This window comes from Aeromonas sp. FDAARGOS 1403 (genome assembly GCF_019047325.1).
GTDB lineage: Bacteria > Pseudomonadota > Gammaproteobacteria > Enterobacterales > Aeromonadaceae > Aeromonas > Aeromonas dhakensis.
Map to the genome: position 1 here is coordinate 1,802,501 of NZ_CP077249.1, position 56,641 is coordinate 1,859,141.

Consider the following 56,641-nt stretch of genomic DNA (forward strand, 5'->3'; position numbering starts at 1 on the left):
TGAACCTACATGTGTAGGATAGGTGGGAGGCTTTGAAGGCGTGACGCCAGTTGCGCTGGAGCCGTCCTTGAAATACCACCCTTGTATGTTTGATGTTCTAACGCAGGGCCCTGAATCGGGCTCGCGGACAGTGCCTGGTGGGTAGTTTGACTGGGGCGGTCTCCTCCCAAAGAGTAACGGAGGAGCACGAAGGTTGGCTAATCCTGGTCGGACATCAGGAGGTTAGTGCAATGGCATAAGCCAGCTTAACTGCGAGACGGACAGGTCGAGCAGGTACGAAAGTAGGTCATAGTGATCCGGTGGTTCTGAATGGAAGGGCCATCGCTCAACGGATAAAAGGTACTCCGGGGATAACAGGCTGATACCGCCCAAGAGTTCATATCGACGGCGGTGTTTGGCACCTCGATGTCGGCTCATCACATCCTGGGGCTGAAGTCGGTCCCAAGGGTATGGCTGTTCGCCATTTAAAGTGGTACGCGAGCTGGGTTCAGAACGTCGTGAGACAGTTCGGTCCCTATCTGCCGTGGGCGTTGGATGATTGAAGGGAGTTGCTCCTAGTACGAGAGGACCGGAGTGAACGAACCTCTGGTGTTCGGGTTGTCACGCCAGTGGCACTGCCCGGTAGCTAAGTTCGGAATCGATAACCGCTGAAAGCATCTAAGCGGGAAGCGAGCCCTGAGATGAGTCATCCCTGACCCCTTGAGGGTCCTAAAGGGCCGTTGGAGACCACAACGTTGATAGGTGGGGTGTGTAAGCGCGGCGACGTGTTGAGCTAACCCATACTAATTACCCGTGAGGCTTAACCATACAACACCCAAGAAGTGTTCGAAGGCTTGTAGCAGATACCGAGAACGAAGAATTAAATCAGCTTTTTCAGATTGAAGATTTTTGCCTGGCGGCAATAGCGCAGTGGAACCACCTGACCCCATGCCGAACTCAGAAGTGAAACGCTGTAGCGCCGATGGTAGTGTGGCATTCGCCATGCGAGAGTAGGACACTGCCAGGCACCCAATTAAAGAAGCCCGCTCATCTGAGCGGGCTTTTTTATTGCCTGAAATTCAGCGATTTCTCCCCTAAGTGCGGTTCAGTTGTTCGATCTGCAACCTCTTTACTCACATTGCTTCTTGTGCGGTTTGCCCATTACGGGGCTGATATTTGTCCATCAATTCAATTGTTGAGCAGAAAAAGCACGGAATGTGATGCCTCTACCTTTCTTGCGATGCCCGCTCTGCTTTAATTCGTCAGCCCACGTTCGATGGGCCAAGGAATCACAATAATCTGAGGAATGGACACATGTTCAAAAGAACAGTAACGATGATGCTGGCGGCGGGAACCCTGGTATTAGGCGGTTGCGCATCCAATGGCGGTGCAGAGCAGGCGGCGGACAACAGCGATTTCGGTGGCAAGTCCATCTACCTGCGCGGGGAGATGAACGACTGGATGGCAACCGACGCGAGCAAGGTGGTCAAGGTGGCCGACAAGCTCTATATGGCCAAGGGAACGCTCAAGAAAGAGTGGGCTCCTTACAAGTTCAAGTTTGCCGACTCCGGCTGGAGCTGTGGCACCAACTTCGGCTACAAGAGCCCAAGCGATGGCGTTGCCGTGCTGGGTGGCGAAGCCGTACCGGTCAATCCCTGCTCCAAGTATGAGGACATGAAGTTCTCACCGGATGCGGATGGTGTCTATGAGTTCTATCTGAATATGGCTGGTGACACCCCGACCGTATACGTCAAGAAGCCCTGATCAGCGACGGGAAGCAAGCTTCCCGGGCAATTAAATGACGCGATGTAATGCCCCGGACCAGTACCCTGCTGGCCGGGGCATTTGCTTGTGGCAGGCATGACCAGAAAGCGCAAATAATTACTATATATTGTGATTTTATCTTTCACGTTGGCTATATGTAGTAATGGCTGTTGCTGTCATGAGGTCGCGGCATATCCAGGAGGTTGATTGAACATGGCTAAATCACATCCGGTGCGAGAGAGCGAAAGCGGCTCTCGTCATATTCCTCTGCAGGAGACTTCCCTCGAGATCTGGGACAGCAAGTACCGGCTCAAGAGCAAGGACGGCACTCCCATCGATGGTGCCATCGATGACACCTACCGGCGGGTTGCCCGTGCTCTCGCCGCGCAGGAGCATGACTCTGATGCTTGGTATGAGCCCTTCCTGTGGGCCCTGCGCCATGGTGCCATTCCTGCTGGTCGCATCACCTCCAATGCCGGCGCATTCGAGCACAAGCCCGCTACCTCCACCATCAACTGCACCGTGTCCGGCACCATCGAGGATTCGATGGACGATATCCTCAGCAAGGTGCACGAGGCAGGGCTGACCCTGAAGGCCGGTTGCGGCATCGGCTATGACTTCTCGACCCTGCGCCCGCGCGGGGCCTTCGTCTCCGGCGCCGGGGCCCATACTTCTGGCCCGCTCTCCTTCATGGATATCTACGACAAGATGTGTTTCACCATCTCGTCGGCGGGAGGGCGTCGTGGCGCCCAGATGGGCACCATGGATATCCGTCACCCCGATGTGGTCGAGTTTATCCAGGCCAAACGAGAGGATGGCCGCCTGCGCCAGTTCAATCTCTCCCTGCTCATCACCGAAGAGTTCGTCAAGGCGGTGAAAGAGGATGCCTCCTGGCAGCTTATCTTCCCCTACACCGCCAGGGAGGTGGGGCAGGATGGTATTGCGCTGGATGATCCCGCCCAGGTGGTCTGGGCCGACTGGCCGAACAGGGAAGGGGTGGTGTTCAACGCCTTGGGACAGGTCGCCTGCAAGGTCTACAAGACCCTGCCGGCCCGCAGGCTCTGGAACGTCATCATGACTTCCACCTACGACTATGCGGAGCCCGGTTTCATCCTGATCGACAAGGTCAACGAGATGAACAACAACTGGTTCTGCGAGGAGATCCGGGCCACCAACCCCTGTGGCGAGCAACCGCTGCCTCCCTATGGGGCCTGCCTGCTGGGATCCGTCAACCTGACCCGCTTCGTGCGCGATCCTTTCACCGAACAGGCGGCCTTCGACTGGCCCACATTTTGCAAAGTGGTGGCCATTTTCACCCGCATGCTCGACAACGTGGTGGCGATCAACCAACTGCCGCTGGCCAAGCAGCGCGAGGAGATCATCAGCAAACGCCGTCATGGCATGGGCTTTCTCGGCCTCGGCTCTGCCCTCACCATGCTGCGGATAAAATATGGCTCTGCTGCCGCAATCGCTTTTACCGAACAGGTATCCCAGGAGCTGGCCATGACCGGCTGGCGCGAGTCCCTGGCCTTGGCGAAGGAGAAGGGCCCGGCCCCCATCATGGAGCAGGAGTTCGAAGTGACCGGCAAGCTGCTGCGACTGCGCCCCGAGATGGCGGCAGACGGCATCAAGCCGGGCGACAAGGTAAAGGGCAAGGTGCTGCACGCGCGCTACAGCCGCTATATGCAGCAGGTAGCCGAGGTGGATCCCGCCCTGGTTGCCGAGCTGGCCGAAGTGGGGGGGCGTTTCACCCACCACAGCAGCATAGCGCCGACTGGCACTATCTCGCTCTCGCTCGCCAACAATGCCAGCAATGGTATCGAACCGAGCTTTGCCCACCACTACAGCCGCAACGTCATTAAGCCGGGCAAGAAGAGCAAGGAGAGCGTGGATGTCTACTCCTACGAGTTGCTTGCCTACCGCGAGCTGGTGAATCCGGCGGCCATGCCCTATGCCGAGGATGAGGCGACCCGGCTGCCGGACTACTTTATCACCGCCGACGACATCACGCCGGCGCAGCACGTGGACATTCAGGCGGCGGCCCAGCGCTGGATAGACTCCTCCATCTCCAAGACCGCCAATGTGCCGACCGACTTTCCGTTCGAACAGTTCAAGGACATCTACCTCTACGCCTCGGATTCGGGACTCAAGGGCTGCACCACCTTCCGATTCAATCCGGCAGCCTTCCAGGGCGTGCTGGTGAAGGAGAAGGATCTGGAGAAAACTCTGTACGAGTTCACCCTGGAGGATGGCTCAGTCGTCACGGCGAAAGGGAATGAGGAGATCGAATACGATGGCGAGCTGCATACCGCCGCCAACCTCTACGACGCCTTGAAGGAAGGCTATTACGGCAAATTTTGAGGACGAGTTCATGGTCAAGAAGATCGACGGGAAAATCGTCGCCTACCGGGTGAAAACCCGGGATGAGCCGCAAGCAGAGCCGGCCCAGCAGGATGCCGTGGTACAGATGCACGAGACAGTGCTGCGGCCGGAGCGGCTGATGGGCACCACCTACAAGCTGAAGACACCGGAGCATGTCTCCGAGCATTCTCTGTTCATCACCATCAACGACATAGTGCTCAATGAGGGGACGGTGCACGAGACCCGCCGGCCATTCGAGATCTTCATCAACTCCAAGAGCCTGGAACACTACCAGTGGATAGTGGCGCTGACCCGCATCATCTCGGCGGTGTTTCGCAAGGGGGGTGATGTCACCTTTCTGGTGGAGGAGTTGCGCTCCGTGTTCGATCCCAAGGGCGGCTACTGGAACAAGGGCAAGTACGTACCGTCCCTTATCGCCGAAATTGGCAACGTGATCGAGACCCACCTCACCGAGATCGGCATGCTCAAGGGGGCCGGGCTGGATGAGCACCAGCAGGCGTTTCTGGCCGGCAAGCAGGCGGAGATCCAAGCCGCGCAAGAAGCCGACGAGCAGCAGGCTGGGAGTGGTTTTCCCCCCGGTGCGGCGCTCTGCTACAAGTGCCACAGCAAGGCGCTGGTGCAGAAAGATGGCTGCATGACCTGCCTTAACTGCGGCGACTCCAAGTGCAGTTGAACCCTTGAGGGCCAGTAAAGGCCAGCTGCTGTTTTTCTGCGCAAACACGCGGGGTGCCCAAGTGATTTGTTGCGTGATGGTAAAATCGGGCGTAGCGTTGGAGGTAATAAAACTGTCACGGCTGTGTGGTTTCAATGACATCTGAGATTCACACACGTGGCACCTTCAGTGCCAAGGAGGATGCTTATGGACAATACGGACCGAAAGCTGTTTATCCTGGATACCAACGTTCTGCTTCACGAACCCCTCGCCATCTACTCCTTCAAAGAGCACGACGTGCTCATCCCCATGACGGTGCTGGAAGAGCTAGACAACATCAAGGATCGCCACAAGGATGTCAGCCGTGATGCGCGCATCGCCATCCGGGCGCTGGAGGACGTGTTCCGTGACGCGACACCCGAGCAGATAGTGCAGGGGGTGGCGCTGGCCGGCGAGGCGAGCGGCCACATCTCCATCTTCAGTGACCACCATCTGCCCCAGGATGCCGAGGTGTTCACCGACAAGGAGGCCGACAACCGCATCATCAACGCGGCCCTCTACCTGCAAAAGCACGAATTGAAGCGGCAGGTTGTGCTGGTCACCAAAGACATCAACATGCGCCTCAAGGCCAAGGGGGCCGGGCTTGCCCACGTCGAGGATTATCGCAGCGACCAGCTGATCGATGACATCCGGCTGCTCGCCAAGGGCTTCCAGACGGTGCCCGGCAGCTTCTGGGAGCGGGTCGGCGAGTGTGACAGCGAGACCCATGGCCGCGATACCGTCCACGTCATCGATGCCAAGCTGCTGGAGGGGGTTCACGTCAACCAGTACCTGATCGATGAAGAGAACTTCTTCGCCGCCCGGGTACTCAGCCACGACAACCAGAAGATCCGCATCAAGGATCTGGGGCGCGAGCGGCTGATGTCCCGCAAGGCGTGGGGGGTGCATCCGAAGAACGTCTATCAGGGGATGGCGCTCGATGCGCTGCTCGACCCGCACATCGATCTGGTGATCCTGACCGGCCCGGCGGGCTGCGGCAAGACACTGCTGGCCATGGCTGCCGCCCTGGAGCTGGTGATCGAGAAGGGGATCTACGAGAAGGTGATCGTAACCCGTAATACTCCGGAAATTGCCGAGAGCATCGGCTTCCTGCCCGGCACTGAAGAAGAGAAGATGATGCCTTGGCTGGCTGCGGTCACCGACACCCTGGAGGTGCTGCACAAGCAGGACGAGAACATGAGCGGGTCGCTGAGCTACATCATGGAGAAGGCCAACATCCAGTTCAAATCGGTCAACTTCATGCGCGGGCGCAGCATCCAGAACACCTTCGTGTTGCTGGACGAGTGCCAGAACCTGACCGCATCCCAGATCAAGACCATCATCACCCGCTGCGGCGAGGGCACCAAGATTGTCTGCTCTGGCAACCTGGCCCAGATCGACTCCAACTACCTGAGCCCGGTGACCTCGGGTCTGACCTACATAGTCGAACGTTTCAAAGACTTCGATGGCAGTGCCAACATCTTCCTGAACGGGGTGGTGCGCAGCAAGCTCGCCTCCTTCGCCGAGGAAAACCTCTGATCTGACTATCCATCCTCATATGAAAAGGGGAAGCCGACCGGCTTCCCCTTTTTTGATCCCGTCACCGGTCACAGCTCCTTTGTGCGGCCAAGGTAGCGCAGCAGCCCGGGGTGATCGCTGTTTTGCAGTATGTCAGGTTTGCCTTGCAGGGCGATGCGCCCCTCGTCGATGAACAATACCTGATCGGCGAAATCAGCAGGGCATCCTCCGGCCTGATAGTGGGAGACCATCAGCTTGTTAGCCATTCACTATGGCGCTAGAGCGCGGCCAAGGTAGCGCAGCAGCCCGGGGTGATCGCTGTTTTGCAGTATGTCGGGTTTGCCTTGCAGGGCGATGCGCCCCTCGTCCACGAACAATACCTGATCGGCGATGAGCTGGGCATCTTCCGGGTTGTGAGAGACCATCAGCACGGTAATGCCTTGCTCGCAGGCGAGCCTGGCCACCTCCGCCAGCATCTCCCGGCGCAGGGCCGGATCGAGCGCCGAGAAGGGCTCATCCAGCAGCAGTAGCGGCTTGCCGCGTACCAGGGCGCGGGCCAGCCCGACCCGTTGCAGCTGGCCACCGGAGAGCTGCTCCGGCAGGCGCGTGAGCATCTCGCCGAGGCCGACCCGGTTCGCGGCATCCTTCACCTGAGCCCGCTGAGCGGCGTTCAGGCGCAGGCCGGGGTGCAAGCCGATGGCGATATTGTCGAATACCGACAGGTGCAGGAACAGGTTGTGATCCTGAAACAGGGTAGTCACGGGCCGTGCGGCTGGGCCCAGCGGCAGCAGATCCTGATCGTCGAAGGTGAGGGTGCCGGATTCTACCGGTACGAAACCGGCGATCATGCCGAGCAGGGTCGACTTGCCTGCCCCGCTCGGACCGATCAGCGCGGAGATCTCCCCCTTGGGCAAGGTGGCGCTGAAGCTGACGCGCCAGTCCGGGTAGCTGGTCACCAGCGTATCAATGTTCAGCATGTTTTCCTCTCAAGGGGGGCGTTTGAGCGGCCAGCACAGCCGCCGAGACGGTAGCGCCGGGTCTTTTGTCTCTCAATGGTCGGCATGCTTTCCTCCAAGCCCCCGCTCTACCAACCAGAACAGGGAGAAGCAGAGGGTGAGCAGCAGCAGGGCGGTGGCGGCCGCCTCGGTCAGCCGGTAGCTGCCGAGCTGCTGATAGAGCAGCCAGGGCAGGGTGGTGAGCTCCTGACTGCCGAACATGGCGATGGCGCCGAGATCCCCGAGCGACAAGATCATGGCCAGCGCTGCTGCCTGGCCCAACGGACGGCGCAGCAGGGGCCACTCCACCAGTCGCAGGCGATGCAGGCCGTGTACCCCCAGGCTGTCGGCCAGCCGGTCGTACTGGCGCACCACCAGCTGCATGGGGGCGGAGAGGGTACGCAGCACATAGGGCAGCGCCATCAGGGCGTTGACCAGCACCACCAGCCAGGGGCCGAGGGCAAAGACATCGGCAAACGGCATGCACAGGATGAAGAGGCCGGTGGAGAGCACCACCGCCGGGATCATCAGGATCACCGAGCCACTGGTCTCCCACAGGGCGGCGGCCCGCCGCTTGTGCTCCCGAACCCGCAGATGGCGGCTGGTGAGCAGCAGGGCGCTGCCGAGCAGGGTGGCCAGGCTGCCCGCCGCCAGCGCAATCAGCAGCGACTGGCCGCTGGCCAGCCACAACTTGCCTGAGGTCAGGGCATCCGGCAGGCCGGGATTGAGGCCGGCCACCACTATGGCCAGCAAGGGGGGCAGGAATACCGCCAGCCCGATGGCAAGGGCGAGGGCGTCCACCAGGCCGCTGCCCGGCTGATGACGATCCGGTCGCAGACAGGGGCGATGAGAGGTGATCCGGCTGGCCGGGCTACTCTGCAGCTTGTGCTGCAGCATCAGCAGGGCGGCGGTCAGGATGAGCTGGACCAGCGCCAGTCCGCCGGCGGTGGCGAGATCGAAGTCAAAGCGCAGCGCCTGATAGACGGCCACCTCCAGGGTGGTGGACTTGGGGCCGCCCCCCAGCGCCAGCACGGTGGCGAAGCTGGTGAAGCAGAGCATGAAGATGAGGCTGGCCAGCCCTGGCAGCTGGGCCCGGATCAGCGGCCACTCCAGCAGCTGGAAGATATGGGAGGAGCGCATGCCGAGCTGGCTGGCGAGGCGCCAGGAGGATTCGGGGATGCTCTCCAGGCTCTGCAGCAAGAGACGCGCGGCCAGCGGCATGTTAAAGAAGACGTGGGCCAGCAGGATGCCGAACAGGCCGTAGAGGTAGTTGCCGGGAGCGAGCCCGAACCCGTGCAGCAGTTGCGGCAACCAGCCCTGCTTGCCATGCACCGCGACGATGCCGAAGACGGCGATGATGACCGGCAGTACCAGCGAGAGGCCGAACAGCTTGATGAGCAGGGTGCGCCCCGGAAAGCGGCGCCGCGCCAGGGCGCGGGCCACCGGAATGGCCAGTCCCAGGCTCAGCAGGGTGGAGAGCAGCGCCTGCCAGAGGCTGAAGCCCAGCACGTGGCGCATGTAGGGATCGGCCAGCAGGGTGCGAGGGGCTAGCCCCCCGGCCTGCCACAACAGGGCCGCCAGCGGCCCCAGCGACAACAGCAGGATCAGGACGGTGGCGGCACTGCCCGGCAGCCACCAGAGCAGACGCGTCTCTGGTTTCACGAAGAGACGACTCACTGGGTAACGGCTTGCAGCCACTCGCGGATCCAGCTCTTGCGATTGGCGGCCACCTCGTCAGAGCTGAAGGCGAGCGGCTTAGCTACGGTGATCATCTGCTCGAAGCCCTTGGGCAGTTGCGTGTCGATCACCGGATACATCCAGTTGCCGGTCGCCATCTCGTTCTGGAAGGCGGGGCTTATCATGAACTGCAGGAACTGATCCGCCAGCTTGCCCTGCTTGGCATTTTTGAGCTTGGCGGCCACTTCCACCTGACGGTAGTGCCCCTCTTCAAACGCCGCGGCCTGATACTGGGACTTGTGCTCGGCAATCAGGTGATAGGCGGGTGAGCTGGTATAGGAGAGCACCATGTCCGCCTCACCATCGAGGAACATGCCGTAGGCCTCTGACCACCCCTTGGTGACGGTGACCGTCTTTTTGGCCAGTTGCTCCCAGGCGGCGGGGGCCTGGTCACCGTAGACCGACTTCATCCACAGCATCAGCCCCTGGCCCGGGGTGGAGGTGCGGGGATCCTGATAGATGATCTTGAGGTCGGGCCGCGCTACCAGCTCTTTCAGGCTCTTGGGGGGCAGCTTGAGCTTCTCCTTGTCGTAGACGAAGGCGAAGTAGCCGTAGTCGTAGGGGACGAAGGTGTTATCCTGCCAGCCGCCGGGCACCTTGAGGCCATCCAGCTTGGTGGCGTGAGGGGCGAACAGGCCGCTCTGCTTGGCTTCACTGACGAGGGCATCGTCCAGCCCCAGCACCAGGTCGGCCTTGCTGTGTTTGCCCTCCAGTCGCAACCGGTTGAGGATGGCCACGCCATCTTCGAGCGGTACCAGATTGAGGGTGCAGCCGCACTCCTTCTCGAAGGCCTGTTTGATCTTGGGACCCGGGCCCCACTCGGCAGTGAAGGAGCTGTAGGTGTAGACGGTGAGGGTATCCGCCGCGAAGGCCTGAGCGGAGAGCAGGCCGGTGGCGACCAGCAGCAGGGTTTTCATGGGTGGCACTCCCTTTAGCAATGAGGTGCCAGCGGATGAGGGCGCAAAAACGAGCGCCATGCCTCAAATTCCTCCGCCAGCATTATCTGGATCAGGTTCACGGGTATAATCTCAGCGGTAGACCGCACCCCGTTTGAGAAACGCACCGCATTGTATTAACGTTCTTGGGGGGAGGCCAGCACAATTGTTTCTGCGGGCCAGCGAGACGGATCAGCTCAACAGAGGATGTTTGCGTGATCACCAGCACCAAGGAAAGACGCGCCTTCCAGCGCATGATAATCAATGCTCCCGTCACCATCTTCCAGCAGCAGCAGGTGCTGGAGGGGGTCTGCCGGGATCTCAGCGCCAACGGCATGGGCATCTCGGTGCCGGAGCACCAGCTCGATACGACCCAACCCATCCGGGTGAGCCTGGCCACCAACAACAACCTGTTGCCCCCCTTCGAGGCGCAGGCCCGTATCATCAGGGTGCTGGAAGAGGAGGACGGGCTCTTGCTGGCCATCGAGTTCCAGTCCCTCGCCTGAGCCATCCACCTCCTTGCCTCCATCGACCAGCCCTACGCTGGTCGCTTTCATTTTGGCCTGTCCCCCCTTGTTTTCATGACGTCCACCACCTATTTGTCGGTGCGAACCGGCTGCACGCTGAGCTGCTTGCTGTCGATGAAGGTCTTGCTGGTCGGCGCCAGTTGACCCATTGCCAGCTGGACCGGGCCGGTGGGTTCCATCAACAGGTAGGTTTCCCCTTCCCAGCTCAAGGTGGCCTCGCCCGGCTTGGCCGGCAGGGCCACTCCCAGCAAGGCGTGACCCGGTACGAACACCATGGCCTGTTTCAATTCGGGAAAGAGCTGGGCCAGCATGGCGGCCATCAGTGTCACCTTGCTGTCGCAGTCGCCCTGATTTTGCTCCAGTACTTGGCGCGGGCTGAGAAAGCCCTTGCCTTGGCGGCCCGACTGGCTGTCGAGCAGTTGATAGGGGATGGCCTGCACGAAGTCGAGCATGTGGGCCGTGGTCTTCTGGCGCGCCTCGGTTTCCGTGCTGCCCTGCTGCTTGAGCTGTTCGGCCAGCGGCGCCAGTTCGCTGCGGCTCTCCAATGCGATGCGCACGTGATCCTGCTTGATGGCGGCGGCACCGTCGGGGGCGGTGAACGGCTGAAAATAGTGCAGCTTGAGCCACTCTGCCTCCTGTTTGTCGCGCTGCTGGGTGAGCCAGCTCATGGCTTTGGCTACCTGTTCGGGCTGACGACCCTTGAGCCTGAGCTCCATCTCGGGGCGGGAGAGGGAGAACTGCACGGCGGGGAACTCGGCCACTCCCTGCTGCAGCAGGCTCTGCAGCACGTCCTCCTGCATGCGGGCCGACCGATAGGCGATGAGCGGCGGCAGCTTGCCTGCCTCCAGCCGATAGGTGAGTTGCTGCACCTTTCCGTCCTTGTCCTGCCAGCCGACGTTGAGCTGACCGCCACTGCTGTTGAAATAGGTCTGCCCGGCGCAGACCGGCAGCGCCAGCCAGAGGCCGCAGAGCAGGGGGAGGGCGAGTGTCATCTTCATCCAGGTGTCTCGTCGGGTATGCAGAAGTGGCGGGCCATGGCGTGCACCTAGGCCTGACAATAAAACAGGGAGCCAAGGCTCCCTGTTGATTCTACTCGTTTTTTGCAATTGGCTGCTTAAATCCAGCTCGGCTGTTTCGCCTCGAAGGCGTTGATGGCGGCCTCGTGCTGCAGGGTCAGGCCGATGGCATCCAGCCCGTTGAGCAGGCAGTAGCGACGGAACTCATCGATCTCGAAGCCGAACGTGAGGCTACCTGCCCGCACCTGATTGGCTTCCAGATCTACTTCGATCTCGATGCCCGGCTGGGCGGCGACCAGCTGGAACAGGGCGTCGACCTCCTCCTCCTTCAGGCGCACCGGCACCATGCCGTTGTTGATGGCGTTGCCGTAGAAAATGTCGGCAAAGCTCGGGGCAATGATGGTCTTGAAGCCGTAGTCCGCCAGAGCCCAGGGGGCGTGCTCGCGACTCGAACCGCAGCCGAAGTTTTCGCGGGCCAGCAGGATGCTGGCGCCGGCGAACTGCGGTTGGTTGAGCACGAACTCGGGGTTGGGCTGCAGACCGGCATCGTCCAGGAAGCGCCAGTCGTGGAACAGGTGCTTGCCAAAACCGATGCGATTGACCTTCTGCAGAAACTGCTTGGGAATGATGGCGTCGGTGTCGACGTTGGCGCTGTCGAGGGGAACGACGATCCCTTTATGCTGTTTGAATCCTGTCATCTATCTTCCCTCTTACAGTGCACGAATATCGGCGAAGCGGCCGGTGACGGCGAAGGGCCGTCCGTGTTGTTTGAATGCTTTCATCCTCAACCCCTCTTACAGCGCGCGAATGTCGGCGAAGTGGCCGGTGACGGCGGCGGCGGCGGCCATGGCCGGGCTGACCAGGTGGGTGCGGCCGGCGCGGCCCTGACGCCCCTCGAAGTTGCGGTTGCTGGTGGAGGCGCAGCGCTCCCCCGGTTGCAGCCGGTCGTTGTTCATGGCGAGACACATGGAGCAGCCGGGCAGACGCCACTCAAAGCCAGCCTCTATGAAGATCTTGTCGAGCCCCTCGGCCTCGGCCTGGGCCTTCACCTGCTCGGAGCCCGGCACCACCAGCGCCTGCACGCCAGCGGCGACCTTGCGACCGCGGGCGATGGCGGCGGCAGCGCGCAGATCCTCGATGCGGCTGTTGGTGCAGGAACCGATAAACACCTTGTCGATGGCGACGTCGGAGAGCTTCTGGCCCGGCTGCAGGTCCATGTAGGCGAGCGCCTTGCGGGCGGATTGCTGCTCCATCAGATCGCTGAAGGATTCCGGCGCCGGAATGGGTTCGTTCACGGCGATCACCTGACCCGGGTTGGTGCCCCAGGTCACCTGAGGGGCGATGTCGGCTGCGTCCAGCACCACTTCGGCATCGAATTTGGCATCGGCATCGCTCTTGAGGCTCTGCCAGTAGGTGATGGCCTGCTCCAGCACCTCGCCCTTGGGGGCGAACTCCTTGCCGCGGATGTAGTCGATGGTGGTCTGGTCGGGGGCGATCATGCCGGCCTTGGCACCAAGCTCGATGGCCATGTTGCACACCGTCATGCGCCCTTCCATGGTGAGCCCTTCGATGGCCTCGCCAGCGAACTCCACCACGTAGCCGGTACCGCCAGCGTGGCCGACCCGGCCTATGATGGCGAGCACCACGTCTTTCGCGCTGATACCTTCGGCCAGCTTGCCGTTGACCGAAATGCGCATGGTCTTGGCACGGCCCTGTTTCAGGGTCTGGGTGGCCATCACATGCTCCACCTCGGAGGTGCCGATGCCGAATGCGAGCGAGCCGAAGGCGCCGTGGGTGGCGGTGTGGGAATCACCGCAGACGATGGTGGTGCCGGGCAGGGTAATACCGAGCTCGGGACCCATCACGTGGACGATCCCCTGGTACTTGTGGTTCAGATCGTAGAGGCGAACCCCGAACTCCTTGCAGTTATGGGCCAGCGTCTCCATCTGGATGCGGGCCATCTCGCCGGAGGCGGCGATGTCCTTGGTGGTGGTGGAGACGTTGTGATCCATGGTGGCCCAGGTCAGATCCGGGCGACGCAGCTGGCGGTTCATGGCGCGCAGGCCGTCGAATGCCTGCGGGCTGGTCACTTCATGCACCAGGTGGCGGTCGATGTAGATGAGGGGGGTTTCCCCTTCCACTTCCCGCACCACGTGGGCGTCGAACACTTTCTGATAGAGGGTCTTGGACATTGCTCTCTTCCTTGTTATTTGGTGGCGTCAGATGCGCGCGGCGATCTGGCTGCCCATGTCGGCGGTGCTTTGTACCGGGTGCTTGGCGCTCGCCTGATGCAGATCGGCGGTGAAGTAGCCTTCGGCCAGGGTCTGGGCCACGGCCTGCTCGATGGCCTGGGCGGCGGCTTCCTGGCCGAGGCTGTAGCGCAGCATCAGTGCGGCGGAGAGGATCTGGGCGATGGGGTTCGCGATCCCCTTGCCGGCTATGTCCGGAGCCGAGCCGCCGGCCGGTTCGAACAGTCCGAAGCCCGATTCGTTCAGGCTGGCGGAGGGGAGCAGCCCCATGGAGCCGGTGATCATGGCGCACTCGTCGGAGAGGATGTCGCCGAACAGGTTGGAGCAGAGCAGCACGTCGAACTGGGACGGATCCTTGATGAGCTGCATGGTGGCGTTGTCTATGTACATGTGATTCAGTGCCACGTCCGGATAGGACTTGGCGACTTGTGTCACCACCTCGCGCCACAGAATGGAGGAGGCAAGCACGTTGGCCTTGTCGATGGAGGTGACCTTGGCCTTGCGCACCCGGGCCGATTCGAACGCTATCTTGGCGATGCGCTCGATCTCGAAGCGGTGGTACACCTCGGTGTCGAATGCCTTCTCGGTGGGGCCTTCCCCTTCACGCCCCTTGGGCTGACCGAAGTAGATGCCGCCGGTCAGCTCGCGCACGCAGGCGATGTCAAAACCGCGATCCGAGATGTCGGCCCGCAGCGGCGAGAACTGCTCGAGGCCGGTGTAGATGCGGGCCGGACGCAGGTTGCAGAACAGCTTGAAGTGGGCGCGCAGGGGCAGCAGGGCGCCGCGTTCCGGCTGATCGTTGGGGGGCAGGTGCTCCCACTTGGGGCCACCGACAGAGCCGAACAGCACGGCGTCGGCCGCTTCACAGCCGGCTATGGTGCTCTGGGGCAGCGGGGTGCCGTGGTTGTCGATGGCGATGCCGCCCACGTCATGGCGCTCGTAGTCGAGAGTGAAGCCGAACCTGGCCTGCACCTTTTCCAGCACCTTGACGGCCTCGGCCATCACTTCCGGGCCAATGCCGTCACCCGGCAATACTGCGATCCGATAACTGCTCATACTCACACGCTCTCCGTATTGATCTTGTCTGTTTTTGCGACGTTGCGTTCCATCTGTTCGGCCACCTGATCGGCGCGCCAGATGCTGTTGATCACGTGGATCAACGCCTGGGCGGAGGACTCTATGATGTCGGTGGCCAGGCCCATGCCATGGAATTTGCGGCCCTTGTACTGTGCGACTATGTCGACCTGGCCGAGGGCGTTCTTGCCTTCCCCCTTGCCCTTGAGTTCGTACTTGTCGATGCTGATTTCGTAGCCGGTGATGCGGTTGATGCACTGGTAGACCGCATCCACCGGGCCGTTGCCGGTGGCGGCTTCGCTGACGATCTCCTGGCCCACCTTCAATTTCACCGAGGCGGTGGCCATCACCGAGCTGCCGCTCTGCACACCCAGGTACTCCAGCTTGAAGTGCTCCGGCTCTTCGTGGATCTGGCTGAAGAAGGCGAGGGCCTCCAGATCGTAATCGAACACCTGCCCCTTCTTGTCGGCCAGGGTGAGAAACTTGGCGTAGAGATCGTCGAGGTCGTAACTGCTCTCGGCGTAGCCCATGGACTCCATCCGGTGCTTGATGACGTGGCGGCCGGAGCGGGAGGTCATGTTGAGGTTGTTCTGGGTGAGGCCGATGCTCTCCGGGGTGATGATTTCGTAGGTGTTTTTCGCCTTGAGTACGCCATCCTGGTGGATGCCGGAGCTGTGGGAGAAGGCGTTGGCCCCGACGATGGCCTTGTTCGGCTGCACCGGCATGTTGCAGAGCTGGCTGACCAGAGCGCTGGTGCGGTGGATCTCGTTGTGACGGATGTTGGTGTGCACCCCGAGCAGGTCGGCGCGGGTTTTCAGGATCATCGCCACCTCTTCCAGCGAGCAGTTGCCGGCCCGCTCGCCGATGCCGTTGATGGTGCACTCGATCTGGCGGGCCCCCATCTGCACGGCGCCGATGGAGTTGGCCACCGAGAGCCCCAGATCGTCGTGGCAGTGCACCGAGATGATGGCCTGATCGATGTTGGGGACCCGGTTGAACAGGGTCTGGATGATGCCGGAGAACTCGGTCGGTACCGTGTAGCCCACGGTATCGGGAATATTGATGGTGCGGGCGCCGGCCTTGATGGCGGCCTCCACCATGCGGCACAGGTTGTCTATCGGGGTGCGGCCTGCATCCTCACAGGAGAACTCCACGTCGTCGGTATAGCGGCGGGCGTGTTTGATGGCGCTGACCCCCATCTCCAGCACGTCCTCGAAGCTCTTCTTCAGCTTGCTCTCGACGTGGATGGAGGAGGTGGAGATAAAGGTGTGGATGCGAAACGCTTCGGCGACCCGCAGGGCCTCGCTGGCGGCGTCTATGTCCTTGGGCAGGGCGCGGGCGAGGGCACAGACCCGGCTCTGCTTGATGTGGCGGGCGATGGTCTGCACCGATTGAAAGTCGCCGGGGGAGGAGACCGGGAACCCCACCTCCATGACGTCGACACCGAGCCGCTCCAGTGCCTGGGCGATCTGCAGCTTCTCCTTGACCGTCAAGCTGGCCGCCAGGGCCTGCTCACCATCGCGCAGGGTGGTGTCGAATATGATGACCCGATCTGACATGTGACTTCCCTCTTCCTAAGTTCGGTGACGTGCATCCTGCGTTGGCATAAAAAAACCCGTGCAGGGTGCACGGGTTTTTGTAAATTCCGGCTATGCCTGAGCCCGGCTACAAGGATCCCGCGCGAGAGGTCGCGATTAGGGAGATTAGTAGTAGCGGAGCGGCAATACGCATGATGAATCAATCCTTGCAGTCGATAACGCTTTTACCAATATCGAGATTTTTATGCTGTGTCAACCGTACGCACCCGGTTCATTTCGCTGGTTTATTTAATCGGATTGTAAAGGAGTGCAAATTTACTTGTCCCATATTCGGCCCTTGCCCGATTATCTGGTCATTCCTGCTGTACTCGATCATCTGTACAATCAGATCGACTTGTCAGTTTCTGCTGAATTATCCGAGGTATTAAATGGAAAAACGTAGACCTGGTCGTCCGGTCGGACGTTCTGACATTCGTGACAAGTTGCTCTGTGCCGCTCGCGAGCGTTTTCTGAACACCCCCTACAGCAAGGTGACGACCCGCGAGATCGCCGAGCTGGCTGGCTCCAATCTGGCCATGATCCACTACTACTTCGGCAGCAAAGAGGGCCTCTACAAGGCGGTGCTGGGGGATGTGGCCGAGCCGCTCGACCAGGCCTGGCACGACGAGACCGGCAACCGCAGCCTCAACGATCTGCTCAACACCTACTACCAGGTGATGGCGCCCAACAGCGAGCTGACCTCCGCCATCTCCAGCGCATTATCGACCGAGAAGAGTCCGGGTCGGGATTTTGTGCTGAACCGCCTGCTGGAACGCCAGCTGCCCCAGTTCGATGCCTTGCTGGAGTCCATGAAGAACAACGGCGAGCTGGGTGACAACCTGGATCCCGAGATGCTGAAGATCTCCTTCCTCAGCATGATGTGGCAGCCCTTCGTGATGAAGGATCTCTACGAGCAGGTGTTCGGCCTGACCGTGGACGAGCACTTCATGGCTCGCCTGGCGGATCACAACTGCCGCCTGATGGAAAACGGCCTGCGCGGCACCCTGAACTGATCATTTGCCACGCTGGTAGCAAAAAGGGCCATTCGGCCCTTTTTTCATAAATCTGTTATTTGAACGTCAACCAAGTGTCACCCCGCCGCCCTAGTCTGCTCTGAGACGCTAGGGAAGGAGGGGTTATGAACAAGATCCAGCAATGGGACCTGCAGGTGTGCCGCATCTGCCTGCTCCACGCCTACAACCGGCCACAGGCCAGGATCAGCAGGCTCATCTCCCGTACCGGTGACGGCCCGCTCTACGCCGTGCTGGCGGCCCTGCTCTGGTGGCAGGGGGAAGCCGAACGCGAGCTGGTGAAGCTGGCACTGCTGGCCTTCGCTCTCGAGCTGCCGCTTTACCTGCTGCTCAAGAATGCCCTCAAACGCCAGCGCCCGGTGGGGCTGCCGGTCTTCATCACCCCCTCCGACCGCTACAGCCTGCCCTCGGGTCACACCGCCGCCGCCTTCCTGATGGCAACCGTACTGGCGGCCAGCTTCCCGCTCTGGGCGCCGCTGCTGTTCGTCTGGGCCGCGCTGGTGGGGGCATCCCGTCTGCTGCTGGGGGTCCACTATCTGAGTGACCTGGTAGCCGGCGCCCTGCTCGGCGGTGGCTGCGCCCTGCTGGCGCTCATGTGGGGGCAGGGATGAAGATACTGTTCGGTGTGCAGGGGACCGGCAACGGCCACATCAGTCGCAGCCGTACCCTGGCGCGGGCCTTGCGGGCCCGAGGTCTCGCGGTGGACTATCTGTTCAGCGGCCGTCCTGCGGACGGCTACTTCGAGATGGCCGAATTCGGCGACTACCGCACCTTTCCCGGCATTACCTTCGTCAGCCATGAGGGGGCCATCTCGAACTGGCGCACCCTCAAGGGGCTCTCGCCCCTGCGCTTCTGGCGCGACATGCGAGCGCTCGATTGTCGTGACTACGACCTCGTCATCAGCGATTTCGAGCCTATCAGCGCCCATGCCGCTCGCCGCTGGGACAAGCCGAGCCTCACCATCAGCCATCAGGCGAGTTTCGACTGGCCCATTCCACGCTGGGGGGAGAGCGGCTTCAACCGCCAGCTGATGCGCCACTTCGCGCCGGTGCGCCAGTCCCTCGGGCTGCACTGGTTTCACTTTGGCCAACCCCTGTTGCCGCCCATCATAGATCCCATCAGCCAGGGGCCCGACAACCAGCAGATCCTGGTCTATCTGCCGTTCGAGCAGACCGAGGCGATCGCGGCCCTGTTGTCGCGCTTCAACCAGCAACGCTTCGTCTGCTTTCATCCGGCCATTCGCAGTGCCAGCCAGTGGCGCAACATCCGCTTCGAGCCGCAAGCCCGTGAGGCGTTCAAGCAGGTGCTGGCCGGCTGTCGCGGGGTCATTACCAACGGTGGTTTCGAGCTCGCCTCGGAGGCGCTCTCCCTTGGCAAAAAGCTGCTGGTCAAGCCGCTGGGAGGCCAGTTCGAGCAGCTGACCAACAGCAAGACCCTGGAACTGATGGGGCTGGCGCGGCTGATGGATGCGCTCGATGCCAACGCGGTGCGGGCCTGGCTGGATGCGACGGCCCCGGGCCAGATCTGCTACCCCGATGTGGCGGGGGAGCTGGCCGGCTGGCTCGCCGCCGGCGCCCAGGAGAGCGTGGCGGATCTCTCCCGCCGGCTGTGGGCCCGAACCCTGTTTCCGGAGGAGGTGTGCGATCGGCTGAGCGAGCTGGAGGAGGGGAGTGCACTCAGTAGTTGCTGGTTATCGCAAGTCAGCGCCTTTGACTAGACTGAGAGGGATCCCACCAAGGAGAGGACGGACACCATGCGCTTTACCAACGAAAACGGCGACACCATGAACCTGGCGGACAATCTCACCCTGCACGAGCTGCTGGACATGGGGGTCAGCATCTCGGTCTGCGAAGAGACGGATCCGGATCAGCAGATCTGGCTGGCGGAGCCGGAACAGGATCACTGATCCGCAGCCTGCCACCAAGGCCCACCCTGGCGGTGGGCCATTTTTTTCCGCTTTTGGCGGCTGTTGCAGCATGATCCGCTGGCTTACCACCCATCTTCCCCGCATTGTTCCCACCCTTTCCAGCAAGTCACTGAATGTTAATAGTTGTTTGAAATTTATGACTGTTGTGGTCAGACAAAGCCGTGGACAAGCGTTCACAAGCGGGTTAAGTTGGTTTTTCACCCGCTTTGCGGGTGAATGATGGAAAAAACCTATTTTTCTACTATCGACAGCGCCGAACTCGCCGGGTCCGTATTCAGACAACAACAACGCACGGGCCGGCGGTGCCGGGAAGCAGCGGACTGCCGATAGCTTTCGCTTAACGGAGCAAAGCCTGGAGGGCTTTATCATGGAGATGTTATCAGGCGCCCAGATGGTGGTTAGAGCGCTGGAAGATCAGGGAGTTGAGCACGTTTTCGGCTACCCTGGTGGCTCAGTGCTCGACATCTATGACGCTCTCTTTGAAAACGGCAAGATGGAGCATGTCCTGGTGCGGCACGAGCAGGCCGCGGTGCACATGGCGGACGGCTACGCCCGCTCCACCGGCAAGGTGGGCACTGTGCTGGTGACCTCGGGTCCCGGCGCCACCAACTGCATCACAGGGATCGCGACCGCCTACATGGACTCCATCCCCCTGGTGATCCTGTCCGGCCAGGTGCCGACCAGCATGATCGGGGAGGATGCGTTCCAGGAGACCGACATGATCGGCATCTCCCGCCCGGTGGTGAAGCACAGCTTCCTGTGCAAGAAAGCCAGCGACATTCCGGCCGCCATCAAGAAGGCCTACTACATTGCCGCCAGCGGCCGCCCGGGGCCGGTGGTGGTGGATCTGCCCAAAGACGTGCAGAACCCGAAAGAGAAATTCCCCTACGAGTACCCGGAGACGGTCTCCCTGCGCTCCTACAACCCGACCAAGTCGGGTCACAAGGGCCAGATCAAGCGTGCCGCCAAGCTGTTGGTGGAGGCGAGCCGCCCGGTGATGTATGTCGGCGGCGGTGCCATCAATGCCAATGCGGATCACCTGGTGACCAAGCTGGCGGAGCTGCTGAACCTGCCGGTGACCACCACCCTGATGGGGCTGGGGGCCTTCTCCGGCACCCATCCGCAGTTCATCGGCATGCTCGGCATGCACGGTACCTTCGAAGCGAACAAGAGCATGCACAACGCGGATCTCATCTTCGCCGTGGGGGCCCGCTTCGATGACCGCGTCACCAACAATGTGGCCAAGTTCTGTCCCAACGCCACCATAGTCCACATCGACATAGATCCCACCTCCATCTCCAAGACGGTGCAGGCCCATGTGCCCATCGTCGGCTCAGTGGAAACCGTGCTGGAGCAGATGCTGGAAGTGATCCGCGAGTGCGGTTTTGACAACGACAAGCAGGCGCTGGCGGACTGGTGGAGCCAGATCGGCCAGTGGCGTTCGCGCAACTGCCTGGCCTACGAGACCCACCCCACCCTGATCAAGCCGCAGCAGGTGATCGAGACCCTCTACAAGGTGACCAAGGGGGAGGCATTCGTGGCCTCCGACGTGGGTCAGCACCAGATGTTTGCTGCTCTCTACTACCCGTTCGCCAAGCCGCGCCAGTGGATCAACTCCGGTGGCCTCGGCACCATGGGGTTCGGCATTCCGGCCGCCATGGGCGCCCAGTTTGCCAACCCGGATGCCGTGGTCTGCTGCGTCACCGGCGACGGCTCGGTGCAGATGAACATTCAGGAACTCTCTACCTGCATGCAGTACGGGGTGCCCATCAAGATCATCTCCATCAACAACCGCGCCCTTGGCATGGTCAAGCAGTGGCAGAAGATGTTCTACGGCGGTCGCCACAGCCACTCCTACATGGAATCCCTGCCCGACTTCGTCAAGCTGGCGGAAGCCTATGGCCACGTCGGCATCGCGGTGAGCGATCCGGCGGAGCTGGAGAGCGCCATGGAGAAGGCCTTCGCCATGAAGGATCGGTTGGTGTTCATGGACATCTCGGTCGACCCGGATGAGCACGTCTATCCAATGCAGATAAAGTTCGGTGCCATGGACGAGATGTGGCTGAGCAAGACGGAGAGAACCTGATGAGACATATAATTTCCGTTCTGCTGGAGAACGAATCCGGCGCCCTGAGCCGTGTGGTGGGCCTCTTCTCCCAGCGCGGCTACAACATCGAGACCCTGACGGTGGCCCCCACCGAGGATCCCACCCTGTCGCGCATGACCATCGTCACCATGGGTGACGAGCGAGTGCTGGAGCAGATCCAGAAACAGCTGCACAAGCTGGTGGACGTGCTCAAGGTGTGTGATCTCAGCGAAGGGGAGCACATCGAGCGGGAAATCGCCCTGGTCAAGGCGCGCGCCGCCGGTGGCGGTCGTGACGAGCTGAAACGGCTGGCGGATATCTTCCGTGGCCAGATCGTCGACGTCACCCCCGAGCTCTACACGGTGCAGCTGGTGGGGACCAGCGAGAAGCTGGATGCCTTCATCAAGACTGCCGCCCAGACCAACGAGATTGTCGAAGTGGTGCGCTCCGGGGTGTGTGGCATCTCCCGCGCCGACAAGGCGCTGCGTCCCTGAGCCATCGCTTGGCAGCAGGCAGATTAAAGGGGCTCCTCGGAGCCCCTTTCTTGTGGGCATCTGGCGGAGTGGAGGGCTGACACGAGTCTGTCATTTTCTTTCAAATGATCGGTAAACTATCCACAAAAGCTGTGGAAAACTCTGTAGATTAGCGGTGTGTCTGGCGTTAGTGTGCTGATCTTAAAAGGATATTTGGATCTGATCTGCTCTGGGGCGCAATTGTGCAATCGACTCTGGCGGGTGTGAGTGTTTGCTTATCCCGCCGCCCTTGCAGGACTGGCACCCGTCGCCGAGCAGGGGATCCTGACAGGATCCCGATTTGATCTTGCGGATCAACATTTCCCCAAGTCAGCCATAAAAAAACCCGCCTTGCGGCGGGTTTTTCAGCAGGCAGAGCCTCGGACGATTACTCGGCCTGGGCTGCCTGGATACCGGTCAGGGCGATGGTGTAGACGATGTCGTCAACCAGGGCGCCGCGGGACAGGTCGTTGACCGGCTTGCGCATGCCTTGCAGCATGGGGCCGATGGAGACCAGGTCAGCGGAGCGCTGTACCGCCTTGTAGGTGGTGTTGCCAGTATTCAGATCCGGGAACACGAACACGGTGGCCTTGCCTGCTACCGGAGAGTTCGGTGCCTTGGACTTAGCCACGTTCTCCATGATGGCCGCGTCGTATTGCAGCGGACCGTCGATGATGAGGTCGGGGCGCTTGGCCTTGGCCAGTTCGGTCGCTTCACGCACCTTCTCTACGTCTGCGCCGGCGCCGGAGGTGCCTGTGGAGTAGGAGATCATGGCCACACGTGGCTCGATGCCGAAGGCGGCAGCGGAGTCGGCGGACTGGATGGCGATCTCGGCCAGCTGCTCGGCAGTGGGATCCGGGTTGATCGCGCAGTCACCGTAGACCAGTACCTGATCCGGCAGCAGCATGAAGAAGATGGAGGAGATCAGGGAAGAGCCCGGGGCGGTCTTGATGATCTGCATCGGCGGACGGATGGTGTTGGCAGTGGTGTGCACTGCGCCGGATACCAGACCGTCGACCTCGTTGCGCTCCAGCATCATGGTACCCAGTACCACGTTGTCTTCCAGCTGTTCGCGGGCAACCACTTCGGTCATGCCCTTGTTCTTGCGCAGCTCGACCAGACGGGCCACATAGCGCTCGCGCACGGCAACCGGATCGATGATCTCGACGCGGTCGGTCAGTACCACGCCCTGCTGTTCGGCGACGCGACGGATCTCTTCCGGGTTGCCCAGCAGCACCGGACGGGCGATGCCACGCTCGGCACAGATGGCGGCAGCCTTGATGGTCCGCGGCTCTTCCCCTTCCGGCAGCACGACGCGCTTGTTGGCCTGACGGGCCAGCTCGGTCAGCTGGTAACGGAAGGCCGGCGGGCTCAGGCGACGGGAGCGGGTGGACTTGGCGGAGAGAGACTCGATCCAGTGCTTGTCGATGTGGCCGGCCACATAGTCCTGCACCAGCTCGATCCGCTCGCGGTCATCTTCCGGGATGTCGACGTTGAAGTTCTGCAGGCTGACGGCGGTTTGCCAGGTGTTGGTGCCGGTGATCATGATCGGCAGGCCGGTAGCCATGGCCTGTTGGCACAGCGCCATCACCTGGGGTTCCGGGTGATAGTTGCCGGTCAGCAGCAGGGCGCCCAGCTTGACGCCGTTCATGGCGGAGAGGCAGGCGGAGACGATGACGTCGGAACGGTCGCCGGAGGTCACCAGCAGGCTGCCCGGACGGAAGTGCTCGATCATGTTGTGGATGGAGCGGGCGCAGAAGGTCACGGTCTGCAGACGGCGGCTGTCCAGCTCACCCTTGTGCAGGATCTTGGCAGCCAGGTGCTTGGCGAGATCCTTGGCGCGCGGGGCGATCAGCTGGGTGTTCCAGGGGATGCAGCCGAGGATGCGCAGCGGGCTCTTGCCGAATACCTGCAGTACTTCCAGGTTGTGAGCGGTGTCGGCGCCGTGGTGATGGGCTTCAAACATCTCGGTCAGGTCGGGGCGGGTCACGCCGTGCTCGTCAACCGGGGCGCCTACCTTGTTGATGACGCAGCCCACGATGCGGGGGTTGCTGACGCCACCGAAGTTGGAGCAAGCCAGCTCGATGCGCTCTTTCAGCTTCTGGCTGGAGTCGTTGCCCGGGTGGGTCACGAACACCATGTCGGCGTCCAGCGCCTTGGCGACGTCGTAGTTCAGCTTGTTGGCAAACGGCTGCTTGTCGGTCGGCACCATGCCTTCAATGACCAGCACTTCGGCACCGCTGGCCTTCACGTGCTCTTCAAAGCGGGCCACGATCTCTTCCAGCAGGATGTCGGTGTTGCTGGAGGTGATCATGTTCTCGGCGTAGGAGAGGGCGAACGGCTCGGGCGGGTTGATGTTGGCAGCAGCGCGGATCACGGCGGTGGAACGCTCGGTACCGGTTTCACCCGGACGCGGCTGGGCGACCGGTTTGAAGAAGCTGACATTGACACCGTGACGCTCCATGGCGCGAACGACGCCAAGGCTCACGGAAGTTACGCCGACACCAGTGCCGACCGGGATAAGCATAATAGTGCGTGCCACTTTATACCCCTTGTTCATTTTTGGGATCAGGAAAAGGCCGCCCTTGGGCGGCCTTGCTCTACAGCGAAATTATGCGCCGACCAGTTCCAGCGCGTCGTGGGCGATGACCCACTCTTCGTTGGTCGGGATAACCAGGGCCTTGGTGGAACCAGCCTTGGTGATCTCGCCACCCTTGCCGAAGCGAGCCTTCAGGTTGGCGTCGTGATCGACGTCGAAGCCCAGCAGACCCAGTTTGTTCAGGGTGATTTCACGGATCGGGGCGGAGTTTTCACCGATACCACCGGTGAAGACCACGGCGTCCAGACGACCGTCCATGGCGGCGGCGTAGGCGCCGATGTACTTGGCCAGGCGATAGCAGTAAACGTCCATGGCACGCTTGGCTTCTTCTTTGCTGTCGTAGTTGTCTTCAACGAAACGGCAGTCGGAAGTTACTTCGGTCAGACCCTGCAGGCCGGACTCTTTGGTCAGCATGGTGTTGATCTGATCAACGCTCATGCCCAGCTTGTCGTGCAGGAAGAAGATGATGGCCGGATCGATGTCGCCGGAGCGGGTACCCATCACCAGGCCTTCCAGCGGGGTCAGACCCATGGAGGTGTCGACGGACTGGCCGTTCTTGATGGCGCAGACGGAGCCGCCGTTGCCCAGGTGGCAGTTGATGATGTTCAGCTCTTCCACCGGCTTGTTCAGCTGCTTGGCAGCTTCCAGGCTGATGTAGTAGTGGCTGGTGCCGTGGGCGCCGTAGCGACGGATGCCGTTCTCTTTGTAGAGTTTGTACGGCAGGGCGTACAGGAAGGCTTCTTCCGGCATGGTCTGGTGGAAAGCGGTGTCGAACACGGCCACGTTCTTCTCGGCCAGCGCCGGGAACACGCGACGGGCTTCACGAATACCGATCAGGTGAGCCGGGTTGTGCAGCGGGGCGTACGGTACGGCGGCTTCGATGCCGGCGATCACGTCGTCGCAGATGCGCACGGAGGAGGTGAAGCGCTCGCCGCCGTGTACGACACGGTGGCCGATGGCGATCAGGTTCTTGGACAGCTCCGGGTTGAGCGGCAGGATCTTGTTGACGATGTAGTCCAGCGCTTCCTGGTGAGCGGCACCGGCGCCCAGATCGGCACTGCCTTTCTCGCCGTTCAGTTTCCACTTGATGCGGGCGTCGTCGAGGTTGAAGCACTCGGCCAGGCCGGACAGCAGGTCATCACCGGTGGTTGCGTCAATGACAGCAAACTTCAGGGAAGAGCTGCCACAGTTAAGAACAAGAACCAGCTTACTCATGAATAAATCCTATCGCAGATTGGGTTGTGTAGGAGGATGCGTTGGACGCGCTATGTCCAAAAACTTTCAACTTATCCTTATGAGGGTTGGCAATCTGTTGCTTGCCCCTTGTATAGTGATACAAGACCCGAAATCCAGACGTCCCTGACGGCTCAACGGCAGGCCGTTGGCGCAAAAATTGGGCGTACAAAGGATAACCCGATTGTTGAAAAATAACAAAGTCATCCTCAACCTTTGTTATTGCGCATCAAATATTGTCGTGGTTTTGCCGTTAATACGTTCAAAAAGAGCTCGGAGGTAGCATGAGCATGAACATTTTTGGAACTAAGTTACAGCAAGGCCGTCATTATATGACCCTTTGGCCCCGCCGTCCCGAGCTTAATTCCATGTTCCCGGAGAATCGGGTGATCAAGGCCACCGAGTTTGCCCTCAAGGTGATTCCTGCGCTGGCGGTGCTCAGCGTCATGCTGCAGTTCCAGTTTGGCGAGCAGCACTACTGGCCTTCCGTCATGACCTCGGTGCTGTTTCTGCTCAGCCTGCCGCTGCAGGGCTACTACTGGCTTGGCCAGCGTGCCGATACCCGGTTGCCGCCCTCCCTTGCCAGCTGGTATCGCGAGATCAACGGCAAGATGAACGAACAGGGCGGTCAGCGCCAGCTGGTGGCCCAACCGAGATACGAAGAGCTGGCCGATACCCTCAACGCCGCCTTCAAGCAGCTGGACAAATCCTTCCTCTACGAGTGAGGCCCCACGGGCCTGCCAACCGGACAAAGGCGCCTCGCGGCGCCTTTTTCATGGCTGCCGGATCAGGCCGCCAATACCTTGCGGATCTCCTGGATGGAGAGCTTGTACTGGCGCGGGCACTGGCGCCAGACCGCCAGCATGCGCTGGTACTTGTCACGCATGGCGATGTCGCTGGAGAGCTCGTCGCACGGGCATTTGAGCTCGGGGAAGCGCTTGTCCACCTCCAGCAGGAAGCAGACGTAGTCGGCCAACTCCCGCTCCTGGCTACGGCTGTAGCCGTTGAACTCCAGTCGGCTGGCATTGATCTCGCCCTGATCGGCTGCGTCCAGGTTGCCCCAGGAGATGGCCAGCGCATGGTGCAACTCCAGGGTGTCGATCACCTCCTGGCAGGTGGCGAGATCCAGATGACCGAAGCTCTTCTCCAGTTCGAGGATCTGCAGGCAGTAGCCGCGCTCGATGATGGTGCTGGCCCGTTGGTAAAACGCCGCCTTCTCCGGATTGAGTTTGGCCAGGATCTCGTACTGGTTGCTCAGGATCAGACGTTCGGTGTGGCTCATGTTCATGGGCTTTTCTCACTGGAAAATGAAACTGGGGTCACGTTAACCCATATATAGGATGAATTTTTTGATCTGGCAGGGGAGGTTGGCGAGATTGCGGGGCGCTAAATCAGCGCAGGCGCGGGTTGGTTAATTAAATGTAACGGCCGGCACCTTGCTTTCTGGCTCGTAGGCGCAACAATAAGGGCGTCATTTGGCTTGCGCCGAAAGACCCGTCACCAAGGCATCCCGCTATGGATGCACACTGCCCCGCCATGGAAAACAACAAGGTTGCCGCCCCTCATTCGGGCAGGCGACCGAAAGGGCGGTATCGCGCGCCCCGCCTGCAATGCGGAAGGGCTGCGACATGCGAATAAAAAAGGGCCTGCGCTTGCAGGCCCTTTTCATATCAGCAGTACCGGTATCTGTGGTTCAGCCCTTGATCAGGTCGAGCACCACCTGATGGTGATCGCTGGTCTTGAACTTGTCGAAGCGGTGGGCAATCTTGCCCTCTTCGTCGATGAGGAAGCTGAGCCGGTGGATACCGTCATACTCCTTGCCCATGAACTTCTTCGGGCCCCAGACGCCAAACGCATCGGCCACCGCATGATCTTCATCGGCCAGCAGGCGGAAGTTCAGGTTGTCGCGCTCCTCGAATTTTTTCAGCCGCTTGGCGCTATCCGGGCTGATGCCGAGCACCACCACATTGAGGGCGGCCAGTTCGGCGTTGACGTCGCGCAGACCGCAGGCCTGGGTGGTGCAGCCCGGGGTCATCGCCTTGGGGTAGAAATAGACGAGCACTTTCTTGCCGCGCAGGTCGGCCAGGCGCACCTGGTTGCCGTCCTGGTCGGAGAGGGAAAAGTCGGGGGCCAGGCTGCCAGCGGATAAAGGTTGCATGGGATCTCCTTGATGAGCCGTCAGGCGTGTTTGTTGTTGACGATGAATTCGAACGATTCTGCGCCCAGTTCACGACAGAATCCGGCGAAGGCCGCCTGCGAGCCGGCCGCCTCTCCCTGCTTGGCCAGATTGAGCTGAAAGCTGGCCTTGAGCAGGTTGAACGGCTGCTGTTCCAGGGTGATGGTCTGCATGGCCTGGATGTCCCAGCCGTGATCGCTGAAGAACTGGGTGCACTGGCTTACGATGCCCGGCTGGTCCCGGATCAGGATCTCGGCGTTGGCGCTGATGTCGTATTGCAGCGACTGGTGGCGCTCGGTGCGTTTCATCATGGTGATGAGATCCCACTCCTGACTGCGCAGGGGCAGGCTTATCTCGAGCTGCATCAGGCTGTTCCAGTCACCGGACAGCAGCATGATGAAGGTGAATTCATTGCCGAAGATGCCAAGACGGCTGTCGACAATGTTGCAGCCACAACCACTGACGTGGCGGGTGACCTCATTGACGATGCCAGGCCTGTCCGTGCCGATGGCCGTTACGACCAGGTAATGAGTCATAAATCTTCTCTCGTCCATTAGCGGGTGGCGAATGCGGGCGGCGGGCACGTCGACCGAAGGGATCTGGCCCGCGCGGCCGCGTGGCGACCCTGCTGAGAATCTCGTTGTGGCAAGCGTCCTGCCGGGTAGTGGCGGCCCGGTTCCGGCGCCAGTTTCCGGCGCTTGCGCACGGCTGTTTGTGCCGGATGGTAACACGGCTTGGCCGTGGCCTCCCTTGTTTTTCCAAGGGGGCAGCTTTACCATAACGCCCCTGAAAATCGGGAGAAATATCCATGTTGCGCGGTAGTATTGTTGCCCTCGTTACCCCCATGCTGGCTTCAGGTGAAGTCGATTGGGCCAGTCTTGCCAATCTGGTCGAGTATCATGTCAGCGCCGGAACCAGCGCCATCGTCGCGGTGGGGACCACGGGGGAGTCGGTGACCCTGAGCGAGCAGGAGCACATTGCCGTCGTGGAGAAAACCGTGGCACTGGCCGCCGGACGCATCCCGGTCATCGCCGGCTGCGGCTCCAACAATACCGCCCATGCCGTCGCCCTGGCCAAGCGCTTCGCCGAAACCGGCGTGGTAGCGGGTCTCTCGGTCACACCTTATTACAACAAACCCACCCAGGAAGGTCTCTATCGTCACTATTGTGCGATCGCCGAGGCTAGTGGTCTGCCCCAAATTCTTTATAATGTGCCCGGTCGTACCGGTTGCGATCTCAAACCGGAAACGGTAGCCAGACTGGCCAGGGTGCCCGGCATCATAGGCCTGAAAGAGGCGACCGGGGATCTGAGCCGTACACCGCTGCTGCGTGAGCTGTGTGGTGCGCAATTCGCACTTTATAGTGGCGATGATGCCAGTGGATGTGATTTTATGCTGCAAGGCGGTGACGGTGTCATTTCGGTCACCACCAATATTGCAGCGGCCCAGATGGCCGACATGTGTCGTGCTGCGCTGGCCGGCGATGCCGGGCGGGCGCATGACATCAACAATCGATTGATGCCGTTGCATCAGACTCTGTTCTGCGAACCGAGCCCCATCCCGGTGAAATGGGCCTGCGCCCAGCTGGGATTGATTGCGACGGCCACCTTGCGTCTGCCGCTCACCGACCTCACTGCCGAGGGCGAGCGGGCGATGGCGCGAGCACTGACGACTGCGGAGTTGATGGCGAGTGTTTAAAGCAAATGGAAAGGGAAATGCAGTGCGCCTGGTGCTGAGCGTGGCGACCGTTGCCGTGCTGGCAGCCTGTAGCTCACCCCAGGAACGCAAGATGGCCAACCGTGGTTTCGAGTACGAGGATGCCCGCCTTGAAGGCCGTGCTTTCCTGGTGCCGGCCGGGTTGAGTACCCCCGCCTTTAACAGCAGTTTCGACATTCCGCCCCTGCCAGAGAGCAGCCGTGACGGCGCCCTGGGGGCCAAGGTGGATGTGCGTCCGCCCGCCCAGCTGCTGACCGTGGTACCGGGCAGCCAGGTGGTAACCAATGCCGGTGAACCTACCATGGCCTTCTACGCTCTCAGCACCTCCCAGAGCGTGGAGCGCGATACCTGGGCCTTCCTGATGAACTTCCTCGCCCAGTACAAGGTCACCACCGAGAAGCTGGACCAGCAGGCCGGCGTGTTGCAAACCGGCTGGTTTGACAACACCAAGGCGCTCGACGGCTGGAGCGAAGAGGACGACGACTTCGTCATTCGCCAGCGCTACCAGTTCACCCTGCGCAACGATCCCCAGCGCCACGCCGTCAACATGTCGGTCCGGGTACTGGATCATGAGGAGACCATCGATGGCGAGACCAGCAAGGAGCTGACCCCGGCCGATGCCCAGCGCTACGCGACCAGGGCCCTCAACCAGTTCTCGCTCTACTACGACAAGCAGCTCAAGTCCCGCGAGCAGCATAAGGCCAACGATGGCATGGGGCTGGAGCTGGGTCTGGACAACAACGAGCTGAGCGCCTGGATCGTTGATGGCTCGTTTGACCAGGTGTGGCGTCGTCTCAATCAGGTGCTGCCGGCTTACGGTTTCACCATCAAGGATACCCAGCAGTCGCTGGGCTGGATCGACGTGGAGTACGACGAGCCGGGCAGCGAATTCTGGAAGGCCAAGGGCAGCGAGCCGTTCAAACTGGACGAAGACAAGTATCGCTTCCAGCTTGGCGAGATGGCGGGGGGCAAGACCTCCATTACCCTGTTCGACAAGGACAAGAAACCCGTGTCGTCCGGCGTCATCTCCCAGATGTACATCAGCCTGTCCGAGGCATTCGCCAAGGGCCTGGCTGACCAAGCTGCAAAAACAGAATAGAAACAGGGGCCTTGTGCCCCTGTTTTGTTATGTTAACCCCCCACAAACAGGAAGTGTTATTAGCCATGAGTCTTGCAGACCAAGTATTGGCGGTGAACGACGATTTGCCGATCCGTACCGATAAACCTGTCCATTCCGGTAAAGTGCGCAGCGTCTACTGGCTGACCGCCGCAGACAGTGCCCGCCTTATCCGCGAGAAGGGTTACGACGTGCCGGCGGATGCGCCGCTCGCCATCATGGTGATCAGCGACCGGATCTCGGCCTTCGACTGCATCTGGCAGGGTGTGGACGGGCTCAACGGTGTGCCGGGCAAAGGGGCTGCGCTCAACGCCATCTCCAGCCACTGGTTCAAGTTGTTCAAGGAGAAGGGACTGGCTGACAGCCATATCCTGGACATCCCCCATCCCTTCGTCTGGATCGTGCAAAAAGCCCGCCCCGTGATGATCGAGGCGATCGCCCGTCAATACATCACCGGCTCCATGTGGCGTGCCTACAAGGATGGCGAGCGCGAGTTCTGTGGCATCACCCTGCCGGAAGGACTGAAAAAGGATCAGAAGCTGCCCGAGATCCTCATCACCCCCTCCACCAAGGGCGTGCTGAAAGGGCTGGACGGCGTGCCGGAAGCCGATGACGTCAACGTCTCCCGTGCCGACATCGAGCGCCACTACCAGGGCTTCAACTTCAGCAAGCCGGCTGACATCGATCGCTACGAAGTGCTGCTCAAGGAAGGCTTCAACGTCATCAGCGACGCGCTGGCCGAGCTGGATCAGGTCTTCGTCGACACCAAGTTCGAGTTTGGCTACGTCCAGGATGCCGCCGGCAACGAAAAACTCATCTACATGGATGAAGTGGGCACCCCTGACAGCTCCCGCATCTGGGACGGCGCCGCGCTGCGCGACGGCCAGATCGTCGAGAAGTCGAAAGAGGGCTTCCGCCAGTGGCTGCTCAATCACTTCCCGGACCCGGACATCCTGCTGAACAAGCACCGCATGCCGGAGCGCTTCGCCCTGGCCCGCGACAACAAGTTGCCGACCGAAGTGATGATGGACATCTCCAACACCTACGTGGGGATTGCTGAGAAGATCATCGGTCAGCCGCTGGTACGCAGCGCCAATCCGAAGCAGGAGATCATCGAGGTGCTGCGCGAGCAGTACGGGCTGATCGACTGAGGCGTACCGCCTTTTTTACTGCCGTAAAAACAAACGTTTGCCATCAGCCAACTACAAGTCGGCGTGCTGGCAGTAATGGCACGGGCCCCATCACGGGGCCCGTTTTTGTTGCCGTGTCGGCTGGGCGGCAGAAGGGCGGCGATCAGCCGTTGACCCTGAACACCTGGCCGGTCTGTACGCCCAGTACCGATCTCTGGTAGGCCTGCGCCACCCTGGCGGCGGGCACGGGGACGAAGCCCGGGAAGAAGTCAGCGTATTTTTCCATCGACTCCGTCAGCACGGTCGGGCTCACCACGTTGATGCGCAGGCCCCGCGGCAGCTCGCAGGCGGCCGCCTTGACGAAGTGCTCGACGGCGCCGTTGATGGTGGTGACGCTGGCGCCCCAGTTGATGGGCTCCTCGCTCAGGATGCCGCTGATCAGGGTGATGGAGCCCTTGTCGTTGAGGTGGGGGATGGCGGCGCGGGTCAGGTTGATCTGGCCCATCAGTTTGCTCTGGATCCCCAGCTGCCACTCTTCATCGGTCATCTCGGTCAGGGCGTTGAACGCGGCACTGCCGCTGGCCACCACCAGTGCATCGAACTGCCCCAGTTTGGCAAACAGCCCCCTGATGGAGGCGGGATCGCGCATGTCGACCCTGGCATCCCCCTGGCTGTGGCCGACCCGGATTATCTGGTGATCCTTGGCAAGCAAGTCGCTGACGGCAGAACCTATGGTGCCGGAGGCACCCACAATCACAATCTTCATCTCAGTCACTCCTGGTTGGGATGCGTTGATTTTAGCGCGCTAAAAAAGGTGAAAAAGCGCGTAAAATAAACCCATTGTTTCCAAATTGGAGCTAATGATGGATATCGCCCATCTGGCCAGTTTTTACGAAGTGGTACAAAGGGGCAGTTTCTCCGCCGCCGCCGATGCGCTGGGGGTGAGCAAGGGGATGCTGAGCCGTCATGTCAGTGCGCTGGAGTCCTCTCTCAATGCCCAGTTGCTGCAACGCACCACCCGCCGGCTCAGCCTGACCGAGGCGGGCTCGATCCTCTACCAGCAGGCGGGGGAGATCTTCGCGCTGGCCCGTCAGGCGGAGCAGGATATCCAGGCCCTGACCGAGGAGGATGGCGGCCGGCTGCGCTTCACCTGCCCGATCAGCGCCGGCGATCGCATGGTGAGCGAGCTGCTGGCTCGCTTTGCCGAGCTCTGCCCCGGGGTTGCGGTCGAGCTCAACTTCACCAATCAGATGGTCGACATGAGCCAGGGTGAGCATGACATTGCCCTGCGCGCCATGAGCGAGGTGCCCGACAACCTGGTGGCCATGCCGCTGGGCCGGCTCAGGGATGTGGTGGTGGCGAGCCCTGCACTGGTGGCACGGGAGGGCAAGCCTGCCACCCCTTATGAGCTCAGCGGGCGTGCCTGCCTGCTCATGGGGAGCAACCCGGCCTGGGAGCAGTGGCACTTCAGCCGGGAGGGGGAGGAGGCGCACATCCTGGTGCAGGGCAAGGTGCGGGCCAATCACTACAGCACTGCGCTGCAGCTGGCCCGGGCGGGGCTGGGCTATGCCAAGTGTCCGCTGGTTGCGGTGGATGCCCTGCTGGCGGCGGGGGAGCTGGTGACCGTGCTCGACGGCTGGCACAGCGGTCTGCACCCGCTTCATATCCTGCATGCCCAGCAGCGGCGGGTGCCGCGCAAGATCCGGCTGTTCAAGCAGGTGCTGGCCCAGTGGTTTGTCGAGCGGCCGCACTACCTGCTCTGAACTGCCGTTATTTTTCTGTCATCTTCGGCTGCTAGCCTGCGCCCATCAACGCGAACAGGAAGATGAACGAAGATGAAGGGTTGTCGATATCGAAATGGTGTGTCGCTGCTGTGCGCCGCACTGGGCATGAACATGATGCTGGGCGCAGGCTCGGCGCACGCTGCGGTTGAGGTGACGGTGCCGGCGGATTTCCAGATCCTGGCGGTGAGCGCCGGCACCCTGCACGACGAACAGCACGCCACCCTGCCGGATGGGGAACAGCAGCTGCTGGTGCGTTATGAAGGGGTGATCCCGAGTCGCAGCAGCAGCGAGAATGACCGCCAGCTGCGCTCCGCACCTCAGGTGCTGCGCTATCAGGCCAGCCAGCAACAATTACAGCTGGTCGCCAACTTGCCGAAGGATGAACGGAGCATGGCGCAGTATGCCAAGTCTCCCGTCATGGGGCTGCAGGCCGATGGCAAGGTGATGGCGAGCGAGCAGGATGCGCTGGTGACCAGCGGCATGCTGATCGGCATGGACTGGCGTGCCAAGCTGGCCGAATACAACCAGCGCGGTGGCAAGGCGGCGCTGACGGCGGCTTCTGGTTCTGCACTTCCTGCGGCCGTGGTTGCCAGCGAGGTTGCGCCGGTAGCGGCCAGCGAGCTGGAGGGGCAGTTGCAGCAACTCTTCCTCAAGGCGGATCCGGCCCTGCGCAAGCGCTTTGTCAGCTGGGCCGTGCCGCGGCTTTAAGTTTGCCGTCCGTTGCAGTAACGTGGGGGCTCTCATCGTGTCTAGCGCCCATCTTATTGCAACGAGGTCTTCATGTTTGAATTGCACAGTCGCCTGCAGGCGGATACCCGCCTGCTCGGCGATCTGCCTCTCTGCCGCGTCCTGCTGGCCAAGGACAGCCAGTATCCCTGGCTCATCCTGGTGCCGAGAGTGGCGAATCTGCGGGAAATTCACCACCTGGCACCAGCGCAGCAACAGCAGCTGATGCAGGAGTCCTGCGCGGTGGCGACCCTGATGGAGCAGGCGCTGCGCCCGGACAAGATCAACGTGGCGGCGCTCGGCAACCTGGTGCCCCAGCTGCATCTGCACCACGTGGCCCGTTTCAGTACCGACAAGGCCTGGCCTGGCCCCATCTGGGGGGCTCATCCCTCCTTGCCCTATGATGAATCGACCCTGCAGCGGGAAGCCGCCGGCTGGCGACTCAAGCTGGCCAATCTGGCCGGATTCACTCCCCTTGAAACTGACAGTTGAATCAAGTGAGAGGCGGCTCGCTATTTCGACGCCCGGGCCGCGCTATCTGTTAGAGTTATGGTATAGATAAGCCCATTTTCGATGTTCAGGAAGGTCCCATGATAGTGACAAGAGCCGACGATGATACCGTATTGACCACAGAGGACGTGCTGTTGAGCCTGTGCCATTCGGTGACGGATGTATTGAGTGCGGCAACCCAGAGTCAGGTGCGTTTCTCCGGCATGGTGCAGCGGATCAGCAAAACCTGCCTCAAGCCGGATATCGGCTGCTTCGTGCTGTTTGACGGCGGCTTCTCCGGCCTGGTGGTGATCAACTTCTCCGCCTCCGCCGCCATGGAGCTGTACGAGAGCTATATGCTCAGCATGGGGTTATCCAAGGAAGATCTCGCCATCTCCCACACCTCGGACGAGGTGAGCAACGTCATGGGCGAGCTGATGAACCAGATCGTCGGCAGTTTCACCGTCAAGGTGGGCCGGGATCTGCAGACCCACATCACCCAGAACCAGCCCAAGATGCTGGCCCTCAACAAGCAGGTGATGCTGAGCGTCGATACCAATCTCGACAGCCCGGAGTCGCGCCGGGTCACCTTCTTCACCGCCCGCAACAACATCTTCTATCTGGAGCTGGCGATGGACAAGACCGAGTTCATCCGCATCCACAACGATGGCATGGATCAGGAAGAGCTGGATCCGGATGCCCTGATCGCCCAGACCAAGCGCGAGGCTGCCCAGCCGGCTCCGGCCGCCGCCCCGGTGGCCAACGACCACGACGATCTGCTGGACTCCCTCGGGATCTGATTTTTCCGCCGTCAGCAATGCACGAGGCCACCCATGGGGTGGCCTCGTTTGTTGGTGCTGCTCGCCGTTAGAAGTTGTAGAGCAGACCCGTGCTGAAACGGGTGGACTGGCTGTCGTAGAAGTCGATGTCCGAGTCGGCATTGGAGTAGGCTGCGGTGAAGGTGGCGGCCAGGGCCTTGACGCCGAACAGGTTGTGCCAGAAGAAGGTACCGTTGACGGCAAATTCGTCCGCGTCGGCATGCTGGCCGAAGATGGGGTTCGCCTCGTCGTACTTGCGCTTGCCGGTGTAGAGGTTGCTGACGATGGACCACTGGGGGCCGCGCTTGGCGTAGGTCAGCTTCAGGCCGGTGTTCTTGAAGCTCTCGGCGCTGCCGTCCAGGCGAGCCTCCTTGTAGAGGATGGCCGGCTCCAGCAGCTGGTTGCCGCCGAAGTGGAACTGGTAGGAGAGCTCCATGTCGTGCACCTTGCCGTTGCGATCCAGCATGCCGGCGTAGTGGGTGCCGTGGCTCTGATCATACTGCTGGCCACTGCGCTCCTCGTCCATGTCCACCTCCCGGGTGGTCAGGTTGCCGTAGAAGTTGCTGCCCCAGATCTTGTCCCAGGCGAAACGGGCCCCTTTTGACTTCAGGTCGGTCGAGCTGCGATCCACGCCGGTGGCGAAGGGGTCGCTCCACAGCTCCACCGGCATGACGTTGAACACCAGCGAGGTGGCAACTATGCCCTTGTCACCCATCTCCTGGCGCAGACCGAGCTGCTGGGTAAAGTCGAAGCGCACCGCGTCCTGGATCAGGTTGCCGAGGAAAATCTGGGTACGGGTATCGGCGAAGGTGTAGCGGATGTCGGCGTTGAGCAGCGGGGTCAGGCCGCTTTCACTGTCGGGTGAACCGAGATCATTGATACGGCTGTGGTTGTCATCGCCCGCGTAGAAGTTGGACTTGTAGCTGACGGCGTTGACCCCGCCCAGCAGAAAACCGGACCAGCCGGACTGCTTGGGGATCTCGCCCAGGTCGGCGTGGGCGGCATTGGCTGCCAGCAGGCCAAGACTCAGCAGGGTGAGATTGCGCATCGATGAGGCTCCTGAAATATCAGTTGGTTGATTGAACGGCCGAGCATTATAGCCAGCCTGGCTTAATGAGGGCTGACCGAATTGATTCCGGCATGCTACCCCAGCGCAAGGAGGAGGTTAATCGATAATTTATCGTGCGATGGCAGAAGAGTTCGGCGCGTCGTGCTGGTATTCTGTTCGGCGAATATCGGGGAGAAAACAATAAGATGAAACAAATAAAATCCTGGGCGCAATATTACGTCGACCTGATGACCAAGCTGGGGCTGGTGCGATTCAGCATGTTCCTGGCCACCGGCATCATAGTGCTGGCCGTCTCCATCCAGATGGGGGTCACCCTGTTTCTGCGCGGCACAGTGGATATCGTCGACCTGGTGCGTTCGGTCTTCTTTGGCTTGCTGGTCACCCCCTGGGCCGTCTATTTTCTCTCCATCGTGGTGGATCAACTGGAGGACTCCCGCCAGCGGCTGACCCGCATGGTGCGCAAGCTGCAGGACATGCGCGAGCGGGATCTCGAGCTCAACAGCCAGCTGCAGGAAAACATCAGTCGCCTCAACGCCCAGATCGCCGAGACCAACCGGGCCGAGACCCTGCGTCAGCAGGCCATCGAGGATCTGGAGAACGAGGTGTTCCAGCGCGAGAAGGCCCAGCTGCACCTGGGCGAGCGCACCGCCCTGCTGCGCTCCTTCATCGACTGCTCCCCCGATCTGGTCTACTACCGCAACGAAGACGAGCAGTTCTCCGGCTGCAACCGCGCCATGGAGGAGCTGACCGGCAAGGTGGAGGCCGAACTCATCGGGCTGACTCCCTTTGACGTCTACAAGCACGACATCGCCAGCAAGGTGGTGGAGACCGACAAGCAAGTCTTCGCCAGCAATGAGCCGCTCACCTATGAGCAGTGGCTGGAGTACCCGGACGGCCGCAAAGCCTACTTCGAGTTGCGCAAGGTGCCCTTCTTCGACCGCTTCGGCAAGCGGCTCGGCCTGCTTGGCTTTGGCCGCGACATCACCGAGCGCAAGCAGTACCAGGACAAGCTGGAGAAGGCGAGCCGCGACAAGACCACCTTCATCTCCACCATCAGCCACGAACTGCGTACCCCGCTCAACGGCATCGTCGGCCTGAGCCGGATGCTGATGGATACGCCGCTCGATCCCACGCGGCATCAGCAGCTCAAGACCATTCACCTGAGCGCGGTGACGCTCGGCAACATCTTCAACGACATCATCGATCTGGACAAACTGGATCGGCGTCGGTTGGAGATTGCGCCGACCCGCATCGATCTGCCCGCCTTCCTCGACGAGCTGGAGACGCTGTCGCGCATCCAGGCGGAGCAGAAGGGGCTCTATCTGCACTTCGATCGAGATGGCGAGGTGCCGCAGTTCGTGATGGCGGACGGCACCCGGCTGCGCCAGGTGCTGTGGAACCTGGTGGGCAATGCGGTGAAGTTCACCGACGAAGGCGGGGTGACGGTTCGCTGCCTCGCCCATGCCGCCGACGCGCCGGGCAAGCTGGCGCTGCACTTCGAGGTGGAGGATACCGGCATCGGCATTCCACGGGCCCAGCAGGAGAAAATCTTCGCCATGTACTATCAGGTACAGGGCAAGAAGCACGCCACCGGCACCGGCATCGGCCTCGCGGTCTCCCGCCAGCTGGTGCAGGCGATGGGTGGCCAGCTCTACGTGGACAGCGATCCGGGCGAGGGTGCTTGCTTCACCGCCGAGCTGGAGGTGGAGTGTATCGCAGGAGAGGTTGCCGCTCTCGAGCCCGAGATGCCGTCCCTCGACATCCTGCTGGTGGAGGACGTCGAGCTCAACGTGACCGTGGCCTGCGCCCTGCTGAGCAAGCTTGGCCATCAGGTCAAGGTGGCGCGCGATGGCGCCCAGGCGCTGGCCATGGCCAACCCGGATGATTTTGACTTGATCCTGCTCGACATCCAGTTGCCGGACATGACGGGGTTCGATGTGGCGGAACAACTGCTCGCCCGCTACGGCGAAAGTTTGCCGCCCATGGTGGCACTCACCGCCAACGCCACCGGCGATCGCCAGTACTACCGGGATCACGGCATGCAGGATGTGATCAACAAGCCGCTCGGCTCGAAGGCGGTGCGGGAAGTGATTGGCCACCTGTTTGCCGATCTGGCCGGGGACGAGGCGGACGAGCAGGCCGACACCGTCAGCCAGGATGCGCTGCTGGACCTGCCCTTCCTCACCGATTATGCCGATACCGTGGGCAAGCCGGTGCTGCTCTCCAGCGTCGATCTGTTCGAGAAGATGATGCCCGACTACATGGCGGTGCTCGACTCCAACATGATTGCCCGGGATCAGGCCGGCGTGGTGGAGGAGGCGCACAAGATCAAGGGGGCGGCGGGCTCCATCGGCCTGCGCCGGCTGCAGCAGACGGCCCAGCTGATCCAGAGCCCGGATCATCCTGCCTGGTGGGAGAACGTGGAAGACTGGATTGAGACGCTGCGCCGGGAGTACCCGGGCGATATCGCCCGCCTGCGGCGCTGGTTGCTCTCATAAACGCGCTGCGCTGGCAAGGAGCTGCAACATGTATAGCCGTTTGATTACCCCCGAGCGGATCCACCCCTGGGGTGACGAAGAATTGCTGGAGGCGACCGAGCAGGATCGCGCCCGTATCGTGCAGGCGGCGCCGGTGCGCCGGCTGCAACAGAAGACCCAGGTCTTCCCGCTCGACGTGAAAGCCTCGGTGCGCAGCCGACTGACCCACTCGCTGGAAGTACAGGAGACCGGTCGCCAGATCAGCCGCCGCGTTCTGGCGGCCCTGCCGGCAGGCGCTGTGTGCGAGGGGGCCTTCGTCAATCTGGTGGAGATGTCCTGCCTGTTGCACGACGTCGGCAACCCGCCGTTCGGCCACTTTGGCGAGCAGGTGATGAGCCAGTGGCTGGCGCAGGAGTTGGACGGCCTGTTTGCCGCTGCGCTGGGCAAGGCGCCCAGCCCGCAGTGGGCCGAGCTTCGCCAGGATCTGCTGGTGTTTGACGGCAATGCCCAGAGCCTGCGGCTGGTACACAGCCTGCACGAGTTGAATCTGACCCTGGGGCAACTGGCGGCACTGTGCAAATATCCGCAGCAACCGCCGGCAGGCCGGCAGGCAACCCCCTACTATGGCCAGCATCACGGCTGGAGCAGCAAGCGCGGCATCTTCTTCAGCGAACAACCCCTCTACAGCGCCCTCGGCCAGAGCCTGGGGCTGGCCGCCGGCTGTCGTCACCCGCTGGTCTACATCATGGAAGCGGCGGACGACATCTCCTACTGCATCGCGGATCTGGAGGATGCGGTGGATCGGCGCATCCTCGGCCTCGGCGAGCTGCTGCTGGCGCTGCGGGAGGCGGATGGCGGTGACTACATGGCGGCGTTGCTGAGTGCGGCCGTCGACTCGGATCGCGGCTTCTTTACCCATTTCCGCCAACAGCTGACCCGGGATCTGGTGGCGCTGGCCGCCAGCACCTATGTGAGCGAGCACGCCCAGATCCTGAGCGGCGCCTATCCTCAGGCCCTGCTGCACGGCCAGGCGCCGGCGGCGCGGGTGCTCGACATCCTCAAGCGGGTCGCTCGCGAGCTGGTGTTCATGCGTCCCGAGGTGGAGGCGCTGGAGCTGGAGGGCTACGCCGCCCTGCGCGGCGTGCTCTCCACCTACGCCTGCCTGCTGGCCCTGCCGGCCAGCCAGTTTGAGCGCCTGCTGGCGGGGCAGGGGGGCAGCGAGCTGTTCTTTGCCCGCCGGCTTTACCATCGCTTGTCGGCCCGCCATCTCAAGGCCTATCGACTGGCGGTGGCCAGCCGGGATCCTCGTTTTGGCGAGGAAGCCGAGCAGGAGTGGTATTACCGGGTGCGGCTGCTGCTCGACTACGTGAGCGGCATGACGGACACCTATGCGCTGGAGGAGTTTCGGCTGCTGTCCGGGATCTGAGCGAGATGGCGTCAGGCTCTCTGTTCCGGATGAGTATTGATAGATGGCTCACCTCCCCATATGGGGGGTAAGGTTCTTGTATAAAATTCGGTCTTTTTTTAGACTGTGGCAACTTGTTCAACTTTCACACGGTAAGGAGACGGATATGCAACATTCAATGCTAAACGTTGCGTTCGACCGCTGCATCAGCAGCGCGAAGACTCGTGCTCTTTTTCTGCCGCGTGGAGGAAACAGGTAACACCTGCTTTTTCATCACCCGCGGTTGTCCCGCAGGGTGATCTCTTCTCTCCGGGGGAACCGCACGTTCAACTGGAGAATATTATGTCTATCGAACTGACCCTGCTGCGCACCGTCGAAACTCTGGTCCAGAAACGGATCACCCGGCTGGAACGCCGCACCCGTTATCTGCACCTGTCGCCCGCCCTGCTCAAAGACATAGGTCTGGAAGGGCAAAATGTGCAGATCGCCCACATCCGTGAGCAGGAGTATCAAACCGGCTTCCGACTCGGGAATCGAATAACCTGATGATATGGGGCCTGGCCCCCTTCTTGCATAAAAATGGCAGGCATTAGCCTGCCATTTTTCGTATCCGCACGAGTTCTGTTACGAATTTTTATTCGCACATTTTGCCAAAATCCCTATGATCGCTCTCCGATCTGTTCAGGAGTCATCCATGCTGCGCCTCTGTTATCGCGCCATTCTGTTGTGCTGGTTTGCTTGCTGGAGCCATGTGGCTACGGCAGAAACCTCTCTGGACAAGGATCAGCTGGGACTGACGGAACGGCTGTGGCTCGCCTCGCGCAATGACCTGGTAGTGGGCATGCCCTCGATGGCCTGGCCCCCCTACATCTATACCAATGGCCGGGGCGGCTTCAACGGTCCGCTCGACGACTTTGCCAACCAGATTGCCGGCAGGCTGGGGCTGACCGTGCGCTACAAGACCTATCCCTACTATGCCGATGCCCAGCAGGCGCTGCTCGATGGGGAGGTGGACATGCTGATCGGCGTGACGCCCAGTCAGTCGCGTCAGGAGAAGATGCGCTTTACCTCGGACCTGATGACCCTGCCGCGCGCCGTCCTGCTGACGCGGGAGGAGGGGGAGCCGACCCTGGCCGCGGCACGCCAGTTGCGCTGGGTGTGCGAGCACGGCTTCAGTTCCTGCGAGGAGCTGACCCAGCTCGGGATGACCCAGCTGACCGAGGCGGACAGCAGCGACGAAGCCGTCTTCATGGTCAAGAAGGGGCTGGCGGATGCTTATCTCTCCGATCTGCCCTCGCTGATGCGACTGCAGCGCCTGCAGCCGCAGACCGGGCTCAGGGTGATTACCCCGGAGTGGGTGACGGATACCTCGCTGGCCATGGCGGTGAGGCTGGACAATCAGGGGCTGCGCGATCTGCTGGAGCTGGCCCTCAACGATATGTCGCTGGATGAGCGCCGCCGCATTCTGGAGACCGGCGGTATCGTCGACTATGAGCTGGCCAACGGCCCTCGCCAGATAGTGTTCAACCAGAGCGAACTGGACTGGCTAGCCCGCCACCCGACCCTGCGTTTCGGGGTGGCACCGGACTGGCCGGCGGTGAGCGAGATCGATGGCAATGGCCAGCTCAAGGGCTTCATCGCCGACCTGCTCAAGCTGGTGAGCCTGCGATCCGGCCTGCACTTCAGCCTGGTACCCACCAGCAGCTGGGCCGAAACCCAGAACCTGCTGCAGGCGCGCAAGCTGGATTTCATTCCGGCCATCACCCCGACTGCCGAGCGGCGCCAGTACGCCCTGTTTACCCCCGACTACGCCTTCATCCACCGGGTGATTGCCGCCAGGCAGGGGAGTGAAGAGCTGGCCAGTCTCAACGAGCTCAAGGGGCGCCGGGTGGGGATCGTCGGCGGCTCGGTGGAGGAGCTGGTGCTCAAGGAGGTAGGCGCCAGCCCTGTGGCGGTGAGCAGCGATACCAAGCTGCTGCCCCTGCTGGACGGACACCAGGTCGACTATGTGCTGATGAGCATGACCACCCTGGAGCAGGCACTGCAGAAAGGGTTTAACAACCGCTACCAGGTGGTGTTTTCCGGCAACGAGCTGAGGGTGCCGGTCGCCATGGCGGTGCATCAACAGGATCCCATGTTGCAGCAGATCCTGACCAAGGTGCTGCTCTCCATCCGGCCGGAAGAGATGACCAAGCTGGAGCACAAGTGGCTGACTCTGACCATCCAGACCGGCATCAATCCGACCACGGTGGCGCTCTGGTCCGCCTTAGGGCTGGGGGCCTTCCTGCTCTGCGTGCTGCTGTTCATGGGCTGGAACCGGACCCTGCGTCGCCAGATAGTGCAGCGCCAGCTGGCCGAGCACAAATTGAACGAGCAGCTGACGTTTGTGCAGACCCTGCTCAACTCCCTGCCCAACATGGTGGTGCTGCGGGATCGCGAGCAGCGCATCACCCTGTGCAACCGGGCCTATCGGGATGCCTTCATCGGCGACCCGATGAAGGAGGGGGGCGACGATCTGGACCGCATGCCGGCCAGAGAGCGGGCTCGGGTACTGAAAGAAGAGCAGGAGGTGTGGCAGAGCGGCGCACAACTGGAGGGGGCGGGCAACAGCCGCCGCCAGGATGGCGCCATGTTCCACGTCATCTATACCAAGCGCCCCTACACCTCCCCGGATGGAGACATGCTCGGTGTCTTGACCGTGCTGACCGACGTGACCCGCATCAAGGAGGCCGAGGCGCGGGCCCGCAAGGCGGAGACCCGCCTCACCCAGATCACCGACAGCATGCCAGGCATCGTCTATCAGTACCTCTGGATCGGACCCGGCAAGGGACGCTTCCTCTATGCCTCGCAGGGGGCGAGCGAGATCCTGGGGGCCAGCCGGCAGGAGATGCTGTCGGCCGAGTCGGGGGGGGAGGTGTTCGGCTTTACCGAGGAGGCGCTGCAGGACTTCGTCAGCAAGGTGGCCAACCATGCTCAGACCTTGGCCCCTCTCGATCTCGAGGTAAAGGTGGAGCGGCCTGGGGGGGCGCGCTACCTGCAGGTGCGCGGCAGTTTCGTGCCGCAGGAGGAGGGGCACCTGATCCTCAACGGGGTGATCCAGGACATCACGGCCCTCAAGCGCCAGGAGCACGAGCTGAGGGAGGCGCGGGCCTATGCCGAGCAGGCGATGCAGGTGCGCAGCCGCTTCCTCGCCACCATGAGCCACGAGCTCAGAACCCCCATCTCCGGCATGCATGGCATGCTGGAGCTGCTGCAGATGAGCGAGCTGAACGAGGATCAGCGTTACCTGCTGCGCAACGTGGTGACCTCCACCAACAACCTGCTCTATCTGGTCAACGATGTGCTCGACTTCTCCAAGATAGAGGCGGGCCAGCTGCAGCTCCATTATCAGGAGTGCCGGCTTGCCTCCGTCATCTGTGACGTGATCCGCGGCCATGCCACCCTGGCCCATGGTAAGGGGCTCAGAGTGACGCTGGACTGGGGCACCGAGGTGCCGGATCAGGCCCGCATCGATGCGGTGCGGGTGGGTCAGGTGCTCTCCAACCTGCTCAACAATGCGGTCAAGTTCACCGAGCGGGGCGAGATCCGCATCCAGGTGGGTCTGCAGGCCGAGCGACTGGCCATCACGGTCAGCGACACCGGCATCGGTATCGCCGAAGAGAAGCAGGATCGCCTGTTCACCCCGTTCGAGCAGGTGGAGTCCGACATAACCCGACGTTTCGGCGGCACCGGGCTGGGGCTGGCCATCTGCCACCAGCTGGCCCAGAAGATGGGGGGCACGCTGACGCTCGAGAGCAAACCGGGGCACGGCACCCGGCTCACCTTCGAGTTCCCGCTGAGCGAGTGTCAGTGGGATGCCCCGCCGCTGGCCGGCCAGGAGTGGTGGCTGTTTGGCGAAGATGTTGCCTTGCAGAGCGCCATGCAGCGGCTGGGGGCCAGGCTGCATCGTCTGGATCCACCGCAGTGGCAGCAGCCCCTCAACGGCCTGTTGCTGGCGGAGGAGAACTGGCTCGAGCAGGCGCTCGGCAGCGACTGGCTGGGCCATTTACAGCGATCGACCCTCAAGGGCATAGTGCTCTCCCCGCAGGAGGCCCTGCGCGGTCGCATGGGGTCGAGTGCCTGGTGGCGGCTGGGACAATCGCCGCTCTATCCCGACCTGCTGCTGGAGACTTGCCATCAGTTATTGGGGGAGGCGGCGATCAGCCCGGTGGAAGCCAATGCGCCCAAGCTGCAGGGGCGGGTGCTGGTGGCCGATGATCACCCCATCAACCGCGCCCTGCTGGCCCGCCAGCTGGCCATTCTCGGCGTGGATGCCGAGGTGGTGGATGACGGCGACAAGGCCTTGCGCACCTGGCAGGGGCAGGGATTCGCCCTGCTGCTGACCGACTGCCACATGCCGGCGATGGATGGTTACAGCCTGACCCGGGCGCTGCGAGAGCAGGGGGTATCGGCCCCTGTCATCGGGGTGACGGCCGACACCTCCGAAGAGGCCGGCCTGCAGATGCAGGAGGCGGGCATGAACGACATGTTGTTCAAACCCTATACCCTGGATACGCTGCGGCAGGTGCTGATGCGCTGGCTGCCGGTGAGCAGCCAGGCGCAGGAACCCAGCCAGGCCCCTGCCCCTGCCAGCGAGCAGGGGGAGCGCTGGATCTCGCTGTTTGGCGATGAGGCGGTGGCGCGCAGCATGGCGCGGGAATACCTGGATTCCAATCGCCAGGACGGAGATGACATGATGCAGGCACTGGCCAGGCAGGATACCTATGCCCTGGTGGAGACGGCGCATCGGATCAAGGGGGCTGCCCGCATGGTGGGGCAGCAGGCATTGGCGGAGGAGGCGGCCCGGCTCGAAGCGGCGGCCCGCCTCAAGCAGCTGGACGAGCTCAGCGAACTGAGCCAGACGGTGCTGGCGCTGATGAAGGCTATTACAGGTGAAATTGGATTATGGCTCGATGAACAAGACACAGCATGAGTTGGTGATCATGGTGGTGGAAGATCACGCCTTCCAGCGCAAGGCGTTGATGCACCAGATCCGCGGGCTCGGTTACGCTTCCCTGCTGGAGGCGCAGGACGGGGTGGAGGCGTTGGCCATGTGCCAGCGTCATCAGGTCGACATCCTGTTTTGCGATCTGCGCATGCCGGGCATGGATGGCATGGCGCTGTTGCGCCGCCTCTCCCTCGGCGGCTTTCGCGGCGGCATCATCCTCTCCAGCGCGCTGGAGGATGACGTGGTCGAGGCCGTGCTGCGCATGAGCGCCGCCTATGGCTTGCAGGTGCTGGGACGCATCGAGAAGCCCTCCAGCCAGCAGCAGATAAGCCAGCTGATCGGGGCCTGGCGCCCGCAGCAGGAGCGAGCCCAGGAGGAAGATGGCCACCGTCTGACCCTGGATGAGCTGAGCCTGGCGCTGGAGCAGGATCAGCTGCTGCCCTGGTATCAGCCCAAGGTGAGCTTCGGCTCCGGCCAGTGGGTCGGCATGGAGGCGCTGGCCCGCTGGCAACATCCGGAGTACGGCCTCATCTCGCCGGCTCGCTTCATTCCGCTGGCGGAGCACAATGGCCTCATCGATCGGCTGACCGAGGTGATCATCAGCAAGTCGTTGCGGGATGGCCACCTGTGGGAGCAGACCGGGCTATCCCTCAACCTCTCGATGAACCTCTCCACCACCTCGCTGATCGAGGGGGATCTGTGCAACACCCTGATCAACCAGTGCCAGCGCTGGAGCATCAATCCCGAGCTCATCACCCTGGAGGTGACCGAGAGCGCGTTCGTGCAGGATCTGGGCAAGTCGCTGGAGGTGCTGACGCGCCTGCGCATGCACGGTTTCGGCCTCTCCATCGATGACTTCGGTACCGGCTACTCCTCCATGCAGCAGCTGGCCCTGCTGCCCTTCACCGAACTCAAGCTGGATCGCTCTTTCGTCGATCACTGCTTTGAGGACCCCTCTCGCTTGGCCATAATAGAGTCAAGCATCGAGCTGGCCCGCAAACTGGGGCTCAAGTCCGTCGCCGAAGGGGTGGAGGATGAACTCACCTGGCGGCTGCTGGCGCGGCTGGGGTGTGACGTGTGCCAGGGCTTCTTCTCTGCCCGGCCCATGCCGCGCGAGGAGTTGATGGGATGGCACGACTCCTGGCGTGAACGGCTACCGGCGCTGCTCGGGGAGTGAATATCGGGCAGGATGCCCGCAAAGAAACAAGGACGTTCATGAAAATTTCAAGCAAGCTGCTGCTCAGCTTCTGTTTTATCAATCTGCTGGTGATCCTCTCTTCCAGCCTGGTCTACCACCAGCTCGGCCGCATCGGACAGGCCGGCAGCGCTCTGATGGAGCAGGCCCTGCCCGCCCTGCAACGGGATGAGGCCAGCCAGAAGGCGCTGGTGGCGACCATATCCTCCCTGCGGGCCTATCTCATCCTGGGCAAGGATCCGGCGCAGGCCGACCGCCTCAAACAGGAGTGGGAGGGGGCCTGGCAGGTGATCGAGCATCAGCAGTTCACCGCCGAGCTTGCCCGCTCGCTCAAGGCCTTCAAGACCAGCCAACAGAAGGTGTGGGATATCGCCCAGACCGACGAAAATCTGCCCGCCCATACCCTGATGTTGCAGGAGGCGGGGCCTTTGGCAGAGTCTGCCCTCGATCAGCTGCAGTCCTTTGCCAACGAAGAGGTGGCGACCCCGCAGGATCAGCTGCCCGGCGATCGTCGCCTGCTGCTCAAGCAGGTGGGGGATGCCTACAACGGCCTTTCCAATGCGCTCTCCGCCCTGCGTGACTTCCTCATCTCGGGGGATCCGGACTATCGCACCAAATACCAGGACTATTACCAGTTCCACCAGCAGCGGGTGGCCGAGCTGAAACAGCAAGAGGCCAACTTTACCGAGGCGCAGAAAGGGATCTGGTCGCTGTTCGAGGAGATGTCGGCCCCCTTTGCCGAGCTGGTGGGCCAGGTGATCGAGAAGCGTCAGGCCCCGGACTGGGATCAGGCCAATTACCTGATGGCGACCGAGATTGAGCCCGCACTCGGCCAGCTGGCGACCCAGCTGGCCGGCCAGGTGACAGAGACCCGTGCCGAGGTACAGAGCATGGGCCAGAAGATGACCAGTGCCGGTCAGGCCATCAATCGCACCCTGCTGCTGGCCACCCTGACCGTGATCGTGCTGGGTACCCTGGTGGCGCTGCTGTTCAGCCGGCGCCTGACCCGGGACATCGCCAGCCTGGTGCTGCGGGCCGATCAGGTGGCCAATGGTCGGTTGCCGGCCCGTCCCCTGCCGGTGCAGAGCCAGGATGAGCTGGGCGGGCTGACGGGCTCCATCAACCAGATGTCCGGCCAGCTGCGCCAGCTGGTGGGGGAGATCCAGGGGGCGGTGGGGCAGGTAGACGGGGCCTGCGGCGAGGTGAGCAGCACCACCCGCGCCATCGTTACCGATCTGGCGAGCCAGAATCAGCGGGTCGATACGGTGGCGGCGGCCATCGAGCAGATGTCGGTCAGTACCCGGGATGTGGCGGGCAATATCGCCGAAGCGGCGCGGGCCGCCCAGCAGGCCGAACAGCAGACCCGCCAGGGGGGCCACGAGCTGGCCCGCATGACGGCTACCATGCAGCAGATTGCCGCCATGATTGCCCAGGCGAACGAGGCGATGGGCCAGCTCAGCAGCCAGAGCGAGCAGGTGGGACGCGTCACTGAGGTGATCGCCACCATCGCCGAGCAGACCAATCTGCTGGCGCTCAACGCCGCCATCGAGGCGGCGCGGGCCGGCGAGCAGGGGCGCGGTTTTGCGGTGGTGGCCGATGAGGTGCGGCTGCTGGCGAGCCGCACCAGCCAGTCCACCGAGGAGATCAGCCAGACCATCGCCAGCATCCAGCAGCAGACCCGCCAGACCGTCAACACGGTCGGCAGCGGTACCCGGCTGGTGGAGGAGGGGCGCGGCGCCGTCGACTCGGTGACCGCTACCCTGGACGCCATGTTGCAGCTGGTGCAGGACTTGTCGGGTCAGCTAGGGGCCATCGCCACCGCGACCGAGCAGCAGTCGCGGGTGGCGCAGGAGGTGGCGGGCACGGTGGAGGAGATCGCCGGGCTCAGCCGGCAGTCGAGCCAGCGTAGCCAGCAGGGGGAGGAGATAGTGGCCAGGCTAGCGCAGGATACCGGCCGCTTGACGGCGGTGATCAGCCGCTTCGAGCTGGATGCCTGAGGCTAAGAGAGAGCATGAAAACGGGGCAGGCCGCTTGGCCTGCCCCGTTTCTTTTCAGCCTTGCTGGCAAGAGATGGTTGCTCTGGCCTGGCGGGTCAGTCTAGTCGACGGAAGGACTGGTTGTCGAAGCTGCTGCTGGTCTCCTGATTGAGCAGGCTCACCAGCAGGATCGCGCGTTTGTCGCCATCCGGCTCCAGATAGATGGCCTCGAAGCCGGCCAGCGGACCGGATTCTATCAATACCTTGTCGCCCTGGGTCGGCAGGTTGGCGTAACTGGCGCGCGCCTCGTCGCTGTCGTCCCGGCTCATCAGCTGATAGACCAGCTGGCTGTTGATGGCGGTCCACTCCCGTCCGAAGTGGATGATGCGGCTGATGCCGCGGGTGGACTTCAGGGTGACCGGGGTGACCTCTTCCAGATCCACGTAGATGAACAGGTAGTTGGGGAACATGGGCTCCCGCACCGGGACTCGCTTGCCCCGCCGCAGTTTTTCAATTTCCACCATGGGATAGTAGGACTCGATCCCCTGGGCTTCGAGATGGGCGCGGGCGCGGGCCTCTTCTTTTGGCTTGCAGTAGGCCAGATACCATTTTTTCATGTGATGAATATGTTCGTGTTGCCGTGCTCGCCGATATGATAGCGGCAGCAATAAAAAAGGCCACGCATTGCGTGGCCTTTTTTGCCGAGTGAGTGATTACCAACCTTTCACCAGGCCGCCTTTGAACAGCTCCAGCCCTTTCTTGTAGACGTCGTCGGTCTGGAAGGCCTGTACGAACTGTTTGACCTTCTCGTCGTCCTTGTTGTTGTCGCGGGCGACGATCAGGTTGACGTAGGGGGACTCCTTGTCCTCAACAAACAGGCCGTTCTCGGTCGGGGTCAGGCCGATCTGACCGGCGAAGGTGTTGTTGATGATGGCCAAGTCCACGTCTTCCAGCGAGCGCGGCAGCTGGGCTGCTTCCAGCTCGACAATCTTGAAGTTGCGCGGGTTGCTGGCGATGTCCAGCACGGTTGCTTCCAGACCGGCACCCTCTTTGAGCTTCAGCAGACCCTGCTTCTCCAGCAGGATCAGGGAGCGGCCCAGGTTGGTCGGATCGTTCGGCACCGCGATCTGGGCACCATCTTTCAGCTCGGAGAGGGCCTTGATCTTCTTGGAGTAACCGGCGATCGGGTAGACGAAGGTGTTGCCGACCGGCACCAGCTTGAAGCCGCGATCACGGATCTGGGCATCCAGATAGGGCTTGTGCTGGAAGGCGTTGACGTCAACGCTGCCATCGTTCAGGGCCACGTTCGGGGTGACGTAGTCGGAGAAGTTGACCACCTCGACGGTCAGACCGTATTTCTCCTTGGCCACTTTGGCGGCCACTTCAACCAGTTCGGTCTCGGGGCCGGCGATGGCGCCCACCTTCAGGGTCTTGTTCTCTTCCTTTTGACCGCAACCGGCCAGTACCAGGGTAGCCAGCAGGGCAGCCGCAACGGATTTGATGCCAAATTTCATAAAACCTCCTGTCAGAAATCGACGATTAACGATGATCACATTTGTTGACCAGGCGCTCACCCGCGCTCTGGATGAGTTGAACCAGCACTACCAGGATCACGACGGTCACCAGCATGACGGTCGGGTCAAAGCGCTGATAGCCGTAGCGAATACCCACATCGCCCAGTCCACCGCCCCCGATGGCACCAGCCATGGCGGAGTAGTTCACCAGCGTGACGAGGGTGATGGTGACGCTGTTGAGGATGCCGGGCAGGGCCTCGGGCAGCAGCACCTTGGTGATGATTTGCAATGGCTTGGCGCCCATCGCCTTGGCCGCCTCCAGCAGGCCGTCCGGCACCTCCATCAGGGCCCCTTCCACCAGGCGGGCGATGAAGGGGATGCAACCGACGGTCAGCGGCACGATGGCGGCGATGGTGCCGATGCTGGTGCCGACGATCAGCCGGGTCAGCGGGATGATGGCCACCAGCAGGATGATGAAGGGCACCGAGCGACCCACGTTGACCACCATGCCCAGGGTACGGTTGAGCAGCGGGTTGGCCAGGATCTGGCCGGCCTTGGTCACGTGCAGCGCCACGCCGAGCGGCAGACCGAGCAGGCAGCCAAACAGGGCGGAGGCAAACACCATGATGAGGGTGTCGCCCAGAGCCGTGAACAGCAGATTAATCATTGCTTCGGACATAACCCATTACCTCCAGCTGAATATGGTTGTCGATGAAGAACTGCTGGGTAGCCTCGCACTGGGCCTCATCCCCGAACAGTTCCGCCAGCAGGAAGCCGAACTTGACGCCGCCGGCGTACTCGATGTCGGCGCTCAGGATGCTGATGTCGATGTTGAAGCGGCGGCTCGCCTCCGAGATGAGCGGCGTGTCGACCGTGCTGCCGGTAAAGCCGAGCTTCACCAGCGGATAGCTGGCGGGTACCCGGTCGCTACTCATCCGATCCTGATACTCCTGGGGTACTTCCAGGTGGATGGTGGAGTGGATGAAATCCCGCGCCAGCTGGGTCTTGGCATTGCTGAAGAACCAGGCCACTTCGCCCTGCTCGATCAGACGGCCGTCACTGATGATGGCCACTTCGTCGCAGATCCCCTTCACCACGTCCATCTCGTGGGTGATGAGCAGTATGGTGAGCCCCAGCTTGACGTTGATCTCCTTGAGCAGAGTCAGGATCGAGCGGGTGGTCTGCGGGTCGAGGGCCGAGGTGGCCTCGTCGCACAGCAACACCTTGGGGGCCGGGGCCAGCGCCCGGGCGATGGCGACCCGCTGCTTCTGGCCGCCGGAGAGCTCGGACGGATAGGCGTGGGCGCGGGCTTCCAGCCCGACCAGCGCCAGCAGCTCGGTGACCCGATTCTTGATCTTGTCCTTGCTCCAGCCCGCCAGCTCCAGCGGAAAGGCGATGTTGGCGGAGACGGTGCGGGAGGCCAGCAGGTTGAAGTGCTGGAAGATCATCCCGATCTGGCGGCGGGCCTGGGTCAGATCCCGCTCGCTCAGGGCGACCAGATCCTGGCCGTCGACGATGACCTGGCCATCCGTCGGGCGCTCCAGCAGGTTGACGCAGCGGATGAGGGTGCTCTTGCCGGCACCGGAGGCACCGATCACCCCGAAAATTTTTCCTTGCGGCACATGCAGGCTGACATCACGCAGGGCGTGCACGGCATCACTGCCTTTACCGTAGACTTTGTTGAGACCGATCAACTTAATCATGGATTCTTCCGTGCTAACAGCCTTAAAGCACAGGGCGCTACAGGCGGGTGAATTGGGCAGAGGTTTCACTAGGTTGCTCTGTCATCATGGAGGATGATGCTAAGATGTCTGGATGGCCATGTCAACGCGCATTTATACATCTAGACGTCTAAAAAAATGCTAAGGATTGCCACTGGTTGACTAACGCCGACGGTGATCCGGTTCACATCAATATTGTATTTGGCAGTGTAGTAGGATTGCCGAATATCAGATGGCAAATGCACCATTATCACTTCCTTTATTAGTCGTGAGACGGATTCAGCTGCTCATCCTTTTACTCCCTCCGGGTTGGCACAAATCATTCCATTTTGTGTCGATCGCTGCTTTCTTGGCCGGCTTCTTGATGCAGCACAACAAGGGCCGTGCTTTGGCTTGGCTTGCAATAGCCTGTTTTTTATACTGAATGGGCACGACATACAGGAGGGCAACCTGATGCGATTTCAACAAATCAAAGACTTGCTGCTCTATCTGGAGCAGGTGCATCACCAGCTTGGACTCTGTTACGGGCGTCTCATGACCCAGGTGGATGGCGAGCGCAGCCGGCTGCTGCTGGCCTATCTGCAGCAGCGGGAGGAGGCGGCTGGTACCCAGCTGGATGACTACCTGAGCGAACTTGGCGAAGGGGTGAAGGAGACCTGGCTGGAGCTGGGCTTCAGCGAGGATCTGCTGCCCGGGATCCGGCGCTTGAGCCTGCCCGCCACGGCCCAGACCCAGGACATAGTGCAGCTGGTGTGCCGGCAGGAGGAGAAACTCATCGGTGAGCTCAGCCATCTGGCCCGGGAGTGTCCGACCGAGGAGACGGTGCGGCTGCTCGATGGCCTGGCCACGCAGGAGCAGACCCGTCTGACCCGGTTGGTGCACGGCGCCCATCGGCTCGACGACCTCTAGGGGATGGCCGCTGTCGAGGTGTGCGGCGCATAGTGAAAAATGTGCGGGGAAAACAGCAGAGGCCCGGCAATGCCGGGCCTCTGCTGTTTGTTGTTCACGACGGGCTCATGCCGACTGGCGGGCGGCGGTCAGCTCGGCGGCGTGCAGGGCGGCGCCTATGATACCGGCCTGATTGAGGTTGGCGGCCGCCACCAGCGGGGCCCGGGTCTCAATCTTGTCGATGAACTTGTCGAGCTTGGCGGCGCTGCCGCCGCCCAGGATGAAGAGGTCGGGGGAGAACAGAAACTCGAGGCGGGCCAGGTACTTGTTGAAGCGCTTGCCCCAGCGGCCCCAGGAGAGATCCTCGCGCTTGCGCACCGCGTCCGAGCAGTAGTGCTCGGCCACCATCCCTTCCAGCATCAGGTGACCCAGCTCGGTGTTGGGCAGCAGTTGGCCGTTGACGAACACGGCGGTGCCGATGCCGGTGCCGACCGTGATGAGGATGATCACCCCCTGGCGATCCCGGCCGTTGCCGTAGCGCATCTCCGCCAGACCGGCCGCATCGGCGTCGTTCAGCACGTGGCAGGGCTGGCCGGTCACGTCGCCAAACAGATGGGCGACGTCGGTCTCAATCCAGCTCTTGTCGATGTTGGCCGCACTCTTGGCGATGCCGTTGTGGATGGTGGCGGGAAAGCCGCAGCCCACCGGGCCCTTCCAGTCGAAGTGTTCCACCAGCGCCTTGAGGGTATGCGCCACGGCGGCCGGGGTGGCCGGCTGCGGCGTCACCAGCCGGTGGCGTTCGCCAATCAGCTCGCCCGTTGCGGTGTCGACGAGGCATCCCTTGATCCCCGAACCACCGATATCCACTCCCAACATCTGCATCAGCTTGTTCCTTTTGTTGTGCCGACCATCGACCGTCGGCAGAGCATGAAAAAATGACCTGGATCCGGCAAGGGGCAGATCGTCTATGCGTGATCCGGCAGACCTTTTTCGATGCAGCGGATCAGCAAGCGGGTCTTTTTGTTGTCATCCTGCTGGCGCCGGGCCAGGGTCGCCAGCGCCCACTCGATATGTTCGGCCACCATGGGCTCGGCTTCAGTCAGCGCCTGCTGCAGGGCCACCACTACCTCCTGGCTGGCCGGGCCGTTGCCAAGGGCCACCGCCAGGTTGCGGCGCCAGCGCTGATAGCCGATGCGGCGAATGGGGCTGCCTTCCGTGTGCTTGAGAAACTCGCTCTCACTCCAGCCCCACAAGGTCAAGAGGGGCGGGCGGTGCAGATTGGGGCGCGGGCTGAAGTCGGGCTCAGGGCTGGCATTGGCGTAGCGGTTCCAGGGGCAGATGAGCTGGCAGTCGTCACAGCCATAGATGCGGTTGCCCATCAGCGGCCGGAACTCTTCGGGGATGGGGCCGTCGTTCTCGATGGTGAGATAGGAGATGCAGCGGCGGCCATCCACCACGTAGGGGGCGACAATGGCGCCGGTGGGGCAGATGTTGATGCAGGCCACACACTTGCCGCACTGCTCTTTCTCCACCGGGGCATCCAGCGGCAGCGGCAGGCTGAGCAGCAGCTCCCCCAGAAAGAAGAAGGATCCCGCCGACTCGTTGAGCAGCAGCGAGTGTTTGCCCACCCAGCCGAGGCCGGCCTTGGCCGCCAGCGGCCGCTCCAGAATGGGGGCCGAGTCGACGAAGGGGCGCCAGCCCAGCGCCTCGCAGCGCTGCTCGATGCGCTCCCCCAGCTGCTTGAGCCGGCTGCGCAGCAGCTTGTGGTAGTCGCGACCCAGGGCATAGCGGCTGATGTAGCCGAGGGTGGGGTCGCGCAGGGTGGCGGCGAAGCCCGCCTCGAACGGGAGATAGTTCATCCGCACCGACAGCACCCGCAAGGTACCCGGCAGCAGCTCGTGGGGACGGGCCCGCATCATGCCGTGGCGCGCCATGTAGTCCATGCTGCCGTGATAGCCAGCGTCCAGCCAGGCTTGCAGCCTGGGCTCTTCGAGGGTGAGATCCGTGTCTGTGATGCCGGCCTGGTCGAATCCTAGCTCGCTCGCCCAGAGCTTGATATCTTGGGCCAGTTGATGGAGTTCGGCCGTGGTCATGGCGCTGCCGGTCCTGCTGGCGGGCGGCCTGAGCGTGCACCGGGATGGGAGTGTACTGTCATGCTGTATCGCATCTCTGGGGGCTTGCTGCCAAGGTTAACCGATGGGGGCGTTTGCCGCCGTCATACTGCATCATGAGCCCGGTGCCCGCCGGACCGGATCAATGGATGAGAGTCAGGAGCCGTCATGGAACAGGTCATCGGGGATGCTATCAGCGGGAAAGAGGGACAGAGCTTACCACAATCACTGTGGCGGACTGAACAGATCCGTGCCCTGGAGCGGGAGTGGGCCGAACGCGAGGGGCTGCGCCTCTATGCCCTGATGGAGCGCGCCGGCGCTGCGCTGCGGACCTACGCCACCCACCACTGGCCGCACAGCCGGTGCTGGTGGATCTTTACCGGCCCCGGCAACAACGGTGGCGACGGCTACGTGCTGGCCCGCCTGGCGAGACAGCTTGGTCTTGAGCCTCAGGTGATTGCCGTGCGGGATCCCGCCGAGCTGACGGGGGATGCCAGGCGGGCAGCCGACGAGTGGCTGGCGATGGGGGGCACAGTGGTGTCGCCCGAGGAGCGGGAGCTCGACCGGCTGCCGGCCCCGGATCTGGTGATAGATGCACTGCTTGGCACCGGTGTCCATATCCGGCTGTCACCGCTCATGACAAGGATCGTCGCAACAATCAATGGCTTGCAGGTGCCCGTGCTGGCGGTGGATCTCCCCTCCGGCCTCAATGCCGATACTGGCTGCGCCATGGGAGCCGTGGTGCGCGCCAGCCGTACCCTCACCTTCATCGGCATCAAGCAGGGCATGCTCACCGCCGACGGGGTGGATTGCGTCGGTCGACTCGACTGCGACACCCTCGGCGTCACCGCGCCACCCGAGTGGCAGGCGGCCGCCGAGCGCGTCGATTATCCTTCTCTGCGCGCCAGGCTGACGCCGCGCCAGCGCTCGTCCCACAAGGGCTCCCACGGCAAGGTGCTGCTGGTGGGGGGCAATGCGGGGATGCAGGGGGCCATCGTGCTGGCCGCGCGCGCCTGCCTGCGGGCCGGTGCCGGTCTGGTGCGGGTGTGCCAGCATCCTGATCACCTGCCTGCCAGCCTCTATCAGGCCGAATTGATGGGAAGTCAGGCCGGGGGGGAGGAAAGCTGGGCCTCGGTGCGGGTAGTGGGACCAGGGCTGGGTCAGGATGAGTGGGGTCGGCGCCATTTTGAGTCATTTGTTAACGAGCGGGTGCCACTGGTATTGGATGCCGATGGATTGAATTGGCTGGCGCAATGTCCCCGTCATCAGGATAATTGGGTGCTCACGCCCCATCCGGGCGAGGCGGCCCGCCTGCTGGGCTGCACCATTGCCGAGATCGCCGCGGATCGCTTTGCCGCGGTGCAGCGTCTGCAGCAGCGCTTCGGCGGTGTGGTGCTGCTCAAGGGGGCGGGGACGCTGATCCACGACGGCAAGGGGATGGCGCTCTGCAACGAGGGCAATCCCGGCATGGCCAGTGGCGGCATGGGCGACCTGTTATCTGGTATAATCGCC

At 62.0% G+C, this 56,641-nt stretch carries 49 protein-coding genes, 2 rRNA genes and 1 riboswitch (2 of these 52 cut by a window edge); of the genes, 29 read left to right on the forward strand and 22 right to left on the reverse strand.

Annotated elements, in window-relative coordinates:
- The 6 genes from I6L33_RS08640 to I6L33_RS08665 form a co-directional block, all read left to right on the forward strand.
- Positions 1-807, forward strand: a 23S ribosomal RNA gene (locus tag I6L33_RS08640) (it extends 2,082 nt beyond the left edge of the window).
- A gap of 84 nt (positions 808-891) precedes the next feature.
- Positions 892-1,006 (forward strand): 5S ribosomal RNA (gene rrf / locus I6L33_RS08645).
- Between the two features lie 287 nt (positions 1,007-1,293).
- Positions 1,294-1,743: a pullulanase gene (locus tag I6L33_RS08650; protein WP_005304399.1), complete on the forward strand. Its 450-nt coding sequence runs from the start codon at positions 1,294-1,296 to the stop codon at positions 1,741-1,743.
- A 213-nt stretch (positions 1,744-1,956) separates the two neighbouring features.
- Positions 1,957-4,104, forward strand: coding sequence for an adenosylcobalamin-dependent ribonucleoside-diphosphate reductase (locus tag I6L33_RS08655; protein ID WP_216973901.1), 2,148 nt, complete (start codon positions 1,957-1,959; stop codon positions 4,102-4,104).
- Between the two features lie 10 nt (positions 4,105-4,114).
- Complete coding sequence (locus tag I6L33_RS08660) at positions 4,115-4,798, forward strand: NrdJb (protein ID WP_216973902.1); 684 nt, start codon at positions 4,115-4,117, stop codon at positions 4,796-4,798.
- Between the two features lie 186 nt (positions 4,799-4,984).
- The gene (locus tag I6L33_RS08665) at positions 4,985-6,355 is read left to right on the forward strand and encodes a PhoH family protein (RefSeq protein ID WP_017763817.1); all 1,371 of its coding nucleotides are present in this window, start codon (positions 4,985-4,987) and stop codon (positions 6,353-6,355) included.
- A gap of 68 nt (positions 6,356-6,423) precedes the next feature.
- Here the strand turns inward: I6L33_RS08665 and I6L33_RS08670 are convergent, their stop codons facing one another.
- The 4 genes from I6L33_RS08670 to thiB form a co-directional block, all read right to left on the reverse strand.
- Positions 6,424-6,600 carry a hypothetical protein gene (locus I6L33_RS08670; protein ID WP_017782139.1) on the reverse strand — a complete coding sequence of 59 codons (177 nt, stop codon included), beginning with the start codon at positions 6,598-6,600 and terminating at the stop codon, positions 6,424-6,426.
- A gap of 3 nt (positions 6,601-6,603) precedes the next feature.
- Positions 6,604-7,311 (reverse strand): thiamine ABC transporter ATP-binding protein, encoded by a 708-nt coding sequence (gene thiQ / locus I6L33_RS08675; protein WP_216973903.1) that lies wholly within the window; start codon positions 7,309-7,311, stop codon positions 6,604-6,606.
- Between the two features lie 72 nt (positions 7,312-7,383).
- Positions 7,384-9,006, reverse strand: coding sequence for a thiamine/thiamine pyrophosphate ABC transporter permease (gene thiP / locus I6L33_RS08680; protein ID WP_216974114.1), 1,623 nt, complete (start codon positions 9,004-9,006; stop codon positions 7,384-7,386).
- Positions 9,003-9,983 (reverse strand): thiamine ABC transporter substrate binding subunit, encoded by a 981-nt coding sequence (gene thiB, locus I6L33_RS08685; RefSeq protein ID WP_216973904.1) that lies wholly within the window; start codon positions 9,981-9,983, stop codon positions 9,003-9,005. The genes thiP and thiB overlap by 4 nt, the downstream gene beginning before the upstream one ends.
- A gap of 51 nt (positions 9,984-10,034) precedes the next feature.
- Positions 10,035-10,125: riboswitch (TPP riboswitch) on the reverse strand.
- A 91-nt stretch (positions 10,126-10,216) separates the two neighbouring features.
- Between thiB and I6L33_RS08690 the strand changes: the two genes are divergently transcribed.
- Positions 10,217-10,507 carry a PilZ domain-containing protein gene (locus tag I6L33_RS08690; protein ID WP_005304376.1) on the forward strand — a complete coding sequence of 97 codons (291 nt, stop codon included), beginning with the start codon at positions 10,217-10,219 and terminating at the stop codon, positions 10,505-10,507.
- Positions 10,508-10,596: 89 nt separating this feature from the next.
- Here I6L33_RS08690 and I6L33_RS08695 read toward each other — a convergent pair whose 3' ends face one another.
- The 5 genes from I6L33_RS08695 to leuA all read right to left on the reverse strand — a co-directional run bounded on the left by I6L33_RS08695 (position 10,597) and on the right by leuA (position 16,426).
- Positions 10,597-11,526, reverse strand: coding sequence for a transglutaminase domain-containing protein (locus I6L33_RS08695; protein ID WP_216973905.1), 930 nt, complete (start codon positions 11,524-11,526; stop codon positions 10,597-10,599).
- 116 nt (positions 11,527-11,642) lie between these two features.
- Complete coding sequence (leuD, locus tag I6L33_RS08700) at positions 11,643-12,242, reverse strand: 3-isopropylmalate dehydratase small subunit (RefSeq protein WP_216973906.1); 600 nt, start codon at positions 12,240-12,242, stop codon at positions 11,643-11,645.
- A 96-nt stretch (positions 12,243-12,338) separates the two neighbouring features.
- A complete protein-coding gene (gene leuC / locus I6L33_RS08705) occupies positions 12,339-13,736 on the reverse strand; it encodes a 3-isopropylmalate dehydratase large subunit (protein ID WP_216973907.1) in 1,398 nt (465 codons plus the stop codon).
- A 27-nt stretch (positions 13,737-13,763) separates the two neighbouring features.
- Positions 13,764-14,849 (reverse strand): 3-isopropylmalate dehydrogenase, encoded by a 1,086-nt coding sequence (gene leuB / locus I6L33_RS08710; RefSeq protein WP_216973908.1) that lies wholly within the window; start codon positions 14,847-14,849, stop codon positions 13,764-13,766.
- 2 nt (positions 14,850-14,851) lie between these two features.
- Positions 14,852-16,426, reverse strand: coding sequence for a 2-isopropylmalate synthase (gene leuA, locus I6L33_RS08715; RefSeq protein WP_095593370.1), 1,575 nt, complete (start codon positions 16,424-16,426; stop codon positions 14,852-14,854).
- A 407-nt stretch (positions 16,427-16,833) separates the two neighbouring features.
- Between leuA and I6L33_RS08720 the strand changes: the two genes are divergently transcribed.
- The 6 genes from I6L33_RS08720 to ilvN all read left to right on the forward strand — a co-directional run bounded on the left by I6L33_RS08720 (position 16,834) and on the right by ilvN (position 21,982).
- The gene (locus I6L33_RS08720; protein ID WP_005304358.1) at positions 16,834-17,457 is read left to right on the forward strand and encodes a TetR/AcrR family transcriptional regulator; all 624 of its coding nucleotides are present in this window, start codon (positions 16,834-16,836) and stop codon (positions 17,455-17,457) included.
- A gap of 125 nt (positions 17,458-17,582) precedes the next feature.
- A complete protein-coding gene (locus tag I6L33_RS08725; RefSeq protein ID WP_010634973.1) occupies positions 17,583-18,086 on the forward strand; it encodes a phosphatase PAP2 family protein in 504 nt (167 codons plus the stop codon).
- The gene (locus I6L33_RS08730; protein ID WP_005304351.1) at positions 18,083-19,192 is read left to right on the forward strand and encodes an MJ1255/VC2487 family glycosyltransferase; all 1,110 of its coding nucleotides are present in this window, start codon (positions 18,083-18,085) and stop codon (positions 19,190-19,192) included. Before I6L33_RS08725 ends, I6L33_RS08730 begins: the two co-directional genes overlap by 4 nt.
- 36 nt (positions 19,193-19,228) lie before the next feature.
- On the forward strand, positions 19,229-19,381 hold the full coding sequence (locus tag I6L33_RS08735) for a hypothetical protein (RefSeq protein ID WP_005304348.1): 153 nt from the start codon (positions 19,229-19,231) through the stop codon (positions 19,379-19,381).
- Positions 19,382-19,769: 388 nt separating this feature from the next.
- Complete coding sequence (locus I6L33_RS08740; protein ID WP_005304345.1) at positions 19,770-21,488, forward strand: acetolactate synthase 3 large subunit; 1,719 nt, start codon at positions 19,770-19,772, stop codon at positions 21,486-21,488.
- Positions 21,488-21,982, forward strand: a complete 495-nt coding sequence (gene ilvN / locus I6L33_RS08745; RefSeq protein WP_005304342.1) for an acetolactate synthase small subunit — start codon at positions 21,488-21,490, stop codon at positions 21,980-21,982. The genes I6L33_RS08740 and ilvN overlap by 1 nt, the downstream gene beginning before the upstream one ends.
- A 406-nt stretch (positions 21,983-22,388) precedes the next feature.
- Here ilvN and pta read toward each other — a convergent pair whose 3' ends face one another.
- Both pta and I6L33_RS08755 read right to left on the reverse strand, forming a co-directional pair.
- Complete coding sequence (gene pta / locus I6L33_RS08750) at positions 22,389-24,560, reverse strand: phosphate acetyltransferase (protein WP_017763828.1); 2,172 nt, start codon at positions 24,558-24,560, stop codon at positions 22,389-22,391.
- A 51-nt stretch (positions 24,561-24,611) separates the two neighbouring features.
- Positions 24,612-25,814 (reverse strand): acetate kinase, encoded by a 1,203-nt coding sequence (locus tag I6L33_RS08755; protein WP_005304335.1) that lies wholly within the window; start codon positions 25,812-25,814, stop codon positions 24,612-24,614.
- A gap of 302 nt (positions 25,815-26,116) precedes the next feature.
- On the opposite strand from I6L33_RS08755, the gene yfbV reads away from it, so the two are divergent.
- The gene (gene yfbV / locus I6L33_RS08760) at positions 26,117-26,557 is read left to right on the forward strand and encodes a terminus macrodomain insulation protein YfbV (RefSeq protein ID WP_017779105.1); all 441 of its coding nucleotides are present in this window, start codon (positions 26,117-26,119) and stop codon (positions 26,555-26,557) included.
- Between the two features lie 62 nt (positions 26,558-26,619).
- On the opposite strand, the gene I6L33_RS08765 is transcribed toward yfbV, so the two are convergent.
- From I6L33_RS08765 to I6L33_RS08775, 3 genes are all read right to left on the reverse strand, one after another.
- Positions 26,620-27,120: a YfbU family protein gene (locus tag I6L33_RS08765; protein ID WP_005304330.1), complete on the reverse strand. Its 501-nt coding sequence runs from the start codon at positions 27,118-27,120 to the stop codon at positions 26,620-26,622.
- A 405-nt stretch (positions 27,121-27,525) separates the two neighbouring features.
- On the reverse strand, positions 27,526-27,990 hold the full coding sequence (gene bcp / locus I6L33_RS08770; protein ID WP_042050259.1) for a thioredoxin-dependent thiol peroxidase: 465 nt from the start codon (positions 27,988-27,990) through the stop codon (positions 27,526-27,528).
- A gap of 20 nt (positions 27,991-28,010) precedes the next feature.
- Positions 28,011-28,544, reverse strand: a complete 534-nt coding sequence (locus I6L33_RS08775; protein ID WP_005304323.1) for a glycine cleavage system protein R — start codon at positions 28,542-28,544, stop codon at positions 28,011-28,013.
- Positions 28,545-28,816: 272 nt separating this feature from the next.
- Here I6L33_RS08775 and dapA point away from each other — a divergent pair, with 272 nt between their 5' ends.
- The 3 genes from dapA (at position 28,817) to I6L33_RS08790 (ending at position 31,990) form a co-directional block, all read left to right on the forward strand.
- Positions 28,817-29,704 (forward strand): 4-hydroxy-tetrahydrodipicolinate synthase, encoded by an 888-nt coding sequence (gene dapA / locus I6L33_RS08780; protein ID WP_005304320.1) that lies wholly within the window; start codon positions 28,817-28,819, stop codon positions 29,702-29,704.
- Complete coding sequence (gene bamC, locus I6L33_RS08785; protein ID WP_017779109.1) at positions 29,697-30,821, forward strand: outer membrane protein assembly factor BamC; 1,125 nt, start codon at positions 29,697-29,699, stop codon at positions 30,819-30,821. The genes dapA and bamC overlap by 8 nt, the downstream gene beginning before the upstream one ends.
- A 65-nt stretch (positions 30,822-30,886) precedes the next feature.
- Positions 30,887-31,990, forward strand: coding sequence for a phosphoribosylaminoimidazolesuccinocarboxamide synthase (locus I6L33_RS08790; protein ID WP_010634965.1), 1,104 nt, complete (start codon positions 30,887-30,889; stop codon positions 31,988-31,990).
- Positions 31,991-32,132: 142 nt separating this feature from the next.
- Here I6L33_RS08790 and I6L33_RS08795 read toward each other — a convergent pair whose 3' ends face one another.
- Positions 32,133-32,735 (reverse strand): short chain dehydrogenase, encoded by a 603-nt coding sequence (locus I6L33_RS08795; RefSeq protein ID WP_010634964.1) that lies wholly within the window; start codon positions 32,733-32,735, stop codon positions 32,133-32,135.
- A gap of 97 nt (positions 32,736-32,832) precedes the next feature.
- On the opposite strand from I6L33_RS08795, the gene I6L33_RS08800 reads away from it, so the two are divergent.
- The 4 genes from I6L33_RS08800 (at position 32,833) to I6L33_RS08815 (ending at position 35,768) form a co-directional block, all read left to right on the forward strand.
- A complete protein-coding gene (locus I6L33_RS08800) occupies positions 32,833-33,732 on the forward strand; it encodes a LysR family transcriptional regulator (protein WP_216973909.1) in 900 nt (299 codons plus the stop codon).
- 72 nt (positions 33,733-33,804) lie between these two features.
- Complete coding sequence (locus I6L33_RS08805) at positions 33,805-34,461, forward strand: DUF2057 domain-containing protein (RefSeq protein ID WP_042889170.1); 657 nt, start codon at positions 33,805-33,807, stop codon at positions 34,459-34,461.
- Positions 34,462-34,533: 72 nt separating this feature from the next.
- A complete protein-coding gene (locus tag I6L33_RS08810; RefSeq protein ID WP_094697423.1) occupies positions 34,534-34,971 on the forward strand; it encodes an HIT domain-containing protein in 438 nt (145 codons plus the stop codon).
- A gap of 98 nt (positions 34,972-35,069) precedes the next feature.
- Entirely contained in the window at positions 35,070-35,768 is a 699-nt protein-coding gene (locus tag I6L33_RS08815; RefSeq protein WP_010634960.1) for a DUF3334 family protein, read from the forward strand.
- Between the two features lie 67 nt (positions 35,769-35,835).
- Here the strand turns inward: I6L33_RS08815 and I6L33_RS08820 are convergent, their stop codons facing one another.
- Positions 35,836-36,834 carry a DUF2860 family protein gene (locus tag I6L33_RS08820; RefSeq protein WP_117404776.1) on the reverse strand — a complete coding sequence of 333 codons (999 nt, stop codon included), beginning with the start codon at positions 36,832-36,834 and terminating at the stop codon, positions 35,836-35,838.
- A 206-nt stretch (positions 36,835-37,040) separates the two neighbouring features.
- Between I6L33_RS08820 and arcB the strand changes: the two genes are divergently transcribed.
- The 6 genes from arcB to I6L33_RS08850 all read left to right on the forward strand — a co-directional run bounded on the left by arcB (position 37,041) and on the right by I6L33_RS08850 (position 48,916).
- Complete coding sequence (gene arcB, locus I6L33_RS08825) at positions 37,041-39,353, forward strand: aerobic respiration two-component sensor histidine kinase ArcB (RefSeq protein WP_117404768.1); 2,313 nt, start codon at positions 37,041-37,043, stop codon at positions 39,351-39,353.
- A 28-nt stretch (positions 39,354-39,381) separates the two neighbouring features.
- Complete coding sequence (dgt, locus tag I6L33_RS08830) at positions 39,382-40,758, forward strand: dGTPase (protein WP_216973910.1); 1,377 nt, start codon at positions 39,382-39,384, stop codon at positions 40,756-40,758.
- 321 nt (positions 40,759-41,079) lie between these two features.
- Positions 41,080-41,283, forward strand: coding sequence for a hypothetical protein (locus tag I6L33_RS08835; protein ID WP_005304283.1), 204 nt, complete (start codon positions 41,080-41,082; stop codon positions 41,281-41,283).
- 148 nt (positions 41,284-41,431) lie between these two features.
- Positions 41,432-45,709 carry a transporter substrate-binding domain-containing protein gene (locus I6L33_RS08840; protein WP_216973911.1) on the forward strand — a complete coding sequence of 1,426 codons (4,278 nt, stop codon included), beginning with the start codon at positions 41,432-41,434 and terminating at the stop codon, positions 45,707-45,709.
- A complete protein-coding gene (locus I6L33_RS08845; RefSeq protein WP_017763841.1) occupies positions 45,690-46,901 on the forward strand; it encodes an EAL domain-containing protein in 1,212 nt (403 codons plus the stop codon). The genes I6L33_RS08840 and I6L33_RS08845 overlap by 20 nt, the downstream gene beginning before the upstream one ends.
- 38 nt (positions 46,902-46,939) lie before the next feature.
- Entirely contained in the window at positions 46,940-48,916 is a 1,977-nt protein-coding gene (locus I6L33_RS08850; protein WP_054544633.1) for a methyl-accepting chemotaxis protein, read from the forward strand.
- A 95-nt stretch (positions 48,917-49,011) separates the two neighbouring features.
- On the opposite strand, the gene rfaH is transcribed toward I6L33_RS08850, so the two are convergent.
- From rfaH to metN, 4 genes are all read right to left on the reverse strand, one after another.
- Complete coding sequence (gene rfaH, locus I6L33_RS08855; protein ID WP_019840631.1) at positions 49,012-49,512, reverse strand: transcription/translation regulatory transformer protein RfaH; 501 nt, start codon at positions 49,510-49,512, stop codon at positions 49,012-49,014.
- Between the two features lie 96 nt (positions 49,513-49,608).
- The gene (gene metQ / locus I6L33_RS08860) at positions 49,609-50,409 is read right to left on the reverse strand and encodes a methionine ABC transporter substrate-binding lipoprotein MetQ (RefSeq protein ID WP_005304269.1); all 801 of its coding nucleotides are present in this window, start codon (positions 50,407-50,409) and stop codon (positions 49,609-49,611) included.
- Positions 50,410-50,434: 25 nt separating this feature from the next.
- Positions 50,435-51,088, reverse strand: coding sequence for a methionine ABC transporter permease (locus I6L33_RS08865; protein WP_011704854.1), 654 nt, complete (start codon positions 51,086-51,088; stop codon positions 50,435-50,437).
- Positions 51,069-52,112 (reverse strand): methionine ABC transporter ATP-binding protein MetN, encoded by a 1,044-nt coding sequence (gene metN, locus I6L33_RS08870; protein ID WP_216973912.1) that lies wholly within the window; start codon positions 52,110-52,112, stop codon positions 51,069-51,071. The genes I6L33_RS08865 and metN overlap by 20 nt, the downstream gene beginning before the upstream one ends.
- A 471-nt stretch (positions 52,113-52,583) precedes the next feature.
- Here metN and I6L33_RS08875 point away from each other — a divergent pair, with 471 nt between their 5' ends.
- Positions 52,584-53,039 (forward strand): hypothetical protein, encoded by a 456-nt coding sequence (locus I6L33_RS08875; protein ID WP_216973913.1) that lies wholly within the window; start codon positions 52,584-52,586, stop codon positions 53,037-53,039.
- Between the two features lie 105 nt (positions 53,040-53,144).
- Here I6L33_RS08875 and ppgK read toward each other — a convergent pair whose 3' ends face one another.
- Both ppgK and queG read right to left on the reverse strand, forming a co-directional pair.
- Positions 53,145-53,900: a polyphosphate--glucose phosphotransferase gene (gene ppgK / locus I6L33_RS08880; protein ID WP_005304254.1), complete on the reverse strand. Its 756-nt coding sequence runs from the start codon at positions 53,898-53,900 to the stop codon at positions 53,145-53,147.
- Between the two features lie 83 nt (positions 53,901-53,983).
- Entirely contained in the window at positions 53,984-55,111 is a 1,128-nt protein-coding gene (gene queG, locus I6L33_RS08885; RefSeq protein WP_216973914.1) for a tRNA epoxyqueuosine(34) reductase QueG, read from the reverse strand.
- A 186-nt stretch (positions 55,112-55,297) separates the two neighbouring features.
- Here queG and I6L33_RS08890 point away from each other — a divergent pair, with 186 nt between their 5' ends.
- A protein-coding gene (locus I6L33_RS08890) for an NAD(P)H-hydrate dehydratase (RefSeq protein ID WP_216973915.1) crosses the window boundary here: on the forward strand, positions 55,298-56,641 show its 5' portion. It continues 168 nt past the right edge of the window; only the first 1,344 of its 1,512 coding nucleotides appear in the window; the start codon lies at positions 55,298-55,300; its stop codon lies off the right edge, out of view.

Excerpts from the sequence above, each read along its gene's own strand:
- I6L33_RS08650 (WP_005304399.1), top strand. The coding sequence starts at position 1,294 with ATGTTCAAAAGAACAGTAACGATGATGCTGGCGGCGGGAACCCTGGTA.
- I6L33_RS08655 (WP_216973901.1), top strand. The coding sequence starts at position 1,957 with ATGGCTAAATCACATCCGGTGCGAGAGAGCGAAAGCGGCTCTCGTCAT.
- I6L33_RS08660 (WP_216973902.1), top strand. The coding sequence starts at position 4,115 with ATGGTCAAGAAGATCGACGGGAAAATCGTCGCCTACCGGGTGAAAACC.
- I6L33_RS08665 (WP_017763817.1), top strand. The coding sequence starts at position 4,985 with ATGGACAATACGGACCGAAAGCTGTTTATCCTGGATACCAACGTTCTG.
- I6L33_RS08670 (WP_017782139.1), bottom strand. The coding sequence starts at position 6,600 with ATGGCTAACAAGCTGATGGTCTCCCACTATCAGGCCGGAGGATGCCCT.
- thiQ (WP_216973903.1), bottom strand. The coding sequence starts at position 7,311 with ATGCTGAACATTGATACGCTGGTGACCAGCTACCCGGACTGGCGCGTC.
- thiB (WP_216973904.1), bottom strand. The coding sequence starts at position 9,983 with ATGAAAACCCTGCTGCTGGTCGCCACCGGCCTGCTCTCCGCTCAGGCC.
- I6L33_RS08695 (WP_216973905.1), bottom strand. The coding sequence starts at position 11,526 with ATGAAGATGACACTCGCCCTCCCCCTGCTCTGCGGCCTCTGGCTGGCG.
- leuD (WP_216973906.1), bottom strand. The coding sequence starts at position 12,242 with ATGACAGGATTCAAACAGCATAAAGGGATCGTCGTTCCCCTCGACAGC.
- leuC (WP_216973907.1), bottom strand. The coding sequence starts at position 13,736 with ATGTCCAAGACCCTCTATCAGAAAGTGTTCGACGCCCACGTGGTGCGG.
- leuB (WP_216973908.1), bottom strand. The coding sequence starts at position 14,849 with ATGAGCAGTTATCGGATCGCAGTATTGCCGGGTGACGGCATTGGCCCG.
- leuA (WP_095593370.1), bottom strand. The coding sequence starts at position 16,426 with ATGTCAGATCGGGTCATCATATTCGACACCACCCTGCGCGATGGTGAG.
- I6L33_RS08720 (WP_005304358.1), top strand. The coding sequence starts at position 16,834 with ATGGAAAAACGTAGACCTGGTCGTCCGGTCGGACGTTCTGACATTCGT.
- I6L33_RS08725 (WP_010634973.1), top strand. The coding sequence starts at position 17,583 with ATGAACAAGATCCAGCAATGGGACCTGCAGGTGTGCCGCATCTGCCTG.
- I6L33_RS08730 (WP_005304351.1), top strand. The coding sequence starts at position 18,083 with ATGAAGATACTGTTCGGTGTGCAGGGGACCGGCAACGGCCACATCAGT.
- I6L33_RS08735 (WP_005304348.1), top strand. The coding sequence starts at position 19,229 with ATGCGCTTTACCAACGAAAACGGCGACACCATGAACCTGGCGGACAAT.
- I6L33_RS08740 (WP_005304345.1), top strand. The coding sequence starts at position 19,770 with ATGGAGATGTTATCAGGCGCCCAGATGGTGGTTAGAGCGCTGGAAGAT.
- ilvN (WP_005304342.1), top strand. The coding sequence starts at position 21,488 with ATGAGACATATAATTTCCGTTCTGCTGGAGAACGAATCCGGCGCCCTG.
- pta (WP_017763828.1), bottom strand. The coding sequence starts at position 24,560 with ATGAACAAGGGGTATAAAGTGGCACGCACTATTATGCTTATCCCGGTC.
- I6L33_RS08755 (WP_005304335.1), bottom strand. The coding sequence starts at position 25,814 with ATGAGTAAGCTGGTTCTTGTTCTTAACTGTGGCAGCTCTTCCCTGAAG.
- yfbV (WP_017779105.1), top strand. The coding sequence starts at position 26,117 with ATGAGCATGAACATTTTTGGAACTAAGTTACAGCAAGGCCGTCATTAT.
- I6L33_RS08765 (WP_005304330.1), bottom strand. The coding sequence starts at position 27,120 with ATGAACATGAGCCACACCGAACGTCTGATCCTGAGCAACCAGTACGAG.
- bcp (WP_042050259.1), bottom strand. The coding sequence starts at position 27,990 with ATGCAACCTTTATCCGCTGGCAGCCTGGCCCCCGACTTTTCCCTCTCC.
- I6L33_RS08775 (WP_005304323.1), bottom strand. The coding sequence starts at position 28,544 with ATGACTCATTACCTGGTCGTAACGGCCATCGGCACGGACAGGCCTGGC.
- dapA (WP_005304320.1), top strand. The coding sequence starts at position 28,817 with ATGTTGCGCGGTAGTATTGTTGCCCTCGTTACCCCCATGCTGGCTTCA.
- I6L33_RS08790 (WP_010634965.1), top strand. The coding sequence starts at position 30,887 with ATGAGTCTTGCAGACCAAGTATTGGCGGTGAACGACGATTTGCCGATC.
- I6L33_RS08795 (WP_010634964.1), bottom strand. The coding sequence starts at position 32,735 with ATGAAGATTGTGATTGTGGGTGCCTCCGGCACCATAGGTTCTGCCGTC.
- I6L33_RS08800 (WP_216973909.1), top strand. The coding sequence starts at position 32,833 with ATGGATATCGCCCATCTGGCCAGTTTTTACGAAGTGGTACAAAGGGGC.
- I6L33_RS08805 (WP_042889170.1), top strand. The coding sequence starts at position 33,805 with ATGAAGGGTTGTCGATATCGAAATGGTGTGTCGCTGCTGTGCGCCGCA.
- I6L33_RS08810 (WP_094697423.1), top strand. The coding sequence starts at position 34,534 with ATGTTTGAATTGCACAGTCGCCTGCAGGCGGATACCCGCCTGCTCGGC.
- I6L33_RS08815 (WP_010634960.1), top strand. The coding sequence starts at position 35,070 with ATGATAGTGACAAGAGCCGACGATGATACCGTATTGACCACAGAGGAC.
- I6L33_RS08820 (WP_117404776.1), bottom strand. The coding sequence starts at position 36,834 with ATGCGCAATCTCACCCTGCTGAGTCTTGGCCTGCTGGCAGCCAATGCC.
- arcB (WP_117404768.1), top strand. The coding sequence starts at position 37,041 with ATGAAACAAATAAAATCCTGGGCGCAATATTACGTCGACCTGATGACC.
- dgt (WP_216973910.1), top strand. The coding sequence starts at position 39,382 with ATGTATAGCCGTTTGATTACCCCCGAGCGGATCCACCCCTGGGGTGAC.
- I6L33_RS08835 (WP_005304283.1), top strand. The coding sequence starts at position 41,080 with ATGTCTATCGAACTGACCCTGCTGCGCACCGTCGAAACTCTGGTCCAG.
- I6L33_RS08840 (WP_216973911.1), top strand. The coding sequence starts at position 41,432 with ATGCTGCGCCTCTGTTATCGCGCCATTCTGTTGTGCTGGTTTGCTTGC.
- I6L33_RS08845 (WP_017763841.1), top strand. The coding sequence starts at position 45,690 with ATGAACAAGACACAGCATGAGTTGGTGATCATGGTGGTGGAAGATCAC.
- I6L33_RS08850 (WP_054544633.1), top strand. The coding sequence starts at position 46,940 with ATGAAAATTTCAAGCAAGCTGCTGCTCAGCTTCTGTTTTATCAATCTG.
- rfaH (WP_019840631.1), bottom strand. The coding sequence starts at position 49,512 with ATGAAAAAATGGTATCTGGCCTACTGCAAGCCAAAAGAAGAGGCCCGC.
- metQ (WP_005304269.1), bottom strand. The coding sequence starts at position 50,409 with ATGAAATTTGGCATCAAATCCGTTGCGGCTGCCCTGCTGGCTACCCTG.
- I6L33_RS08865 (WP_011704854.1), bottom strand. The coding sequence starts at position 51,088 with ATGTCCGAAGCAATGATTAATCTGCTGTTCACGGCTCTGGGCGACACC.
- metN (WP_216973912.1), bottom strand. The coding sequence starts at position 52,112 with ATGATTAAGTTGATCGGTCTCAACAAAGTCTACGGTAAAGGCAGTGAT.
- I6L33_RS08875 (WP_216973913.1), top strand. The coding sequence starts at position 52,584 with ATGCGATTTCAACAAATCAAAGACTTGCTGCTCTATCTGGAGCAGGTG.
- ppgK (WP_005304254.1), bottom strand. The coding sequence starts at position 53,900 with ATGCAGATGTTGGGAGTGGATATCGGTGGTTCGGGGATCAAGGGATGC.
- queG (WP_216973914.1), bottom strand. The coding sequence starts at position 55,111 with ATGACCACGGCCGAACTCCATCAACTGGCCCAAGATATCAAGCTCTGG.